Source organism: Thalassovita mediterranea (assembly GCA_019448215.1).
Classification (GTDB): domain Bacteria; phylum Pseudomonadota; class Alphaproteobacteria; order Caulobacterales; family Hyphomonadaceae; genus Henriciella.
Genome location: CP080408.1, coordinates 2083231 through 2140597, shown reverse-complemented (window position 1 = coordinate 2140597; position 57367 = coordinate 2083231). Strand labels below are relative to the sequence as shown.

The following is a 57367-nucleotide window of genomic DNA, read 5'->3' as shown; positions in this document are numbered from 1 at the left end:
CCATCATGATCATCGCTTTCGGCAAGACCGAATTTGCGGCGCTATGGTTCTGCGCGGCGTCCGCGATGGTTGGCGTCACCTACATCCATGCCAAGTTCAATCCACGTGGCGACCTCACGGCATCAAACTATAAAAGGTATCTGCGCGGACACATTATTGTCTGCTGCCTGACTGGTCTGGTCTGGACCGTATTTGCCAGCCTCCAGGTCGACGGGGACGACCTTCTTTCGCTGTTCGTTGCCAGCAATATGGTCTTCGCCATTACCGTCGGCGGCATGCTGCCCGGATCGGAATACCGGCCGGGCTTCATCGCGCTTGCCAGCTGCACCATGCTGCCTTTCGCAGCCTACTGGATTTACGCGCTCGATGGCGGCACGCAGATGGCGGCGCTGGGTATCATTCTCTACTATCTGTTCGGCATCATGGTCAGTGGCAGGACTGACCGTGATACGCGCGACGGCATCATCGCCCGCCGCAACCAGGCGCTGACCGATCAGCTCGTTGAACGTAACAAGCAGATCGAGAAAGCCAGCGAGGAGCGCACACGTTTCCTCGCTGCGACCAGCCATGACCTGTCACAACCTCTCCACGCGCAAGGCTTCTTCATCGAAACACTCCGCAATGAGCTGACGAGTGAGCGGCAGAAAGAACTGCTCGACCAGATCGACGAGACCCGGCAGGGATTGAGCGACCTGTTGCGCGGTATCGTCGATATCACGCGGATCGATAGCGGCGCGGTGGTTCCAGACATTCAGACAGTGGATCTCGAAGCTCTGCTGAAACCCCTCCTCCACCAGTTTACGACCCAGGCTGAGATTGAAGGACTGATCTTGAAGGCGGCCATGGAGAAGGTCTCCGCCCAGACCGACCCTGTCCTTCTCAGTCGCATCATCAGCAATCTTCTCTCCAACGCCCTTCGCTATACGCCGCCGCCCGGGCAAATCAGCTTCAAGCTCCAACACAGCGGTTCCGCGCCCGTCATCGAGATCGCCGACACCGGCCCGGGCATTCCGAAAGACCAGCAGGAAAACATTTTCGATGAGTATGTCCGGCTCAACCATACCGGACAGGCGGCAAAGCCGGGGCTCGGTCTTGGACTTTCGATCGTCCGGCGACTGGCTGTCTTGCTGGACGTTGAGCTACAGCTGAATTCTGCGCCCGGAAGCGGCACGAGATGGTCGCTCGTCTTGCCCGCTGCTGCACGCCCGCCCTCTGACGCGACAGTTTCAAAACCGCAGGATGCGAAACCCTTCGCCAGCGCTCCTCTTTGCCTGATCGTCGATGACATGAAGCCGGTGCGCGACGGGATGAATGCCCTCCTGACCAGCTGGGGCTGCCGGACCTACACCGCCGCCAATGGTGAGCAGGCGACCCGACTGTTGGGCTCGAGCCAGCAAGTCCCCGACATCCTTCTTGTCGACAGGCGCCTCGGCGCGGGGCTGGATGGGGGCGTCGACGTCATTCGCCAGCTGAGAGGCCTGTCTGGTCGCAATACGCCGGCCATCCTGATGACGGGCGATATCGCCAATATCGAGGAAGAAGTGGCCGGGCTTGGTATTCACGTCATGCTCAAGCCGGTCGCGCCGGACAATCTGCGGCACATGCTGGGCAAGCTGCTGGCTGCCGCAGACAGGACATTCGCCTGACGCAGTCTGCAGGCTGCGCCTAGATCAAACCGAGTTGCTGCGCGCGCTGGACGCATTCGGTGCGGCGGCTGACGCCAAGCTCGACGAAGATATATTTGAGATGGGTTTTGACCGTGTTCTCGCTGATCGAAAGCGCACGTGCGATCTCGCTATTTTGTCCTCCGCCACTCAACAGTCTCAGCACTTCGATCTGCCGGTCGCCGAGTTTCGGAAGGTCGGCAATACAATCTTCCCCGACCTCGGAGTCTCCGATGGCGCGAGCCGGTTTGCTGAAATCCTGAAACCCGAACGGATTGGAGCGGACCGCATCGACAGCATGGCTGAGCGAACGGCTACCTTGCGATTTATGGATGAAGCCATTTGCCCCCACGGCCTGCATTTCGGCAATCGGCGGGGCTGAATTGATGCCGGACAGCATCAGGACGGGCACGCGGTGACCCTGCTTGCGGATCGTATCGACGAAAGCGAGACCATTCATCTCGCTCATGATGAGGTCGCAGATGATCAGATCAAACCGGGTCCCGGCCGAGAGCTTGTTCAGGATCTCCGAAGCCTCGGTGACAGTCTCGACCTGAAACGAAGGAAAATCACGCTGAACGATTAGCGCCAGCCCCTGTAGAAACAGGTCGTGATCGTCGATGATCGCGATTGAACCTGCGCGCTCTGCCAACTGTTTTATTCCCTGCCAGCCCGGCGTTTCCGCCGTCCAAAACCTGTAATCAGCAATACAGAATCTAGTATATCTTGTGGAGACTGCTAGCAAGAATTGAGCCAGACGCATCGAATTTCTCACAAGTCCAAATCCGGTTCAGTTTCGGGCATCCACAGACGAAGACCTGTTTTTCGGCTATGATGACTTTGATCAGCTTCACATGGAAAAGACAGCGACGCTTCTGATCACAACACCCTCTGTTTTCGATATGATCGAAATGGCTGCCCACGTGTCAAACTCCCTGAGTTTTAACTAAGTGTTCTGACCTCACCGCCGCCCTGACCAGACCAGCCGACGGGCACAATCTGTCGCCATCCTGTCCATGGAACGGGATAAATCCGGTTTCTCGCCGGTCTTCCTTTGACAGCATCGCTGGCCTGCTTAAGTCCCATTAGACATGGCCAAATTTATTCCTGTCGGGACGTTCGACCTCGTCATTTTCGGCGGCACGGGCGATCTTAGCCAGCGCAAGCTTCTGCCTGCGCTCTATCACCGCTATGCCGATGGGCAGATCCCCGAGGACTCGCGCATTGTCGGTGTCTCGCGCACTGAAATGTCCGACGAGGACTTCCGTGCCTTCGCCTTCGAGGCCTGTGAGGCGCACACCAAGGACAGCATCGAAAAGGATTGCTGGGCGAAGTTCGAGAAGCTGCTCTCCTTCGCAACAATGGACGCGACCGACCCTGATGCGGACTGGTCCGGCCTGAAAGAGCGCCTCGGCGGCGATGACCGGCCCGCCATCTTCTATCTGGCGGTGACCCCGAAAATCTATGTGCCGATCTGTGAAGCGATTGGCGCTGCGGGCCTTGCCGGAGGGGATGCGCGCGTCGTTCTGGAAAAGCCGATTGGCACCGATCTGGAGTCCGCAAAAGCGATCAATAGCGGTGTAGGGGCGGTGTTTGCCGAAGACCATATCTACCGCATCGACCACTATCTTGGGAAAGAGACAGTGCAGAACCTGCTGGTCCTGCGCTTTGGCAATACGCTGTTCGAGCCGCTCTGGAACCGCACCGCCATCGACCATATCCAGATCACTGTGTCCGAGGATGTCGGCGTCGGCGAACGTGCAGGCTATTATGACAGCGCTGGCGCTGTCCGCGACATGCTGCAGAACCACCTGCTCCAGCTTCTCTGCCTGATTGCGATGGAGCCTCCGAATTCCATTGAGGCTGACGAAATCCGCACCGAGAAGATCAAGGTTCTCAATGCCCTCCGACCGATGGTGGCCAAGTGCGTCGGTGAGGACACGGTGAGGGCGCAATACGGGCCCGGCACGGTCGATGGCGAAAAGGTCAAAGGCTATCTCGAAGAGCTCGATGACGGGAACAGCAAGACCGAAACCTTCGTCGCCATCAAGGCATGGGTCGACAATTGGCGATGGGCGCGCGTGCCTTTCTATCTTCGAACCGGCAAACGCATGCGGTCGCGCCATTCAGAGATCATGGTCCAGTTCCGCGAAGCGCCGCATGCCATGTTCGGAGAGGATCAGGCCCATTCCAACAGGCTGATCATCCGCCTGCAGCCTGATGAAGGCGTGCAGCTTTACGTCCAGATCAAGGAGCCGGGCCCCGGCGGCCTGCGCGTGCAGTCACTGCCGTTGAACCTCTCCTATGCGGAATCGTTTCAGGTGCGGTATCCCGATGCCTATGAGCGCCTGCTCATGGATGTGGTTCGCGGAAACCTCGCCCTCTTCATGCGGCGCGAGGAAGTCGAGGAAGCCTGGGAGTGGGTCGATGGCCTGCTTGAAGGCTGGGCGGCAGCCAATACGCCGATCCATACCTATGCGGCCGGACTTGAAGACGGACCCGTGGAGGCGCGCATGCTGCTGCGTCAGGACGGGCGAGACTGGTGGAGCAACGGCAAATGACATCCCTGCATCCCAAAATTCAGGAAGTGACAGAGCGGATCGAGAAGCGGTCCTCTGAAACGCGCGCGACCTATCTGGAGCTGATCCGCGGCCGTAAACCAGACGGCTTTGCACGGCAAAAGCTGGCTGACGGCAATCTCGCCCACGCGTCGGCAGGCTGCGCCGTCATGGACAAGACCCAGCTTCTCGGCGCGAACTGGCCGAATATCGGCATCATCACCGCCTATAATGACATGCTCTCGGCACATGCCCCGTATGAGGACTATCCAAAGATCATCCGCGATGCGGCGCGAAAGGTGAACGCGACCGCGCAAGTAGCAGGTGGTGTCCCGGCCATGTGCGATGGCGTCACGCAGGGCCAGCAGGGCATGGAGCTGTCGCTCTTTTCACGCGACGTGATCGCCCTAGCCTCAGCCGTCTCGCTCAGCCACGACATGTTCGACGGCGCACTGCATCTCGGCATCTGCGACAAGATCGTACCGGGGCTGATGATTGCGGCGCTACGCTTTGGCTGGCTGCCGCACGTCTTCGTGCCGGGCGGGCCGATGCCTTCCGGTCTGCCGAACCCCGAGAAACAGCGCATCCGGCAGGAATACGCGCTCGGCAATGTCGACCGCGATGCCCTGCTGAAAGCCGAGGCCGAAAGCTATCACAGCCCCGGCACCTGCACTTTCTACGGCACGGCGAACTCGAACCAGATGCTGATGGAAGTCATGGGGATGCACATTCCCGGCGCCGCCTTCGAGAACCCCGGCACGCCGCTGCGCGAAGCGCTGACACGGGCGGCGGTGAAGCGTGTCGTCGAACTGACGGTAAAGCGCGACTACACGCCAATGGGCGAGATGATCGATGCGCGCAGCTGGGTGAACGCCATGGTCGGCCTGATGGCGACCGGCGGCTCTACCAATCACGCGCTTCACATTCCGGCGATGGCGGCCGCCAGCGGCTATCAGGTCGAGCTGGAGGACTTTGCAGATGTCAGCGAGATCACGCCGCTTCTCTGCCGCATCTATCCAAACGGGCCTGCCGATGTGAACCATTTCCAGGCCGCAGGCGGCATGAGTTTTGTCATGCGTGAGCTACTTGAAGCGGGCCTTCTCAATGGAGAGGCGCGCGGCATCATGGGCACAATCGCAGACCATGCGAAAGAGCCGTGGCTCAAGGATGGTGAGGTCGCTTTCCGGGATGCATCTGAAAGCAGCGGCGACACGGATATTGTCCGCCCTGCGAGCGACCCGTTCCAGAAGGAAGGCGGTCTTCGCATGCTGAACGGCCCACTTGGGCGGGGCGTCATCAAGGTCTCATCGGTCAAGGAAGACCGGCGGATTATCGAAGCGCCTGCACGCGTCTTCGACGATCAGGAAGCCCTCAAGGACGCCTTCAAGGCTGGCGAGCTCGACAAGGACTTTGTCGCTGTCGTCCGGTTTCAGGGGCCAGCCGCCAATGGCATGCCGGAGCTTCATGCGCTGTCGCCCGCGCTCGGTGCGCTTCAGGACAAGGGTTTCAGGGTCGCGCTTGTCACTGACGGGCGGATGTCCGGGGCGAGCGGCAAGATCCCGGCGGCCATCCATGTCAGCCCGGAGGCCGCACGCGGCGGCCCGCTGGCGCGCGTTCAGGATGGCGACATGATCCGGCTCGATGCGGAAACGGGCGAACTCGACATCGATTGCGATCCATCCGTGTTCGAGGCGCGCGAGCCCGCCCAGTTCCGCCCGAACATTCAGGGTCAGGGCCTTGGGCGTGAGCTTTTCGGCGCCTTCCGTAACAATGCCAGCCGGCCAGACACGGGCGGTAGCCTGTTTGAATTCTTTCTGCCGCTGCCGGGTGGCAGCCATGGCTGATCCGGTCCTCGTCGGGGATATAGGCGGCACGAATGTCAGGTTCGCCGTTGCCAGTCAGGGCTTTGCGGGCAAGCCGGTCGTCTCTGACGTCTCAGTCATGCCGGGCGATGATTTTGAGCGGTTTGACGATGCACTCGGCCTCTACTTGAACAAGCTCGGCAAGGGCGCGCCCAAGCGGGCTCTGATCGCGCTCGCTGGTCCCGTCCAGAAAGGACGCGTCAAGCTCACCAATCGCGACTGGATCGTCGACACGCAACGTCTGCAGGAGAATTGCGGCCTCAGCTCGGTGCGTCTCGTCAATGATTATGCCGCCATGGCGCGGGCGATTCCGGAGCTGCCGGGCGACGCCTTCCGCCTCGTCCGCAAAGGTGAGCCTGATACATCAGCGCGCCATCCCATTCTTGTGTCTGGCCCGGGGACTGGTCTCGGCATGGCAACGCTCATCCCCGTCGGGACGACAGGATGGAGAGTGCTGACGGGGGAGGGCGGCCATGCAGCGTTCGCTCCCGCGACACCGCGTGAGTGGGCGCTGGCAGAAAAGCTGCGCGAAACCCATGCCTATGTCTCGCGGGAGCTTGTCCTGTCCGGTTCGGGCTTCGACGCCGTCCACAAGGCGCTTTGCGATATTGACGGCGTTCCGTGGGAGAAAACTCACCCGGCAAAGGTGGAAGAGCTGGCGCGGCAGGGCGACCCGATCTGCCGGGATATATGCGAAATCAAGGCGCGGGGCACGCTCTATGCGCTCGGCGATGCGGCGCTCATAAATGGCGCACGAGGCGGTGTAGTCGTGACCGGCGGTGTGGCAGAAGAGCTCGCTGACTGGATTGCCGCACCTGAAGCCATTGACCGGTTTTTGCAACGCGGGCCAATGAGCGATTATATGCAGCCCATCCCGATCCGCATCCTGATGTCGGGAGAGGCCGCGCTCATCGGGGCGGCCGCACTGGAATATGACGAGGGGCCCGTCCCATGAAGACCATGACCGCTTTTCGCGCCGCCATAGACAAGGCCCCCATCGTCCCGGTGCTGACCGTCCACGAAGCCGATCATGCCGAACCGCTTGCAGAAGCGCTGCTTCGCGGCGGGCTTTCTTCGGTTGAGATCACATTGCGCACGCCTGCGGCCCTCGAAGTCATCCGCCGCATGTCGCATGTCGATGACAGGCTGCTCGTTGGTGCGGGTACGATCATTTCTGAAGGCGACGTCGACGCCTCTCTCAAGGCAGGCGCTGACTTTCTGGTGACGCCCGGCGCATCTCCGCTTCTGCTGGATGCGCTTTCAAACCATGACGGTGTCATCCTGCCTGGCGTTTCGACGGCAAGCGAGGCGATGGCACGTTTCGATGAAGGCTATGGCGTCCTGAAATTCTTCCCGGCAGAAGCCGCTGGTGGGGCGAAATTCCTCAAAGCCCTGTCGGCGCCCCTGCCTCACATTGATTTCATGCCGACGGGCGGCGTGACGCCTGAGAACGCTGCAGACTATCTTTCCCTGCCAAACGTCGTTGCTGTCGGCGGATCGTGGATCGCCACCGCTGACGAAATGGCATCAGGTGACTGGCAGGCCATTGCCGACAAGGCGGCAGCAGCTGTTAGGCTCGGGCGCGGTAAATAGCTCGATACGAAATTGCGGAACGCGGGCTGATCAAACAGTTTGGAAAGCAAGGAAACTGGCTGGCGGAGAGGAAGGGATTCGAACCCTCGATACGCGTAAACGTATACGCCCTTAGCAGGGGCGCGCCTTCAGCCACTCGGCCACCTCTCCAACCAGATTGCCTGACTAACCGGATGGCTCTGCGCGGGCAAGAGGCCAATCAGTGCCGTCTGCATATCGCATCAGGGCGTCACCACAGGGAACCAGAAGTCCGGCTGGTCGAGCGCACCCAGGAATGCGGCAGCAGCTGCCCCCTCCCCTCCAATTAAAAGGGCGCCAGAGCCGACAAGTTGAGGCACGCCAGCTTCGCGCAGGATCAGCCTGTTGAAGTCGGCCCGCGTCATTTTCAGGGTCGCCGCCGTGTCACCGACCTCAGTGACGCCGCGCGGCACGATCACGTCGCGTCCAACCTCGACGCGGATGTTTTCGCCGGTGTCGCTGAATGCGAAGGCGACGGTGAATGGCTCACGCGAGAGCTTTTCAGGATTGTAGCGGCTGGCGAGGGCATCAAAGAGATCAAGCGTCGGCACAGCGGCGAGGAAGTCGGCATTGCCGAGGTTCGGGGCACCGGCCTGCGGCAAGCCATTTCGCAGCTCTGAGGCCGCGGTCAGGAAATAGCTGCGCCAGGACCCGCTTTCAGCCTGAAAGCCCATCTGTTCATAGGCCGCCGCCAGCCAGTTTTTTGCGGACTGGTTGCCTGGTTCGGCGAAGACGGCCTTGTTGAAAAGCTCTGCGGCCCAGCGGTAGTCGCCCTCTTCATAGGCCTCTGCCCCGCGTGCCAGAACCGTATCAAGACCGCCCATCGCCTCGACATAGCGGGGCGCTGTCTCTTCATCCGGCAGAGCGTGATAATTGGCGGGCACGCCGCTCCACCAGCCATAATAGTATTGATATACCGCCTTGGAATTGTGGTTCAGCGTCCCGTAATAGCCGCGCGTCGAGAAGTCCTCCAGGCTAAAGGCTGGCTCGGGGATTGTCTCAGCGGCCTCGGTCATCGTTGCGCCTGCATTGGCGCGGCGGAGCGTCTGATCGTGGACATAGCGATAAGTGTCGCGCTGGTTACGCAGGAAGCTCTCGACATTCTCCTGGCCCCAGCTTGGCCAGTGGTGGGACGCAAAGACAACGTCTGAGCGGTTGCCATAGTCGGCGAGCGCGCGGTCAATCACCCGGCTCCATTTCAGGGCATCGCGAACTTTGGCGCCGCGCGAGGTCAGCACATTATGGAAGGTCCCGGTCGCGACTTCCGCGGTGCAGAGCGCGTCAAACTCCGGCAGGTAGAACATGAATTCAGCGGGCGCTTCGGTGCCGCCAGCATCCATGAATTCGAACGTCACGCCGTCAATCTCGCGGACGGTGCCCCAGCCTTCGATTTCTTCTGTCGGCAGGATGAGGCCCGTTGTGCCCTGCGGCAGGCCAGGGCCAAGACCCGTCCCGACCACAGCTTCTGGCGACCGCGGGATGGTATTGCCGAACATGAGAACGGCGCGGCGCTGCATCAGATTACCCGCGATGAGGTTTTCGGCGACGGCAGCTTCAGTGAAACCGATCGGCGCGAGGACGGGCACATTGCGGGTCTCAATCTCTTCCTCGCTGATCACGCCGCGGGCACCGCCAAAATGGTCGGCGTGGGCGTGGGTATACAGAACGCCCGTCACCGGCCGCTCACCCAGCGTGTCGTTGACCAGTTTGAGTGCGGCGGCGGCCGTTTCCTTCACCGTCAGCGGATCGACGATGATCCAGCCGGTCTCGCCGCGAATGATGGTCATCACTGAGAGGTCATAGCCGCGCACCTGCCAGATCCCGTCTTTCACTTCGAATAGGCCATGCTTTGCCGCGAGTGCAGACTGGCGCCAGAGCGATGGGTTCACCGTGGCGGGCGCCTCGCCCTGAAGGAAATCGAATTGCGGAATGGCCCAGACCGTGTTGCCGTCCTCGTCCAGAATGGCGTCGCCCTCGATTGCCGCAAGAAAGCCGCGTGAGGCGTCGTCGAAATCACCCTGATCATTGAGTGGCAGGCGCTCTGCGACGGCGCGGTTCGCGGCAGAGGTTGCTTCGCTAGCCTCGCCCGCTGGCGGCGGCGCCGGGACATCGACCTCGCTGCCCTCTGTGTGCGCGAAGGCGGACATTGATGCGAATGCGAGCGCGAATGCCGATACGGCAAGTCTGTAGGTCATGCGGTTTTCCCTCCCAACGGGTTTTGGATTGAGATTAGGCGGGTGACATGGGTTGCGGAAGGGGAAATCTGGTTTGTGTTAGGGCTGGTGTTGGAGGCGGGCTTTTCGAACGCCTCAACCAACCGCTCCTCCCGGACTTGATCCGGGATCTCGTGAGGCAGGCGCTGTTCTTCTCCCTTCTCCCTCGGGAGAAGGGTCGGGGATGAGGGGAAGCGACCTCTCACCAGATGCTAAGTTTTGCAGCGATCATCAGAAGCGCTTCACTGCCGCTGATTCACGGTGCCTTGGCGCGGCTCCCCCCTCACCCCTAGCCCCTCTCCCAAGGGAGAGGGGAATAGGAACTAAAACACCAATATCGCCGCGCGGGGCTTCCCGCTGGCGGTACGCATCAGTCTCGCCCTGAAATGACAGGGCCGGGCGCGTCCAGGGTGGACGCTGTAGGTAATGCCAGCCTTTCGGCGTGGCTGTAGAGCGTGCGCCATGGACGCGCCCTGCGAAGGGTATCGGCCGTTCGGATGTCTCACTCCCGGCCCGTCTCGGAAACATTTTCGTACGCAGGACAGCCTGCGCAGCACTGATTACCCCACATGACGCCGACCACATGGCAGGGGCGTTACACCCCACCCGCAGCACCGGTCACCTTCGCACTCTCCGCTGCATGGCTCTCAAGCGAGCCGCTGCCGCGGCCTTCTGCGCTTTCAATCGATCCACTGGATCGATTGATCTGCCCAAGGGCAGACCAGCTTCGAAGCCACCTCCACCCGGTCGGTCCGGACCGCCCTGTCTGGTGATGGGAGGCGTGTAGTATGGGGCAGGTTTGTGAGGGTGAGGATGGATTTGTTTTGTCCCACAGCCCCCGTCGACCTGCTTCGCAGGCCACTTCCCCCGCATGCGGGAAGAAGCCACGCTGACATCACGTTTCCGTCCTTTGCCGTCCGAAGATGCCTGCGTCCTTCGGCTTCGCTCAGGATGAGGGGCAGGCATCCATGGTGGGACCCAAAGCCGGAAGCTAACGGTTCAGCCAAAGCACCTTGGACCCCTGCCTTCGCAGGGGTCTTCGGAATGGTACGAATAGACCCCAAACCGGAGCGTCACCCTCGACCGCGGGACGCGGTCTGAGCGTCCATCTTCTGAATTGAGAGCACACGCATGGCGGCGATGATGGGAGATGGACCCTCAGACGGGCTTTGCCCGTCGAGGGTGACGCGGACTTAGAGAGGCACGTATAAAATTGCGCGCCGCTTGCCGGAGATACCTGCGCAGGCAGGTATCCATAATGGTACCTCAAGCTGGGACATGACGTGTCAGACGAAGCACCCTGGCCCCCTGCATGCGCAGGGGTTGTCGGAAAGCCAGGGACTATGTCTTCCTGCCGAGCGTCAATCAAAGGTCTGCCAGCGAAGGCACATCCGCACCGCCTAGCCAGGCTTCGTTGAACAGGTGTCTCGCATAGGCTTCGGAGCGTTCATTCCCGCGTGCAGCGTAGGTTTCGGCAAGGCCGAAGAGGGAGTAGGCGTTGTTTGGGGACTCGATGAGGGTCTTGAAGAATTCGCGTTCGGCGCGGTCGGTCTGGCCGTCTAGCAGCAAATAGGCGCCGAGCGATTGGCGGACGGGATAGTACCACCAGGCGGGTTCGAAATAGGGAAGCTGTTCCTGCGCGGTGGCTGCGGATTCCATGCCATCGATGGCCGCTGCATAGTTGCCTTCAGCTGCGGCGACGCGGCCCTCAAGAACATGAGCGGCGATATCGACGAGACTCGGCAAAGGCGCGCCGCGGGCGGCATAGGCATCGAAGCCGTCTGCCTCTGGCAAGGCGCGGAGCGCGGCGAGTTCAGCGCGCGCTTCCTCCAGCGCGCCCTGTCTTGCCAGAACGACGCCGCGGGCATGGTGCCAGGCCATCTGTGCGAAGAGATGAGCCGATGACGGGGCTTCATAGGCCAGGACGTCGGCGTCGGAGCCAAATTGCAGGAGGGTGAACAGTTCAGCGGCGGCTACACGCTCACCGAATGGGGATGAGGAAGCCGGGTCTATCGTGACGATATTCGACAGCTTGTCTGCCATGGACAGCGCCGTCGCAGCGTCGCCGCCAAGCTGGGCATTGGCGATCACGAAGTGGACATTGTGGGGATAGTAGACGGCGCCATAGAAGCCGCCATTCGCGCTCTCGGCAATGTAGGCTTCATCAGCAGCGATGGCGTCGATATTGGCCTGAATGGCTTTCTTCCAGCGCCCCAGCCGCAGATAGATATGGGACGGCATATGGACGATATGGCCGATGCCGAGATCCTGTTTGTGCAGCCTGTCAGCAAAGGCTTCGGCGCGGAACGGGTCTACCGAGGCTTCGGTGGCGTGGATGTAGAGATGGATTGGCGGGGCATAGTCAGGGTCGATCGCCAGAGCTGTATCGAGCAGTTCAAGCGTGCGGGCTGTGCGGCCCTTCGGGATGCGCGCGCCGGCCTGCCAATAGTCCCAGGGCTGTGTGTTCATGTTCGCTTCGGCCGCCAGGGCCAGGATCAGCTTGTCATCGCCGTAGCGGCGCGAGACGACATCCATGCGGTCGGCATAGGTTTCGGCGTCCTCGATGACCTCTCCGGCCTCATTCTGGCGATAACGCGTCGCCAGCGCCGAGATGAGGGCGGCTTCCCGCTCGGAGGTGGATGAAACCAGCGAGGCGGCCTTCCCGGCCGCAATCAGTCCAGCCGCGCCGCGTGTCGGGACGAAGGATGCGTTGATATTGCTGCCGAAGGCGAGCCCCTCTCCCCAGAAACACATGGCGCAATCGGGGTCGAGGCGCTGGGCCTCCCGGAAGGCGGCGATGGCTTCATTGTGGTTGAAGTTCGCCATGTGCGCGAGCCCGGTATCGAACCAGGTCTGGGCGTCTGCGCTCGTTGTGGCGACCGGATAATGGAAGTGGGAGACCACCTTGGCGGGAAAGGCGAAAGGCGCTTCGAAATCGAAACTGACCGCGGCTGGCGAAGCGATGGTTTCATCCTTGCCGCCGAGCGGCTCAGCCTGTCCGCCGCAGCGGTTCTGCGACAAAATGATCGGGTCGATGAAAGCTGGCGTCGGCGCGTCATTGCCTGCCTCTTCCCCGGAGACGCAGGATGACAGGATGAGGGCGCCAAGTGCGCCCCCAAGCAGGCAGCGGCTAACGGATCGCATCGCATTCTCCCCCTCGATCAGGTGAAGAATGCGATATCGATCCCTTCAAGTCTACAAAGAGCTGGCCTCCAGCCCAAAGCCGGAAGACACTCAGGCCATCTCCAGCTCTGGCAAGCCGCCAAGTATCTTGTCCAGCGTAGCCGGATAGTCGTAGACGCGCACGCCGGTGGCATTGAAGATGGCGTTCGTGACGGCTGCGCCCGCGCCGCAGAGGCCAAGCTCACCCAGGCCCTTGGCCTGAATGGGGCTTGCCCAGTCATCACGCTCCTCGAGCAGGACGACGTCGAGCTGCGGCACGTCGAGGTTCACTGGGACATGGTATTCGGCGAAGTCATTATTGACGACGTGGCCGTCGCGCGGGTCGAACTCCATCGCTTCATGAAGTGCCATGCCGATGCCCCAGGTCATGCCGCCATAGCATTGCGAGGTGGCCGTCTTGTGGTTGAGGATGCGCCCTGCCCCGAACACGCCGAGCATACGGCGCACGCGGGTTTCACCAGTCACGGCATTCACGGCGACTTCGGCGAAGTAGGAGCCATAGGTGGCCTGCTTTGCCTTTTCCATCGTCTCGCCGGGCTCTATGTGGCCTTCGCCTTCGATGTTCTCGCCAGCGAGAAGGTCTGTGAGCGCGCTTTGCTTGCCGCCGCCCGAAACCTTGCCGTTTTCGAGCTGAAGCTCGTCTTCGTCACAGCCAAGCCTGCGGGCGAGTTCGCCGCGAATGTCCTGGCAGGCGAGGTAGACTGAAGAGCCTGAAGACGCCGCACCAAAGGAGCCGCCGGAGCCAGACGCCTTCGGGAAATTGCTGTCGCCGAGGCGGGTCTCGACCTGCTCCGGCGTGAGGCCAAGCATGTCGCAGCAAAGCTGGGTGAGGATCGCGTAGGTGCCGGTGCCGATATCGGTCATGTCGGTTTCGACGATAGCGCTGCCATCCTTGTTCAGCGTGACGCGCGCCTTCGATTCCATGAGCATGTTGACGCGGGCAGCGGCCGCCATGCCCATGCCGATGAGCCATTCGCCTTCGCGCTGCTGGCCGGGCTTCGAGTTGCGCTTGTCCCAACCGAAGCGTTTAGCGCCTTCGTCCAGCGCCTCAGCGAAAGGGCGGGAGCTGTAGGGCGTGCCTTCTTCTGGATGGGTCTCAGGGATGTTGCGCTTTCTAAGCTCGACGGGGTCGATACCTGATGTGTGCGCGAGCTCGTCCATCGCGTTTTCCAGCACCTGCATGCCGATCGCCTCGCCGGGCGCGCGGACAGAGCCTGCGCACATCCGGTTGAGGCGCGCGACTTCCATGCCGAGGCGCCGGTTTTCGCCGCCATAGATGAAGTGGGTCGCCTGCAGGACGGGCTCGTGGAAGGCTTCGCCCGGCAGGTTGGAGACGAGGCATTCATGGCCGATGCCAGTAAGCTTGCCGGTTTCGTCAGCAGCGAGACGCAGGCGCTGGCGCGACTCCGAGCGGCGCATGACGTTCTCGAAAACCTGCTGGCGGGTGAGCGTCACGCAGACGGGGCGGCCGATCTCCTTCGCCGCGATCGCAGCAGCGACCGCCTCGGGCGCGATACCGAGTTTTGAGCCGAAACCGCCGCCGACGAAAGGCGACAGAATGCGCACTTTTTCCGGTTCAATACCAAGGGAGTCGGCGAGCTCGTTCACATTGTACTTCACCATCTGGTAGCTGCCATGGAGGGTGAGCTGGTCGCCCTCCCAGCTGGCGATGGAGCAGTGCGGCTCCATGGCGGCGCTGTTGTGATTTGGCGTGCGATAGGTGGAGTCGACGGTGAAGGCGGCCTCTGCCATGGCCTTGTCGAGATCGCCCTGATCGAGCTGGTCGTCTTCGGGCTTTTCGGGCGAAAGGTTGTTGGCCTCGGGGTCATAGACGCCGTCGGTGTCGGCTTCGCAGACCAGTTCCAGCATATGGGCGCCGTGGCGGGCCTGCTCAAAGGTTTCAGCTACGACGAGCGCGATAGGCTGCCCGAAATAGGAGATTTCAGAGACGCCCTGGACGGGGGCCTCGTTCGCGGTGCCTTGCGCCGGATTGCGCAGGAAACGGTCATCGCTGAAGACGCCGAGGATGCCGGGGAGCTTATCGAGCGCCGACTTGTCGACGCGGACCAGCTTACCTTTGGAGACAGGCGCGCGGGCGAGGACGCCGAAGACTTTCCCGTCGAGCTGCCACTCATGGGCGTAGGTCGCTGTGCCGGAGACTTTCTTTGGGCCGTCGGGACGGTCCATCGGCTTGCCGGTGAGCTGGCTCGGCAACTGGTCGAGAAGCCGTGCGGTTGCCGGTGTGTCCATTTTGAGATGGCGTGTCATGAGCGCTCTCCTGTCGCTTCGCGCAGCACAGCTTTGAGCGTGCGCCGGGCGAGCGGAATCTTGAAATCATTGCTGCCCTGCCCTTTCGCGTCGGCGAGCAGGATGTCGGCGGCCTTGTCGAACAGCGCCTCGGATGGCGCCTCACCGTTGAGCAGGTCGCCGATGGCCGGGTCGTGCCATGGCTTGTGCGCGAGACCGCCGAAAGCGAGCGAGGCTGACGCGATCCTGCCTGCATCCATCTCGACCACGGCAGCGATCGAGACGAGTGCGAAAGCATAGGAGGCCCGGTCGCGGACCTTGCGATAGATGTGACGGCCTTTTGCGGGCGCCGGTAGGGTTACATGGGTGATGAGCTCGCCGGGTTCGAGGATGTTGTCCTTGTCCGGCTTGTCGCCCGGCAGGCGGTGGAAGTCGCGAACGGGCACGGTGCGCGTATCGCCGCCCTGCCCTTCGATCACGACCTGCGCATCAAGCGCGGCCATGGCGACAGCCATATCGCCGGGATAAGTCGCGATACACGCATCGCTCGCGCCAAGGATGGCATGGATGCGGTTTGCCCCGCCTATGGCAAAGCAGCCAGACCCCGGCTGGCGCTTGTTGCAGGCCATGTCCGGGTCATAGAAATAGTAGCACCGCGTGCGCTGGCAGAGATTGCCGCCCGTGGTGGCCTTGTTGCGGAGCTGGCCGCTGGCACCTGCAAGGATGGCGCGGGAGAGGACAGCGTAGTCCTCGCGGATACGGGCGTCGGCAGCGCAATCACTGTTCGTGACCAACGCGCCGATCGTGAGCCCACCATCATCGGTTGGCTTGATGTCTTTCAGGCCGATCCGGTTGATATCTACGAGACGGCTCGGCGTCATGAGGTCGAGCTTCATCAGGTCGAGGAGGTTGGTGCCGCCTGCGATGAACAGCGCGCCTTCCTCACTGGCGGCTTTCACGGCATCGCGGCCATCTTCAGAGCGGTGATAGTCGAACGGCCTCATGAGTTTGCCTCCGCGGCTTCGCGGATGGCGTCGACAATGTTCGGATAGGCCGCGCACCGGCAGAGATTGCCGCTCATGCGTTCGGAGATTTCTTCGGGCGTGAGTTTTGCCTCGCCGGTCAGGCTGTCCGAGACATTGCTGGGCCAGTTGTCCTTGATCTCCTGCAGCATCGCAGTTGCCGAGCAGATCTGGCCCGGCGTGCAGTAGCCACACTGGAAGCCGTCATGTTTAACGAAAGCGGCCTGCAACGGAGAGAGGTTGCCCGGCTCACCGAGCCCTTCGACCGTGGTGATCTCATCACCGTCATGCATGCAGGCGAGGGTCAGGCAGCTATTGATGCGCCGCCCGTTCACCATAACGGTGCAGGCCCCGCACTGGCCATGGTCACAGCCCTTTTTCGAGCCGGTCAGTCCGAGATGATTTCGAAGAGCGTCGAGAAGCGTAGTGCGCGGATCGGCCGAAAGCTCTCGCTCTTCGCCGTTGATGCGCAACGTCGTGTCAGTCATGGGGAAGTCCTTGCGTGCCGTTAAGTACGAACGCGGGACTTTCGGATCGGTTGCCCGTATAGATTGCGGAAACAGAAAACGCCGCCCGTTAAGGCGGCGTTCTCAATGTTCACTTCAAGAAGTAGCTTAGGCCGTTTCGTTGGCGATCTTTTCGTGGAGCCATGCGGCGTGGCGCGGGGCTTTCTTGGTCTGGGACCATTCGTCCAGCATGTCTTGCGCGACGGATTTCAGCTGTGCCAGCTGGTCTGGCGTGCCGATGTCGCAGGCAAGCTCGAGCCGGTGGCCATTCGGGTCGAAGAAGTAGATCGACTTGAAGATGCCGTGATGGGTCGGGCCGACGACATCGAGGCCCATTTCCTCAGCCCGCGCCTTGGCGTTCATGAGGTCATCCATCGTCTCCACCTTAAAGGCGATGTGCTGGACCCATTCGGGCGTATTGCGGTCACGGTCCATGTCAGGCTTGGTCGGAAGCTCAAAGAAGGCGAGGACATTGCCATTCCCCGCATCAAGGAAGACGTGCATGTAAGGATCAGGCGCACCTGTGGAGGGCACCTTGTCTTCTGCAATGGCGAGCTGGAAGTCCATGCCGAGCAGCTTGTTGTAGAACTCGACCGTCTCTTTCGCATCCTTGCAGCGATAGGCGACGTGATGAACGCCGCCAAGTTTAGGAGCAGCAGTGGCCATTATGCATCTTCCTTCTGATCGACCTTCAGCGCGCCGCGCTTGATCTGGTCGCGTTCCATGCTTTCGAACAGCGCCTTGAAGTTACCTTCGCCGAAACCCTGCTTGTAGTCACCCTTGCGCTGGATGAATTCGAAGAAGACAGGGCCGACTTGCGGCTCTGCGAAAATCTGGAAGAGAAGGCGTGGTTCGCCACCTTCGGTCGTACCGTCGAGCAGGAGGCCGCGCGTCTTCAGCGCATTCTCGTCTTCGCCGTGGCCCGGCAGGCGCTCGCTCAGCATCTCGTAATAGGTGTCTGGCGGCGGCGTCATCATCGGCACGCCGCGCGCTTTCAGCTTGTCATAGGCGGCAACGAGATCATCGCAGATAAGGGCGATGTGCTGGATGCCTTCACCGTTGTATTCGCGGAGGAATTCCTCGATCTGGCCCTTGCCGCCTTCGGCTTCCTCATTGAGCGGAATACGGATTTTGCCGTCAGGGGCGGTCAGCGCCTGCGAGGTGAGGCCAGTATATTCGCCCTTGATATCGAAATAGCGGATTTCCTGGAAGTTGAAGAGCTTCTCATAGAAGTCAGCCCAGTACTTCATCCGGCCCTTATAGACATTGTGGGTCAGGTGATCGACGAGCTTGAAGCCGCAGCCTTCAGGAAATTTCTCGACGCCCGGCAGGTATTCAAAATCAATGTCATAGATAGAGAGACCGCCTTCACCATCATCATAGCGGTCGATTAGATAGATGAGCGAATGGCCAATGCCGCGAATGGCCGGGAGCTTCAGCTCCATCGGGCCGGTCGGCACGTCGCATGGCTCTGCATCATTGGCGAGAAGATGGTCATAGGCCGCTTTCGCGTTACGGACGCGGAAGCCCATGCCACAGGCGCTCGGCCCATGTTCCTTGGCGAAGTAATAGGCCGGGGAGCCTTTTTCGTAATTGGTGATGAGGTTTATGCCACCCTGGCGCCACAGCTCAACATCCTTGGAACGGTGCTTGGCGACTTTGGTGAAGCCCATGACTTCGAAAACGGGTTCGAGCTGGCCCTTCTCAGGCGCAGAAAATTCGATGAATTCAAAGCCATCGAGGCCAGCTGGATTTTCAAACAGGTCTGCCATGTGCTTAACCTCCAAAAGTTGCGTTTGACTCGATAATAGTTTCATTTGCAACTAAATCAAGTTAACTCGCGCAAAGGTAGGACCTCGCCCGATCATGAATGACGATGCCGGTGACAAGCTTCGCCTCGACAATTTCCTGCCCTACAGGCTCTCAGTGCTGTCCAACGCGGTCTCACGGAAGATCGCCGACATGTATGAGCGCGAGTTCGATATCTCGATCTGGCAGTGGCGGATCCTGGCGGTCCTTGGCGAGAGCGAGGGGATCACATCGACCGAGGTCGCGGCACGCACGCTGATGGACAAGCCGGCTGTGAGCCGGGCCACAGCGAGCCTGATCGACCGGGGGCTGGTGACGCGCACTTCGGATGTTGCCGACAGGCGCAAGTCGGCACTTGGCCTCTCCACGGCAGGGCGTGAGGTCTACAATGCTGTCATTCCGCGGGCACTGGCGTACGAACAGGAATTGCTGGCAGCCCTCAGCCCGGAAGATGCAGAGGCGCTTCACAGCTTGCTAACCCGGCTGGCGCAAATAGCATCTCCAGAGCGCGATCTGTGGGACAGAGGCGAGGACTGAAGGGCGCCAGGCGCGCCGTCTGCGCGAAGGCAATTGGGGGAAGTAGATGTCGAAATCGATGACGCTGGAGGATCACTTCACGCGCCTTCATCCGGTCCGCCCGGAGCATGAGGCCGCGCGCCTTCTCTGGCAGGACCGGCTCGCGCCGCGATTGTCCGAGATGGAAGAAGAGCGCAAGGCGGTCATCAAGCGCGCGATCATGCATACGATTGCGACCGGTGCTTTCATCGCCGCGCTGGTCTTTGCCGCCATCATCGCCTTCGGGTTCGAGGCCATCTTCCCATTCGGCATCTTTGCCGGGATCGTCGCGACCTTCATCGCCTGCGCGGCCGTCTGGATGCCTGTATTCACAATGAAGTCACAGACCAAGCAGCTGGTCGTCGGGGCTGCGTGTGAGCCGTTCGGCTTTACCTATCAGACGCTGCACCAGGACTTTTCGGGCGTGAGCAGCCTGCGCAGTCTTGGCACATGGGTTAGCGCCAACCGGTCGACCGTCTTCTCGAAAGGAGATGAGCCGCCGACCCCGGCTTTCGAGCGGCTGAAAGCGGTCGGCCTGATGCCGACCTATGACACGCGCAAGTTCGAGGACCTGATCGAAGGCGTGCGCGCAGATGCCGCCTTTACCATGGTTGAGTGCAAGCTCACCCAGCAGCAGGGCTCAGGCAAGAACCGGCGCACGGTGACCAAGTTTCAGGGCCTGTTGCTCAATATCGAATACCCTGACCGCTTCCTTGGGCGCACGTTGCTCGCGCGCGATGGCTGGTGGAGCTGGGGCCGCAAGAACGGCATGCAGGAAGTGCAGCTGGTGTCGAAGGAGCTGGAAGACGCCTTCACGGTCTATTCGACAGACCAGGTTGAGGCACGGACCCTGCTGACGCCTGACCGGATGGAGCGGCTGATCGCGCTGGAGCGCCATTTCAAGGGCTCCAAGCTTCGCGGCGTATTCGAGGAAGGCCACCTGACGATTGCGCTGGAGGCGAAAGACCAGTTCGAGGCTGGCTCTATCTTCAAGCCGCTGATGGACCCGGCCCGCTATGTCGAAACGCTCACCGAGATTGGCCTGATCTGCGACCTGATCGACGGCTTCCTGACCCGGGACTGGTATAAGGACAAGATCTGATCACGCACTGATCTCGCCGATATGGCGAGGCTTTTCAGGCGTCTGACAAGATTAGTTGAAATTTGAAACATGCAAAAAAGGCAATATTGATGCTGTTCTGGCAGTAGATGATCTCAGTTGCATGAGACCGAGGCGATGGCCGAAGGATTATCCAGACTGGCCGAAGCGGCCAATAGTAATCGACCTGATGAAGCGGCTCATCTCGTTTCAACGGCATCGACGTCGCCTGCCGATCTTTCGGCGGGGGCGCAGCGCATTCAGCAACGCCACCATCCAATCAATCGAGACCTTCTGCGGGCGGCCCTCAAGATCGTCGATTTTGCTGGCGCGGCTTTCATTGCGTGGTTCACGCTGTACCTGACGGGCCACAGCCTTCTCTACTCTCCGGTCAATCTCGTCCTGCCATTTGCAGTGATGCCTTTCGCCGTGCGCTGGGGCCTCAAGGCGAGCCAGGCCTATGCGCTGTCCTATGCGCGTCCTGTCACCGAGCACATGATCCGCGCGGCGATCGGGGCGGGATATGGGCTCGCGGCCCTCTGTCTCGTGACGGCGCTTCTCTATGGCGAAGAGCATACGCGCTGGGTGATGGGCGCGGCCTATCTCAGCTTTTGCGTCAGTGTTGGCATCCACGCTCACTTTATCGTCCTGTTCAAGGTGCTGACGCGCAATGGCGCCCTTTCAGAGAATGTCGTGCTGGTTGGCGCGACGCCGAATGCGCAGCGTCTCCTGTTGCGCAATGACGAGACGCGTGAACTGAACGTTGTCGGCGTGTTCGATGACCGGCTGTCGCGCGCGCCAAAGTCCATGGCAGGCGTGCCTGTGCTCGGCCGTCTTGATGATCTCATGAACTGGGATCGCCTGCCGGAGATCGACCGTATCGTTGTGACGGTCACGTCGGATGCGCGCCACCGCGTGCGTGAATTGATCGACCGCCTGCGTGTCCTGCCGCAGCGCGTTGTCCTCCTGCTTGATCTTGAAGGCTTCGACCCGGAAACAGAAAGCCTTGCCGAGATTGCAAGGTCGCCTGCCGCCTATGTCTCCGGCGCGCCGGACGATAATCGCCGTGCCACCGTAAAGCGCGTTGCCGATATCGTGTTTGCGAGCCTGATGCTGGTCGCGTTCAGCCCGATCCTGCTGATTACGGCAATTGCCGTGAAGCTGGAGAGCCCGGGGCCGGTCCTGTTCCGTCAGCGCCGCCAGGGCTTCAACAATCAGGTCATCCGTGTCTGGAAATTCCGCTCCATGCGCGACAATCCCCAGGCCGAAGAAAGAATGTCGCAGCAGACAGTGAGCGACGATGAGCGGGTCACGCGCGTTGGCCGGATCATTCGTGCGACCTCGCTCGATGAGCTGCCGCAACTGATCAATGTACTGCGCGGGGAGATGTCGATCGTTGGCCCGCGCCCGCATGCCATCGGCATGACGGCAGAGAATGATGAGGTTCAGGGCATTGTTGGCGATTATGCGCACCGCCACCGGGTAAAGCCGGGCATTACAGGCTGGGCGCAGGTCAATGGCTCCCGCGGCCCGGTCCATACGCGCGAGGAAGTGCGCGAACGTATCCGCCTCGACATGGAGTATGTGAACCGCGCCTCTTTCTGGTTCGACGTGTTCATCATGGTCATCACCGCGCCTTGCCTGCTCGGCGACTTCAAGCGCCAGCGCTAGAATGGCAGATTGTGATCTCATGACTTTGCCGGGTGAGCATATGAGCAAGGCAGACCTCGCCCCTGGCGAAGAACACTGGTCGAATGGCAAGGCGGGCGCGAGCGAGCTGACCGTGTGTGTGCCCTGCTATCGCTATGATGCCTCATCGCTCATCGCTGACCTTTCTGCGGCCGGCGGCGCCGAGCGCGCTAACGTGCTGATCTATGATGATGGCAGCGGCGACCCGCAGCTGACAGCCCAGCTGAAGACCTGGCTGGAAGCTTATCCTGGACCGGCGCGCCTCGTCACGGCCTCTGGCAATCTTGGCCGCGCGCATGCCCGCAATCGCCTCTATGAGCTTAGCGAGAGCGACTGGATCCTCTTTCTCGACGCCGACATGAAGCCGGACGATGGGAAGTTCATCGAGCGCTATCTGACGGCGATCCGAGACTGCGATGGCCCTTCCCTTATAGCTGGCGGCTTCAGCCTTCAGCACGCCAAAGTCACAGCGCCGACGCGGCTGCATGCCGCCCAGTCGCTCGCGTCCGAATGCCTTGCAGCGGCCGAGCGGCAAAAGGAACCGGGACGCTATGTCTTCACGTCCAACATCCTCGTTCACCGCCGTGTGCTGGAGGACGTCCCCTTTGATGATGGCTTCAAGGGCTGGGGATGGGAGGATGTCGACTGGGGCCTCAATGTCGTGGAAGCCTATCCCGTGCGCCATATCGACAACACCGCGACGCATCTCGGACTGGATAATACCGATACGCTGCTGCGCAAATTTGGCGGCTCAGGACATAATTTTGCACGGCTCGCAGAGCGCCATCCGGACGCTGTAAAGTCGATGCAGCTGTACCGAATAGCCTGCAAATTCAGAAACTTGCCGGCCCGCCGATTTCTGCAGGGCCTAGCACGCTTCGGCGCGCGATCAGCTACGCTTCCCGATGGCCTGCGACTTGCATGCTTGAAGACCTATCGGGCGCTGGCATATTCGAGGGAGATACGATGACCGCAGCCACGCTTTCAGCCTACCAGCCATCAGACTCGCTTCTGGCGAAAGTCCGCCGGCGTGCCGCACGCTGGCATCGCGCGCGTCCGCTTGGCGCAACGCCGCGCCGCACCCGTATCTGTTTCACCTTTGATGACTTTCCCAAATCTGCCGCCGACACCGGCGCCGAGATATTGGACGAGGTTGGCGCAAAGGGCTGCTACTATGCCTGCACGGGCATGGCGGGCACGAGCAATCATCTTGGCGACCTGTTCGACGAACGCGACCTTCAGGCGCTCACCGCCGCCGGTCACGAAATCGGCGCGCATACGCAGACCCATCTGGATTGTAGCCAGGCACCCGCATCGATCGTTCTTGCTGATATTGACGCCAATCTGCGCAATCTTGTCTCCATGGGACACAATGAGATTGTCCGCCAGTTTGCATGGCCTTATGGCGAGACCCGCGCGGACCTGAAGCCGCGTCTTGCCACACGCTTTGATGCCGTTCGCGGTATCCATGCCGGCGTGAACCTGAAAGGGGCTGACCTGATGCAGCTGACCGCGCTGGAACTTAATGCTGACGAGAGCAGCATTGAGCGCGCCGCAGCCGTGATCGAGGCATCTGCGCACAACCCGTCCTGGATCTTTGTGTTCACACACGATGTGCGGGAAAATCACAGCCGCTGGGGTACGACGCCAGCCCACCTGCGCCGTCTTGTCCGGCTGGCACGTGATACCGGCGCACGCATGCCGACACCATCAGATGCGCTCGACGCGATCCTGGCCCGGGACAAACATTGACCCGAGATGTGCTCACTGTTGTCATCCCCACATATAACCGGCCGGAAAGTCTGCGCCGGGCCGTGGAGAGTCTGTTCTGGCAGGGCGCAGCGCGCTCTGGCTTCAGGCTGATCGTTGCCGACAATTCAGCCGACGCTTCAGCACGCCTGACTATTGACACGCTTGCCGAAAAGGCACCCGCTTCGCTCAGGCTGTCCTATATGCATGTGCCGGAAGCTGGCGTCGCGAATGCACGCAATGCGGCCGTGAAAGCGCTTGATACCTCTCTCGTGGCTTTTCTGGATGATGATCAGGCGGCCCCCACCCACTGGCTCGATCAGCTGCTTGAAGCCTACAAGACTTTTGGCGCTGCCGTGACGTTCGGTCCCGTGCACACAATGTTGCCTGACACGATCACCAAGCACCGCGCCTATTTTGAAGACTTTTTCGCGCGCGAGCCAAACCTCTCACCCGGTTTCATCGAGAAGCCGTTCGGATGTGGCAACTGCCTCATCGATGTGCGCCAGGTGCCCTTGGCTGAGAACTGGTTCGATACACGCATGAATGAAAGCGGCGGCGAAGATGACCTGCTGTTTGAACGTATCCGGTCTAATGGCGGCAAGTTCGCCTGGGCGGCGAACGCACCCGTGAATGAGTTTCCGCTGCCGCAGCGTATTTCACTGAAATACACGCTCCGGCGCGCCTTTGCTTATGGTCAGGGCCCAGTGACGCTCGCCCGCAAACGCAAGCCGCCCCGCTATGATCATCTTGTCTTCTGGATCCTTGTTGGCGGCGGCAAATTCGGGCTTCACGCCCTGCGCTGGCTGGGTTTGCGTATCATTGGAAACAAGAACCGCGCCTATGAGGCTGATAAGGCTGTGCGCGGTCTCGGCAAGATCTTCTTCTGGGTGCACTTCCGGTTCTACGGCACGTCAACGGTTACGCAGGTGCCAATGCAGAAAAAGCCGGTCCTAAATACGGCTGGTACCAGCACCCCCGCCAATGACAGCAGCCCGCTGGCGCCTGCCAGCGAGATGGCGCGGCGGTGAATAAGGCAGTTCGGCTGGCCGCTTCAGGCTGATCGCCGTCTTTGCTGCAATCGCCACATAGGTGACCCAGATGATGGCGTTCTGCTGGAGCGCATTGCTCTCCGAGATACTCACCAACAGGAACTGACCTGCGACACCCAGCGCAAAAATGCCGAGCCAGTTGTCGATAGAGAACCAGGCCGCGCGCAGGACAAAGAGTACGAAGTTCGCCAATAGCAGAGCGAGGCCGATCAGACCGACGCTCAATGCAACTTCAAGCCACCCATTATGCGCCGTTGGCACAAGCCATTCGGTGGCAGAGCGCACGCGGTAGGCCGGCATCGAATCAAGCTGCCAGAACGCGCCGTACCCATACCCAAGAAGCGGGCGGTCAAGAATGGCATCGGTCAGAACGCTCCAGATATCGGTGCGTCCGGTCAGGGTGGCGTCGCGCCCGAGAAGATTGAGGATGATGCCCGGCTCAATGATCATGATTGCTGCAAAGCCCGAGGACAGGATGATGCCCGTCCAGAGACCCGTAATCGTGATCGCCGCGCCCTTGCGGCTGACCCATCCGGCAAACAGGATACCGAAGCCGAGCAACATGCCGAGCAGAGCCGTCTTGGACGTCGAAGCGAGGACGAGCGCACTACAAAGGACGACGGCGACGCCCCAGACCGGTCTCCATGGACGGTCAAGAATGTAAAGGAATGCGCAGAGGAAGGCGGCGCGGGCCATGTGGCCACCGAGTGTATTCTTTTCCCACCAGAGCCCCCGCCAGGCACCAGGATGCACCTCGGTCATGATTGAAAATCCCGGTGCAATGATGACCGAGCCGATCGAGACCACGGCCATGAAAAGCCAGACCACGCCCATCAGGCGCAGCAGCGTGCGCCAGTCATAGCGCGCGGCGAGATAGAAGCCTGCGAGACTTGTCGCAACGACGGCGATGGAGCGCCGCTGTGTCAGCGCCGGGTCCAGCGACCAGAGAAAAGAGGCGGCCGTTACCGCCAGCAGGGCAATCAGAAACGGCATCCGCACCGCGAGCGAGACCATAGTCCTGAATTTCCAGAGACAACCGATTGCTACCAGTCCGTACACTGGCAGCCAGAGGAGGCGCAGGAAGGCGCTGCTGTCTGTATCGTATTCGGAGGCGAAAAGCCGAGGCAGGAGACCCTCGGTAAAGAGGACGAGGCAGATGAAGGTCAGTCCCAGCTCTATCGCCAGAATGACAGTCTGAGTCAGCGTGCGCTGATTATCCTGCAAGCCGGTCGGCGAAACTGGCATCGGAACCAATCCTGTTCATGACGACACCGGCGACATGGCCGCCATGCGCCTCGATCGCCTCGCGCAGGGCAATCACTTCATCGGCGCCGGTGGAATCTGCCTCAAGGACGATGAAGACGCCGTCCATCTGACCTGCGACAGCCAGTCCTGCCTGCGATCGGTCGAGAGATGGGGCATCGACAATGACGAGCCCGGCCGCGCGCCTGACCTGCTGCCACCAGTCTGGCCTTGCGCGCAGCTGTACGCGCTGTCCCTTGCGCACACCCTCATTGCGAAAGCGGGTCACGAAGAGACGCGAGCCCTGGATGGGGTGCACAGACAGAAGACTTTTCTGCTGACTTTCCTGGCGTCCGCCCGACAGCGCCGGGGTCACGGAATAGATAGGAAGTGTACGAAGCGATCCATCAAAGGCACGGCCCGGTTTTCCGACATCGCGGGCAAAGCCCTTCTGGAAAGACCGGAAGACCGCGTTCTGGCGAAGGCCAAGATCTACAAGCCAGGTTGGCCGTGATGACTGGGACGCGCAGCGCAGCGCCACAGAGGCGGCGACGCTGGTCGTGCCTTCTTCTGCCCGTGCAGACATGAACATCACGCACCGCGCGCCCGCTTCCGGGGTCACACGCGCGACGGCCTTACAGACCGGGTCCATTCTTCGCCGCAAATCTTTCATCGCATCCTGTTCCCTACTGCGTCGGGCCTAGCATGCTGCTGGTTAACGGTTTTCTTAATGCTGTTGATGGTGCCCGGTTACTTTCAGACCGTCTTGAGCGATCCCACGACTTTAAGGCCGGTCGTGCGCTCTACCGAGCGGGCTGTTGCAAAGCCGCGCCGCGTGAGTGCCCAGAGCAGACCCGCCATGAGCGCCGTGAAACCAGCAAACAGGAAGCCAAGCGCAGCAACCACCATTTTGAGACTCTTGCCTTTGACCGGTACGCGCGCCGGCTCCAGTACGCGGACGCTGTCTGCCGTCTGGCCAGAAATTTCCGAGAGGGCACGTTCCTCAACTTCGCGAACCGAGAAGTTCTCGACATTGCGTTCCATCAGAGCCTTGCGACGCTGAAGCTCCTGCCACTCTGGGGCGAGTTCGTTGAGGCGGCTGAGGCGCGCTTCGACGCGGGCGAGCTGCCGGTTGAGCTCTGCTTCTTGAAGCGCGAGTGACTGCTGCTCTGCCTGAAGGGACGAGGCGGACTGTTCGATGGTCTGATAGACCGGGTTCGGGCCGCGGCGGGTCGTGCCGGCAAGGCCATCGCGCGAAGAAAGGTAGTTTTCGACCTGAGCGATCCGGCGGTCGATCGCCTGGACGCGCTGCGACTGTTCCGTGTAGCGAGACAGGAGATCCTCGCGCTCAATGCGAAGCTGCATGAGCGTCTGCGCGGAGCTGTCCTCGACATAGAGGTCCTGCTGCGGGTCGAGGCGCGCAAGCTGCTGATTATAGATGTCGAGTTGGCCATCAACGGCGCTCGCGCGGGACTGGTTGGTCAGAAGCTCAGCTGAAACGGTCGAGAAGAGCTGCTGGGCGGTGGCGCGCTCGCTTTCGAAGTCACCGATATTGTGCCGGCGCAAGAAGTCGCGAATGTCTTCTTCGACATCGAGCAGCTGGCCCTCGAACTTTACGCGCTGTTCCTGCAGGCTGTCAGAGCCATTGGTCGAGAACACCTCGTTGCGATAGTCGAGATATGTGTTGATCCAGTAGTTCAGGAGGGCAGCCGTGAGCGCGGCTTCCTTGTGCTCCAGCGCCGTGCTGATCACAGGGGTCTTGGGCGCCGTGCCGGAGCTGAAATCCTTCTGAAGGCCTATGACACCCTTACGGAAGGCTTCTTCCTCAATGGCTGCATGTTCAGATGGCGGGCTGGCAGCGATCTTCTCATCGCGGGCGTCAGCGAGTTTCGGGTAGACCTGTTCGAGGCCGAATTCAGTGAGGACGCGTTCTGCGATCACGGGACTGCGGAGAACTTCGAGTTCTGCCTGGATGAGAAGTTCCTCTTCAGGCGCGACGCCCTGAAGCTCTGCGCCGACGCGCGGGCGGTAGACGTTTTCGTCGCCAATACGCACATAAAGCCGCGAGGTCGCCTCGTATGACTTTGGCATCTGGAATGCGACGAGCAGCCCGACGAGGAAGATCGGGATGAAGACGAGGATCATCAGCCATTTTGCCCGCCAGAGCTGCAGGATCAGGTCGGCCGGGCCTATACGGGGGCGTGAGCGCACGGGCATAGCGCCGCCCTGCTGCGGTTGTCTCGCTCCCCAATCGGCTGAATTCGACATTTACGGTCATCCCTGAAGGTGGCCGGGAGCAAATCAAACGCAAACCCCCTATCTGGCTTATTCAGGCACGTGGCTTGATAATTCCTTAAACATTAACGCCGAGCCTCAGACTGTACACAAATCAGCAAAGAGATCGTGAGCCAGCGCCATGCGAAATCTTCTCGCCGCATCTGCTCTTGTCCTTGGTGCCTGCCAGTCAGTCACGCCGACGCCTTCGGAGTATTTCCCTGTCGCAGAGTGGCGTCACGAGGATGGCCGCGACCAGCCATACCTGCTCGCGCCGGGCGATACGGTTTCGATCGTCTTCAATTCTGCGCCAGAGCTGAACCGCGATATCCGCATTGCGCCTGATGGCTCTCTCACCCTGCCCTATGTCGGCGCGGTGCAGGCATCGGCGCGCACGCCGGCTGAAATCCAGGCCGAGCTTGTACAGGCTTATGCGGGAGAGCTGCGATACCCCGATGTCGACGTCATTCCGGTGGCGTTCGACAGTCAGAAAATCTTTGTTGGCGGCGAAGTTCAGGCGCCGGGCATGATGGACCTGCCAGGCCAGATCGATCCGCTGCAGGCGGTTATCATGGCGGGCGGCTTCACCAATGGCGCCAAGCCAAACCAGGTGGCGCTGATGCGCCGGATGCCGGGCGGCGAGCTGATGACGGCTGTCATCGATATCCGCGCCGGGCTGAATGACCCAAGGCTTGCGGACTTTACGCCGCTTCGCCGTTTCGACGTGGTCTATGTGCCCCGTTCGGCAATCGCTGAAGAAAATCTGTTCATGGAACAGTGGTTCCGCTCTGCGCTGCCGATCGACTTTTCACTGTATTATGATCTCGCGGGCGATTTTCGCGGGCGCTAGTTCAGGCCCGCCTGCCCGGCGAGATCAGTTCATCAGCTGAAGCCAGTCGCGTGCAGATTTGAGCGCCTGCTTGATCTCTTCACTCGAGAGCATGTCAGACATCTGCTGGCGGTATTCCTTGGCCTCTTCGGAGCCCTTGAGCACAGCCAGATTGAACCATTTGTGCGCGGCAACCATGTCGGCATCGACGCCAACACCGGTCGAATAGGCAAGGCCAACCTTGCAGAGTTCTTCGGCCGTCGCGTGTTCGCTGAGACCAGTTTCAGGGGCGACATCCATCGCCATTTCTGAATACGGCATTGTCTTCTTCCTTTAACCCAGAGCCCGTCGGTTTGCGGCTGTCTTTGCGTCCGCTTGGCCGATGGGCTTTTGTCCATCCGTCACGTCTTGTGACAGGGAAGAGGTTGCGCTCAGGATTTTGCCACATGGTTAACAGGATCGGCCTGAAAGCGCGCCTGTGTTAACGATAGGCGGCGCCGCGTTTACACTTGGCGCAATTCTGGCTGCAGAGATGCTGTTGGAGCGGACTTTGCCGCAAGCCCTTGCTTGGCTAATGGCAAACAGACGCATTGGCGCGAAGGCCGCCGCGCGATAGTTTTCCGGCCTGGAACAGACAAGGCAGATGCAATGAGCAACCTTTTCGAACCGATCCCCTACAGCCTCTGGCAAGAGGACAAGCAGGCATTTTCAAAGCGGCTTGGCAGCTCCTTCCGCGAGACAGGGTTCGCCGTCATCACGGGTCACCCCGTCAATCAGGCCATCATTGACGAGGCAAATGACGCAGCGAAGGCCTTCTTTGCGCTGTCGAAGGACGCCAAGGAAAAGTACCACGATGCCGAAGGTGGCCGTCAGCGCGGCTACACGCCGTTCGGCACCGAGAACGCCAAGGGCCAGAAGGCCGCTGACCTGAAAGAGTTCTGGCATACGGGCCGCAAGCTGCCTGAAGACTCCAAATACCGCGCGACGATGAAGGACACGCCTGTCGTCGACGAGGTGCCGGAGTTCGATGCCGCCACGTATGCATTCTATACCGAGATGGACGAGTTCGGCCGCGACCTGCTGCGCGCTGTTGCCCTCCATCTTGAGCTGCCGGAAGACTGGTTTGACGACAAGGTCGAGAGCGGCAACTCCATCCTCCGCCTGCTTCACTACCCGCCGCAGGACAACCCGCCACCAAAAGGCACGGTCCGCGCCGCCGCGCATGAGGACATCAACGTCATCACGCTGCTGCTGGGGGCTGAGGAGGCAGGCCTTGAAGTCCTGCACCGTTCCGGCGACTGGCTGTCGGTGAACCCGCCTGCCGGCTCGCTCGTCATCAATTGCGGTGACATGCTGCAGCGCCTGACAGGCGGCGTCCTGCCGTCGACGACGCACCGCGTTGTGAATCCGGAGCCGGAACGCGCGAAATTCCCGCGCTATTCGACGCCATTCTTCCTGCACTTCAATCAGGACTTCCTGATCGAGCAGCTGCCGCAATGCCTTGAGGAAGGTGGCAAGACACAGCCGCCGATCACGGCGCAGGACTACCTGATGGAGCGCCTGCGCGAGATCGGGCTGGTGAAGGCCTGATGCGCGTCCGGCTTGCTGCGCTCGCTCTTGCGCTTTCGCTATGGGTGAGCGGGCAAGGCGGCCCCAAGGCTTTCGCGCAGGAGCCGATTGAGTTCGGCGAGACCTATACAATCCAGTCCGAAACGCTGGGTGAGACGCGCACCATCAATGTCTGGGTGCCGTCGCACGCAGATGAAGACCCGCGCGCACCCTACCGCGTGCTCTACCTGATCGATGGCGGCACGCAGCAGGACTGGTTTCACATCACCGGACTTGCGCAGCTCGGCGCGCTATCCTGGACGTTTGAGCCAATGGTCGTGGTCGGCATCGAAACCGATGACCGCCAGAATGAGCTGACGCCGCGAGCCAGCGATGAGCGCTATGTGGCCGAATTTCCGACCTCTGGTGACGCTGAGGACTTCCGCACGTTCCTGACCGATGAGGTGAAGCCCTTCGTGGAGGCAAACTTCCCGGTGCGCGATGAAAGCGCCCTGATCGGCGAGTCGCTTGCCGGCCTGTTTGTCGCTGACACCTATCTGAAAAGCCCGGACGCTTTCGACGACTATCTCGCGATCAGCCCGAGCCTCTGGTGGGATGACAAGGCGCTCGGTGTTGAAGCTGCGCGCCTGATGTCGGCACATGACTATGTGGGCAAGCGCCTGTTCATTGCAGCCGCTGACGAAGGTGGCACGATGCAGGACGCCATCGACCAGCTCTACGATGCGGCCGTCGAAGCGGGTGTCGAGGTTCATTTCGACGACCTCTCGGCCACGGAAACACACGCGACAATCTTCCATCAGGCCGCGTTGCATGCCTTCCGGCTGCTCTATGCCGAGCCCCCTTATGATTACGGACCGACGCCCTGGTATCTGGTCGAAGGCGGCGAGCCAGACCGGGCGCAGGACTAGTTGATCTTCCTGTCGGCGTTCTCAGGGAAAGCTGGTCCTGTCATGGAACGCTCATCCGGATTTTGATTTGATAAAGCAGATGGTCTGAACACGAAGCCGGAGGTGAGATATTCCGAAGGCCGACCGGACACGCTCTTCGAACCTCATTGCCTTCGCTGGTTTTCTGGCGACCGCCATCGCCTTTGGACCGGCGCGGATCGGCTACGGCCTATTCCTCCCAGAGTTTCGCGAAGCTTTCGACCTGACCGCCACACGCGCAGGTATTATTGCGAGTGCGGGTCTGGTCGGGTTTCTGATTGCTTTGCCCGCTGCGGCGTGGATCGTTGACCGATACGGCTCGCGCGACTCTGTGCTCACAGGCACGCTCGCAGCGACGGCTGGCTTCGTCGTCATCTCAGCGGCAAGTGGAGCCACTCAGATACTGGTGGGTGTGCTGTTGGCGAGCGCCAGCGCTGGTTTATGCTGGGCGCCATTCAATAAAGCCGTCGAACAAATTGCGCCCTTAGCCAAGCAGGCCCGGACCCTGTCGACGATCGCAGCCGGCACCAGCATCGGCATCATGCTGGCTGCAGCGCTTTATCTTGGCGTTGTGGTCGACCTAATGCGCTGGGCGGTCGCCTGGATGGTATTTGCCGGTGCAGGTGTTCTGACAACTGTAATCATCGCTTTCGGTGTGCCAGGTGGGGCCGCCAGCGATCAGGAACCGCCACGCTCGCCATCGCCATCACTGTGGTCGAGGAATATGGCGCCTCTGTACGCGGCTGCCTTCGTCTTTGGTTTCGTGAATGCGATCTTTTTCTCCTTTGCCGCTGACAGAGTCGTCAGCGCGGGCGGCCTGCCGGGCATTCGCGATGAGGCGTCATCGTCGGTGATCTTTCTCGCTTACGGGTTTTTCGGGCTGTCTGGCGTTTTTACTGGACGCCTCGACGCCGTCATTGGCCTGCCTTCATTGCTTCGCCTGATATTTGCGGCTGCAGCGGGGTCTCTCCTCCTGATGGCGCTTGCACCAACGAACTGGTTGTCCGTCATCGTCTCCTCCGGATTGCAGGGTGCCGCTTTGATGGCCCTCAGCGCGACCATCTCCTTCTGGAGCCTCGGTCTGTTTCCCGGCCGAGGCACACGAGGCTTTACCGCTGCGCTCTTCGGCCTTGCGGGCGGCAGTGCTATCGGCCCCGCAATCGCAGGCACCGTCTCTGACTGGCTTGGCCCATCGACAATGTTTGCCGTAGCGAGTGTGCCTGCCATCATTCTGGCGGCGTGGCCTTTTGACTGGATGGGCAAAGAGCCCTGACTATTTCGGCGCCGACAGCATGCACCTAACAAGCGTGAAGATGGGATTGCCGCCGCGTCCGGCTTGCAAGAGGCGGCCATAGCGACTGAACTGCTCCCAAGGCCCAGCAGAGGCAAAAGGGAGTTGAGATGTTCGATAATGACGACTGGCTGAACAAGCACCACGAAGAGGTCATCGATCCGGCCCGCGAGATTGTAGACCCGCACCACCATCTCTGGCGCAAGAGCCACCCGGTCATCCGCTATGACCTCAAGGAGCTGTGGTCAGATACCGATGATGGTCACAATGTCACCCAGACCGTTTTCATGGAGTGCGGCTCTTCCTATCGCGAGGACGGGCCAGAGCATCTGAGGCCGGTCGGTGAGAGCGAGTACATCGCAGAGACCGCCGCCCTGACCGAGGCTGCGCCCGGCAAGGCAAGCATCGCCGCTTTGGTCGCGCATGCTGACCTTCGCCTGCCAATCGAGACGCTGGACGAGGTGCTGGGTGCACATATCGAGGCCTCAAAAGGCCTGTTCCGGGGCATCCGGCATGCAGGCCCATTCGACAAGGCTGGGGCGGGCTTTCGCATCCCGCCGCGCGCGCCAGAAGGCCTCTACAAGGACGAGGCATTCAGGCGCGGCGTTGCGCATCTTGGCCAGGGCGGCTTTACCTATGACACCTGGAACTATCACCACCAGATCCTCGACTTCCGCGACCTTGCGGCCGCAATCCCGGACACGGTGATGATCCTCGACCATTTCGGCACGCCGCTGGGTGTCGGCCCCTATGAAGGCAAGCGCGAGGATAATTTCGCGAAATGGAAAGACGATATCGCCGCCGTCGCCGAGCAGAAGAACGTCTTCGCCAAGCTTGGTGGGCTTGCCATGCCGGACAATGGATTTGGCTGGCATGAGCGGGAGATCCCGCCGTCATCCGATGAGGTCGTCGATGCACAGGCGAAATACTATCACCATGCCATCTCCTGCTTTGGTGCGGACCGCTGCATGTTCGAAAGCAACTTCCCGGTCGACCGGCTCTCGCTCAGCTACCGTGTCTACTGGAATGCCATGAAGAAGATCGCCGCCGACTATTCTGAGCTGGAACAGCAGGCCATGTTCAGCCGCGTGGCCCGGCAAGTCTACCGCATCGACCCACCGCTATAGGAAGACACCCATGTTCGATGAGATCATCTATGAGGTCGAGAATGGCCGCGCCCGCATCACGCTGAACCGGCCAGACAAGCTGAACGCGCTGACCCTAAAGATGCAGGCCGAAATGTCAGAAGCGCTCTGGCAGGCCGATAATGACCGGGCGGTGCACTGCGTCATCATCAAGGGCGCCGGCCGGGGCTTTTCAGCAGGGTATGACCTTGCAGGCTCTGACAGCGTGCCTGTCTCGCGCCTCGACGCCAAGACCAGCAACAAGCGCGGTGGACGCTCTGTCGATGACGATATCTGGCAGCTGGAACGCGCGCAGCGCTATCGCATGGCGATCTTTGACATGCACAAGCCTGTCATTGCGCAGGTTCACGGCCCCTGCGTGGCGGGCGGGACCGATATCGCGCTTCTCTGCGATATGGTCATCATTGCCGATGATGCGATGGTGTCCTTCCCGGCGGGGCGAAACCTCGGCGCGCTGCCGAACCAGATGTGGCTCTACAATGTCGGCCCGCAATGGACCAAACGGCTCATGCTGACCGGCGACAGCATTACAGGGGCGGAAGCAGCCCAGCTTGGTTTTGCGATGAAGTCGGTGCCCGCGAACATGCTGGACGCCGAAGTCGAAGGCCTTGCCGACCGGATGGCGCATATTGATGCCGATATACTCGCCGCCAACAAGCGGGCGGTAAACCTCGGCATGGAGCTGATGGGGGCCCGCACGATGCAGCGCCTTGCCGTGGAGAATGATGTGCGCGGCCATCAGGCCGCCTCAGCCCATGCCTTTGTGAAGCGGGTTGGTGAAGCGGGCCTACGCAAAGCCTTGCGGGAACGCGACGCGCCGTTCGGCGATGGTCGCGCCCGGGTAAACGGGCCAGAGGTGCGCGACACGGAAGGCAATCTGATCGAGGACTAGCCCCACCCCGACCCTCCCCAGAGGGGAGGGAGAAGAGGTAAGTCCTTTCAGACTAGCGCCCCCTCCCCGCACGCGGCGAGGGTTGGGGTGGGGCCTACTGCTCCAGTCCCGCCAGCCAGTCATCGCGCATGACTTCCCAGACCTGCGACTGGCGGATGGTGCCGTCTGGCCTCTGGCTCTCTATATCGCCGCGATAGACAAAGCCCGTGCGTTGAAACAGTTTCTGTATACGGACATTGTCGAGTGCGGTCGTGTTGCAGATGAGATCGAGGCCGAGCGCGTTGAACATCCAGGTGAAGGTCGCGGTCATGCCAGCGCCGCCCTGCCCCTTGCTCTGGAGGTCAGGCCGCATGGCGCCCGCCAGCTCACCTGCGCCCCATTGCGGCCAGACCTTGAGCTCTGAATAACCAGAGAGCGTGCCAGCCTCATCGAAGTTGAGCGACAGAAGGCCCTCGCCGCGCTCGCGGGCCGCATCCATTTCCGCGATGAATTTCGATACCGCCTCCTCCGTCAGCGGGCGCGGCAGGCTGTAGATCCAGCGGTTCACCTCTGGAAAGGCGAACAGTTCTGTCAGGGCGGCGGCATCGTCCTGCGTGGCCAGCCTGCTCGTGGCGGCGGTGCTGGGCAAGGCTGGCGTGCCGCGGACGGCGGCGCGGATCTCGGCTTCGCGGGCCGCTCCAATTTCACTGCGCGTCCATGGAAACTGGCCCATCCGGCGCTCTCAGTCCTGATCTTTCAGAAAGGCGTCGACCTCTTCGCGCCATGGCAGGCTTGGCTGCGCGCCGGGCTTGGTGACGGCCAGCGCAGAGGCAGCGGACGCAAAGCGAAGCGCTTCGCCTTCACCCCGCCCTTCGGCCAGCGCAAGAACAAGCGCAGCGCAGAAAGTGTCGCCTGCCCCGGTCGTATCGATGACGGGCACGGTGAAAGCCTGCGTGCGGGCGATTTCCTTGCCAGCGCGGTAGAGGACCGCGCCCTGCCCGCCCAGCGTCAGCGCAACCATGCCTTCGCCGCGGTGGATGCCGTCGCCGTAGAAGGCCGCTTCGCCCTCATTGACGATGAGAAGGTCTGCGGTTTCGAGAAGCTCAACCGGGACGGGCGCGGCCGGCGCAAGGTTCACGGCGAAAAGGCCGCTCTTGGCGCGCATGGCCGCGAGGACGCATGCAGTCGGCACTTCCAGCTGGCAGAGAATGGCATCCGGCGCGCCGTCAATCCTCACATCATCGGGGGAGAGGTTTCCATTGGCACCGCTTGCGACAACGATCTGGTTCTCACCCGCCTTGTCGACGGCGATAAGGGCGACGCCGGTCTGTTCGTCCGGGTCGCTGACGATGCCAGACAGGTCGACGCCGTCTGACTTCAGGAGGGCGAGGGCCGCATCACGGTTCGGGCCTTCGCCGGTGCGCGCGATCATGGAAACGTCAGCGCCGAGGCGGCGCGCGGCGAGTGCCTGGTTTGCGCCCTTGCCGCCGGGATGCTGCGCAAAGGTGGCACCCGTCACTGTCTCGCCAGCGACGGGAAGCTTTTCAGCCGTTGCGACGAGGTCGAGATTGGCCGAACCGACGATAGTGATCGATGGGCGCGTCATAGCGGGTATCTTCCGAGCTGGCCGAGCAATTCTGCGAAGGCACCATCGGCGTCGACGCCCGTGTACCACTCGACGTGGCCGTCCTCGCGGTACTCCGGCATAGTCTTGCCGAAGCGCTCGCCCTCTTCAGTGACTACGGAGACGCGCGCCTTGCGGCCCGTGAAAAGGTCCGGCCGCAGCAGCGCGAGGATGGTGGAGGGGTCATGCAGCGGTGCATTCCGCGCCTTCGCCGACTCTTCCAGTCTGTTGGAGGCCGCGAGCAGGTCAGCGGCGACAGTGGCCTGCCGCGAGCCGAGGGCACGCACGCGTTCGACTATTTCGTCCTGCGTCAGCAGCTGGTGGGTTACATCGAGGCTGAGCACGCGCATCGGAATGCCGGACCGGAAGACCGCTTCTGCGGCATGAGGGTCCGCGAAGATGTTGAACTCGGCATGCGGCGTGATGTTGCCGCCCTCGATATCGGCGCCGCCCATGATGACGATTTCAGAAAGGCCCTCGGCAATGTCGGGCGCCATGCTGAGCGCGAGCGCGACATTGGTCATCGGGCCGGTCACAACGAGGGTCGCCGGAAAGCCCTTCATGGTACGGAGGGTCTGTATCAGGAAGTTCACGCCATGCTGGCGGGAGGCGCGCCCTTTTGGCTTTGGCAGGTCCAGCCCGCCGAGCCCTGTCGTGCCGTGAAAGTCCTCTGCCGTCACCGGATCGCGAACAAGCGGACGCGGCGCGCCGGCACGAACGGGCAGGCCTGACTGGTTGCCCGCAAGGTCGCGGATGATGCGCGCATTACGATGCGTGAGCTCACCGCGGACATTGCCTGCAACCGTCGTAATTCCGAGCACATCAATCCGGTCGGTTGCCGCAAAGGCAAGCAGAAGCGCGACGGCATCATCAAGCCCCGGGTCGCAATCTATTATTATCTGGCGTTTCCTCATCGGTCCTATTTGCGTCTGTTCCGATCTTCCCGGCAAGGTCTAGCTATCACTCAGAGAAACCCTAAGTGAGGCTGGGACAAGTCACACAAGAAGGAATGAAGCTCATGGCCGTTTCAACGAAATCACTGGACTATGAACAGGCCGGACAGACCTATGAGGGCTTTCTGGCCATGCCGGAAGGCAAGCCGAAAGCTGTTGTCCTCGTTTCCCACGCATGGGGCGGACAGAACGAGTTTGACCATGACAAGGCCAAGATGCTGGCCGAGTGGGGCTATGCGGGCTTTGCGCTCGACGTCTATGGCAAAGGCAAGCGCGGCTCGACCAAGGAAGAGAGCCAGGCGCTTATGGAGCCGCTGGCGTCCAATCGCGGCGAGCTTCAGAACCGGCTGAAGTACAGCCTGGAAGTCGCGAAGAAGGAATCTGGCTGCGACACGGCGGCAGCGATCGGCTTCTGCTTTGGCGGTCTCTGCGTGCTCGACATGGCGCGCGCCGGCATGGACGTCGAAGGCGTTGCGTCTTTCCACGGCATCCTCGGCGCCCCTGGCAATACTGGCGGGCACAAGACCAAGTCGAAAGTTCTCGCCCTGCATGGCTGGGATGACCCGATGGCGAAGCCTGAGGACGTCATGGCTTTCTCCAAGGAGATGACGGATGCAGGCGCCGACTGGCAGCTGCACGCCTTTGGCGGCGTCATGCACGCTTTCACCAATCCTGAAGCGAACGACCCGGACTTCGGCACGGTATACGACCCAGCCGCCGAGCGCCGCAGCTTCGCGATCCTCAAGGATTTCCTTGAAGAGCTGTTCGGCTAGAGACCGATCATGACCGGGCTTTCCCGCCGTTTGTTTCTGGCATCAATGCCAGCCGCGGGGCTGCTCGGCGCGTGCATGACACAAGACATAAGGGGCGCGACCACGAAGGGCGCGCCCCTTTTGCTTGTCGAGGGCCCGGCAATGAGCCGCGTCCCGGCCGCAGGGTTCGTCGTTTGGGACGGAAAGCGTATCGTAGCCAGTCAGACGGCTGGCCTCGCGAGTGGTCTGAGCGCGGACGAGGTGTCTGCCGGTGTCGAGCCTCGCGCTTTCAGCATCGATACCCCGTTCCGGACGGCCTCCATCTCCAAGACGGTCGTCGCTCTCACGGCTCTGGCGCTTGAAACCAAGGGTCAGATTGAGCTCGACGCCCCCATCACAGGCGCCTTGCCACAACTGGCTGGCGTTGCGGATGATGTGACCATCAGGCATCTTCTCGCGCATGTTTCGGGGCTGGAAGATCCCGAACAATACTGGCTGGCCCATCCCGGGGATCTGACGCCCCTCATGGTTGAGGCTTTCGGCGCGCGTCGTCATGAGGCGCGCGACTATTTCCAATACTGCAATTTTGGCTACGGCATTGCGGCGACCGTCATGGAGGCAGCGACACGCACCCGCTTCGACAGGCTGGCCGAGACGCATGTGCTTCAGCCTCTGCAGCTGGATGCAGGGTTCAACTGGTCTGGCGTCAGCAGGGAAAAGCGACTGGCGGGCGCGACCCTCTACCGCGAGACGCCCGCGGGCTGGCAGATCCAGACAGACGGACCGGAGACGCTGAATGCGACGGCACCCGCCATACTGATCGAGGATGGGGCCTCGCTCGACACCTATACGCCCAGCCAGAATGGCACGCTATTCTCACCGCAAGGCGGCGTTCGGATCAGCCTGCTGGGACTGGCAAGGATGATCCATACTCTGGGCAGCCATAGCGAGCTTAGCCGTCCTGTCTGGACCCTGAATGCCGATGCGAGCAACGGCCTTCACGACCTTGGCTACTTCACCGCATTCGGAACAGGTGTGCACATCCACCCGGCCGCCGACTCCCTGTGGCCGGGCTATGAGCTTATCGGCCATCATGGTGAAGCCTATGGGCTTTATGCCGGTGCCTGGCATGCCCCGCAGACTGGTCTCAGCTTTGCCTATGCCGTGACAGGCACGCCGGATCGCACTCCGCAGCGCAGCAACGTTCACCCAGCGCTGAATGAGTGGACCGCCCCTCTTGTCGCGGCCGCTTTTCGCGAAGCAGGCCTTGCCTAGTCAGACCAGGCAGGCCGGTAGGTCCGCTCGGCATTCTCCTCGACGGCGGCACGTCCGATCAGGGCGCGCCGCCATTCCATGTCGGCAAAGAGCGGCGCCTGATCTGCATAATGGGGGGAAGTTTCATCCAGCGTCGCCGCACCATACTGGTGGATGATGTCGGCCGTCTGCTCACCTGTCTCATCCCACTCGACCAGCGCGATCCATGTGTCGCCAGCCGCTGCCGCCAATACCCCTGTCTCGCCGATCTCAGCCGGATAGATGGCGCGCAGTGTATCGGGGCCACCATCGAGCGGCAGGCTGACATCACCGCGCACCAGCCTGTTCACATCGCCCCATTCAGGGTCGATGCGGCCATGATGGGTCATTAGCCAGTCGACGGCGTCGCGGAACGCCTCTTCTGGCGCTGGCGGCGTACTGCCATCGATGGAGCTGCGAATTTCACGGATGACCGTCAGCACACCCAGCGCGGCATGGGTATTCTCGCGGTTGGTTCGTCTGTTCCAGGCGCGGAGGTGATCGGCAGCGGCCGCGAGCCTGTCGTCATCTCTCCAGTCCTCAGCCAGAACGGCTTCGATGACCTGTTCGGCCTGCGAGCCCTCCGCATAGGATTGATCGAACTTGATATCGAGAAGGCGAGCACGTCCGATAGGTTCGCCGTCACCCGTCAGCTCTGCGATCCGCAGGGAGCGGTTGGTCTCATTTTCCTGCAAGCCGATGGCGGCCGGAAAGTCTTCAGGCTTCAAATTGTCCACGCCATCGGTTGCCGAATAAGGCGTATTGTTCGCGTTGTAGACAAAGCCGCTTTCGGGATTGACCAGCATCGGCACATCTTCGAACGGCAGGTAGTTCTGCCAGATGAGATCAGAGCGATCGCCGGGCAGGTCCTTGCGCCAGTCCCAACCCGGCGCCCTATCCGGATACTGAGCATTATGGATGAAGGCGATATTGCCCGCCTTGTCCGCATAGACATAGTTGATGCTCGGCAGGGCGTTCATCGACATGGCGTCCATGAATTCATCCAGAGAGCGTGCCTTGTTGAGGCGGTAATACTGCTCCAGCTGGCGGATCTCGCCTCGCCCGGCATAGCGGATGGCATAGGTGCCATGATCGGCTTCGATGACCGGGCCGTGCACAGAGTGCTTCAAGGTACGCTTTGCCTTGAACGCAAACGGACCGAGCAGGCCGACGCGGATGGTCACAGTTTCGGTTTCAAAATCGCGCCACTCGCCATCCAGCCTGTAGCGGTCTCCGGCCTCGTCCACTTTAAGGCGGTAGACATCGGCAAGATCCGGCTTGTTGACCGTATTGGCCCAGCCAAGGTCCCTGTTGAACCCATGCAGGATGAGCGGCGTGCCGGGGAAGAGGCCGCCTGTAATGTTGAGCCCTTCTTCAGAGACAAGCTGCGCCTCCCACCACGCAACCGGCCCGGTCATGGGCTGGTGCGAATTGATCAGAAGGCGCGTGACGCCGTCGCCTGAACGCTGCGGCGTCACAGCGAACGCATTCGACCCGCGCTCTGGCTGACCATGGGGCACGGCGTGAAAGGCTTCGCGCTCGCCGCTCGGATCGAGCGCGATAGCAGCCTGTCGCTCGTCGCCAAACAGCTCCATGAGCGTTGAGTCGAGGCCGTAGAAGAATGGCGTCTTGAAGATGAAGCCCGCGACGACATCTTGCGCCGTGAAAGGCGCGAGACCCGCCCAAGTCGCGTCCGGGTTTTCAGCGGCATAGAGATTAAGGCCAGCGGCATAGGCCTCTGCGATGGCCTTAACATCTTCGGGCACGTCCTGCTCATAGCGCGCATCGACTGTCTCCCATACGCCCAGCAGGGCGACGATATAGTCTGTGGGTGCCGCGCCCGCGCCTTCATACCGCGCGAGAACACCGCGCGTGGCAGCGACGACATTCTGGATCGTTTCATAGTCATCTTCGGCATGGGCGTAGGCGACGCCGAAAGCGACATCGGCATCACGCGCGCCATAGATATGCGGCACGCCCCAATTGTCGCGGATGATCTCTGCATCGTAGTTTGAGGCTGCGGCGGCGAGTTCATCGGGCGGCGGATTGGCGCCAACCGGATCCCAGAGCCAGATGGCAAGTCCGGCAATAGCAACGATGACGGCGACGAGGCCCCATTTCAGGATCCGCATCATGCGCCCCTCCCCTTCAGTTTCTTTTATATCCGTGGAGGCGTGCACGCATCAGAGCGTGGTGGCAATACCCGCCGCGAGATAGCCGATGACGGCGAGCAGGCCGGCGGTGAGCGCATAGGGCAGCTGCGTGCGCACATGTTCGATATGGTCACATTCGGCCGCGAGGCTCGCGATGATCGAGGTGTCGGAGATTGGCGAGCAATGGTCGCCGAAGACCCCGCCGCCGAGGACCGCTGCAAGCGCGAGCGATGGCGGTACGCCGCTGCCCAGGGCAAGCGGGATCGCGACTGGCACGAGGATGCCATAGGTGCCCCAGCTCGTGCCGGTCGTGAAAGAGGTGATCCCCGCCACGACAAAGACGATGGCAGGTAGCGCCCAGGCAAAGGAGATACTGCCCGCAAGGCTACCGAGCACTTCGCCGGTACCGAGTGCCTTGAGGCTTGCCCCCAAAACCAGCGCAAGGAAGATCACCGTCACCGCGGGCAGAAGATCGCCCATCCCCTTGAAACCGGTCTCGATGAGGCTGCCTTTCGGCTCCTTGCCGGAGCGCAGAAGCAGGATGAAGGCAATCGCTGTTGCAAGGCAGACCGCCCAGAGGATGGACTGGGAGCCTGAGCCTTCCAGCATATTGCCGCCGCCCGTCCACAGCATGAAGCCAAGCGCGCCGCCGACCAGCACGAGCAGAGGCACGCCCATATTGAGCGCGCTGCCGCTTCCGGTTTCTTCTTCCGGGGCATCGTCATTGGCGGCGATGGTCTGCGCCTCACGCGCGCGAAGCGGGCCAAAGGTCCGGTCGCTGATCACGGTCAGCCAGACACCGGCAAGCGTCAGCAGCGCATAGAAGTTGAGCGGGATGGTCGCGACCAGCACGGCGAGCGGATTGTCGAGGTCATACTCTGCGATGAGGCCAAGCACGAAAGCACCCCAGCCATTGAGCAGTATCAGTATGCTGACGGGCGCAGAGGTAGAGTCGATGATATAGGCGAGTCGTTCCCGGCTCATCTTCAGGCGGTCGAAGAGCGGCCGGCCCATAATGCCCGTGGTCAGAAGGCTGATATTGGTTTCGACGAAGATGAGCGTGCCAGTGAGCGCGGTCACAGCGCCTGCCCGGCGCCGCGTGCCTGCTGCGCCCGTGCGCACCAGCCAGTTCACCATGCCGGCAATCCCGCCGGATCGGCGCATATATTCGATCAGTGCACCGATGATGAGGCAGAAAAGGAGGATGCGGGTATTGCCCTCACTGCCAAAGACAGAGACCGCCCGCTCTACGCTGCCGAGAAAGCCAAGCGCCGGATTACCCCCGGCGATCAGCGTTTCGGAGGTCCAGATGGCGAGGCCGAGCGCCCAATAGACATTGCGCGTCCAGACCGCGATGGCGAGCGCCAGGACAGGCGGCAGAAGTGTAATCCAGTCTGCCATTGTCCGCCTCTCCCGCGCTGGCCTGCGACCGCCCTATTTCAGGACGTTCGGCGATTGCAGTTCAGAAGTGCGGGCCTCTTCAGCCTGCCGCAGCAGGCGCAGCATGTTGCCGCTCCAGAACTTTTCGATGTCCTGCTCGCTATAGCCAGCCTCAAGAAGTGCCGCGGTCACTTTCGGAAGGAAGGTAATGTCGGTCATGCCGTCGACGCCGCCGCCGCCATCCCAGTCAGCGCCCATGCCGACATGGTCCGGGCCGACAAGGTCGAGCGCATAGAGAAGGTGCTCCATGAACTTCTCGAAGGTGGAACGCGGTGCCGGGTATTGCACGTCGATCGCGTCGCGAGCCGCCGAATATTCTTCGCGCGTCGCGTCGTCGAGATCGTAATAGCTGCCGCCGAACTGTTCTTCGAGGTCAGCCATCGCCTGCTGGCGCTCAGCGCTTGGCTCGAGCGCCTCAAGATAGCCGCCATATGCGTTGATCTGGATGACGCCGCCATCCTCAGCGATTGCCGTCAGCAGCTCGTCTGGAATGTTCCGGAAGTGGTCGTAGACGCCGTCGACGCCCGTGTGGGACAGGATGATCGGCGTCGTGGATAGCTCGATCATATCGTAGACGGTCTCATCAGAGGCGTGTGACCCGTCGAGGATCATGCCGAGTTCGTTGGCCTTGCGCACAAGGTCCTCACCGAGAGGCGACAGGCCGCCATAGGAGTCGCCCGAGACATCGGTCGCGCTGTCGGCGAACTGGCTGTCACGGAAATGGACAGGCGCGATCATGCGCAGGCCGCCGATATAGAAAGTCTCCATCAAGGATACATCGGTGCCGAGCGGATAGGCGTTTTCCATGCTCTGATAGACAACGCGCTTGCCCTCGCCCGCGATGCGCGCGGCATCGTCAGCGGTGAAGGCGAGCTCGACCTCATCGCTGTATTTGGCCGCAAGTTCGCGGATCGACATCTGGCGCAGCATCGCCTGGTTGCGGGCCGCGGCATAGGAGGCTTCGTCGAGTGGGCCCTGCGCGGTAAAGATCACCCAGAAACCGCCATCAAGGCCGCCTTCCTTCATGCGCGGCAGGTCTACATGCGTGCCATCCTCCTCGAAGGTCTGGCGAACTGAGAAATTATAGTCCGGCGTATGAAAGTAGGCGGGCGTGTCGAGGTGGGTGTCCATGACGAGCATGCCTTCATGGATCGCCTCGACATTCTGCGGCACGCTCATCGGAGCGGCGACTTCGGCGGTGGACTGGGCCTCAGCCGGCGCGATGATCTCACTGCCGCTTGGCTCTGCGTCGGGGTTGCAGGCTGCCAGTACGGTCAGCGCGGCTGCCATCATGAGACCATTGCGAAAGTTGAAACCCGTCATCCTGAAACCCCTTTAGTAAATCTGTTTGCGATACCAGCAGAAGCCGGGCGCGGCTGCAATCGCAGATGCGTCATTCACCCCGGCTCTTGCGCAGCTCTGCCCAGCGTTTCAGGCGTTCGGCGATGGGGCCTTCGCGCCCCTGCCCTTTTGGCTGGTAGAAATTCTCGCGCTTCATCCCGTCCGGGAAATAGTTCTGGCCTGAAAAGCCCTCTTCGGCGTCATGGTCATAGGCATAGCCCTTGCCATAGCCCTCGCCTTTCATGAAGGCGGTGGGCGCGTTCAGGATATGCTTTGGCGGCATCAGGGAGCCTGTCTCTTTCGCTGCGCGCTGGGCGGCTTTCCAGGCGGTGTAGACCGCGTTGGACTTGGGCGCCGTGGCGAGGTGGACGACGGCGTGGGCGAGGGCAAGCTCACCCTCCGGGCTGCCGAGGCGCTCATAGGTGCGGGCCGCTTCATTCGCGATCATCAGCGCCGTCGGGTCGGCAAGGCCGATATCTTCTGACGCCATGCGGACAATGCGGCGGGCAAGATAGAGCGGGTCCTCGCCGCCCGTGACCATGCGGGCGAACCAGTAGAGCGCGGCATCCGGGTCTGACCCGCGTACCGATTTGTGCAGGGCGGAGATGAGGTTGTAGTGCTCTTCACGGTCCTTGTCATAAGCGGGCGCGCGCTTCTGGAGCGCCTGGCTCAGCGCTTCTGGCGTCAGCTCGGTGCCCTCATCGGCCAGCGTGAAGGCCTGTTCGGCAAGGTTCAGCATATAGCGGCCATCGCCGTCGGCCATGTCGATCAGGGCTTCGCGGGCACGCGACTCCAGAGGCAGTTGTCGTCCTTCAAGCGCTTCGGCGCGGACGAGCAGCTCTTCCAGTGCCTCTGGTGTCAGGCGTTTGAGGGTCAGCACCGCGCAGCGCGACAGGAGCGCGCCATTGATCTCGAAGCTCGGATTCTCCGTCGTCGCGCCGACGAGGGTCACGACACCCGCCTCGACGAAGGGCAGGAAGCCGTCCTGCTGGGCACGGTTGAAGCGGTGGATCTCGTCAACGAAGAGCAGCGTGCCCTTGCCCGTTGAGCGCCTGTTCTCGGCCCGGTCGAAGGCAGCACGCAGATCCTTTACGCCAGAGAAGACGGCGCTGATCGCCTCGAATTCGAGATCGGTTTCCTTGGCGAGCAGCCGCGCAATCGTTGTCTTGCCGACACCGGGCGGGCCCCAGAAGATGATTGAGGAGAGCCGCTTGGTCGACAGCATCCGCCCGAGCGCGCCGTCCGGGCCGAGCAGATGGTTCTGCCCGACGACTTCGGACAGCTTGGCCGGGCGCAGCCGGTCAGCCAGCGGCCGCGGCGCTTCATCAGCCATACCGGAAGCGGAAAAGAGATCACTCATAAGAGCGAGGGGTAGAGGTTTCCCCCATTCCTGAAAAGCACGAACTACGGATCAATCCGCGAGGTGCGCGTCAATCTCCCGCTCAAGATCGGAACATCCCGTATAAGCACCGGACCAGTAAATCCGCCGACCGTCGCGGCTCTCGGCGTAGTTCGACTGAAGCAAGGTCGTGCCAGTGCGCGATATTTCACTGAAAGGTATGGTGATGCGGCTCTTGCGAACTCCGAATCCATACACTTTGGACGGTCCCGTCACCGACGTTTCATCCCAGTATACATCGTACATATCGGTTAACAGGGTGGTGATGAAGAGCGGCAGTGGCAAACCGCATATAATAATTAGCCCTAGCAGCGTAGGCACACCTTCGACGTTGCCCTTTATCAAGCCCCATAACAGCGTCCATAGCGCAAGAGCAACAATGGTTGCCGCGCCTAACACCAGCAATATTGTCAGGGGGCGGTTCATTCGAATGACTTTGCGGCCATTCTCAAGGACGCGCGCTTTGGTACACGCGATCGCGACTCCAATTCCTCCAACGAGAAAGAAGATTACGAGATGTCTCACCCAGTCCGGCATCGTTTCCCCCTCAAGTTTTACATCCCTAGCCCGCGTCAGTGCCCGTGATAAGATGGCAGCTGGAGGAAACCATGACACTGACCATCACCCAAAGCGGTGAGGCGTGCGGGGCGAGCGTAACAGGCATAGACCTGAGCCAGCCCCAGGATGAGACGACCGTTGCGGAGATCCGCGCGGCCTGGCTCACCCATCACGTCCTTGCCTTTCCAGGCCAGAACCTCAGCGATGATGATCTGGAGCGGTTCACGCAATACTTCGGGCCCTTTGGCGACGATCCGTTCATCGCGCCGATACCGGGCCGCCAGCACATCATTGCCGTCAAACGAAACGCCGATGAGACCGGCCCGGTCTTTGCCGAGACGTGGCATACGGACTGGAGCTTTCAGGCTTCCCCGCCCGCCGGCACCTGCCTCTATGGCATCACCATTCCGCCCAGTGGCGGTGACACGCTCTTCACCAATCAGCACAAGGCACTGGCAGAGATGCCTGACGATCTGCGTGAAAAGCTGGACGGCAGGATGGCCGTGCATTCGGCGCGCAACGGCTATGGCAAGGCAGGTCTTTATGGCGAGAAGGATGAGGGCCGGAGTATGGACATCCGCTCTTCTGATGAAGCGCTCGCGACGCAGGTCCACCCTATCATCCGCAAGCATCCAGAAACCGGCGAGGAAGGCCTGTTTGGCTGTGCCGGATACATTATCGGCTTCGAAGGCATGGATGAGGAAGAGAGCTGGGCCCTGCTGACAGAGCTTTATCGCTGGCAGACGCGGCCAGAGTTCCAGTACCGTCACAAATGGTCGGCGGGCACGCTTCTCATGTGGGACAACCGCTCATGCCTGCATATGGCGACGGGTGGCTATCAGGGGCATGACCGCCTGCTCCACCGCACCACGATTGGCAGCCGCGCGGCCGCCTGAACCGCTGTCAGACCTCCGACCAGAGGCGGCGCAAATTCGCGATCACCTTTGAGAGCGCGAGATGCTCTGGCGCGCCTTCTGGCAGGGAAGCACGCATGGAGACTTTCAGATTCGCAAGATCGAACAGGATGTCGCGCTGCTCGCTGGTGCGGACCTGGCTCTGTACCCAACCGACGCAGACTGTGCGCTGGCCTGACGTGATGGTCTCGACGCGGTGCAGGCTGGTCGATGGATAGAGGAGGAGCGAGCCAGCTTCGAGCTTCATGGAATGGATCATGCCAGCCCAGTCGATCGTCAGCTCACCGCCCTCATAATCGGTCGGGTCATTAAGGAAGAGCGTGAAGGACAAATCCGTCCTGATCCGGTTTGCGCCTGTGCCCATAAGCGCATTATCGACATGGGTGCCATAGCCCTGCCCCTCGCCGCTGCGGCTGACGAGGAGGCGTGACAGGCGCGCGGGCTGTGCGGCGGCCTGGAAGACGGCGTTCTTGCGGATGGCGTCATTGAGCAGCGTGTGCAGCGCGGCGCCCGAGCGGGACGACAGATCCGCCTGCTCATTGCGCTTCACTTTCGCCGCTTCTGGCCCCGCCGTCTTGCGCCCATCGGCCCAGCCGGTCTTTGCCAGAAGCTCCTTCGCCTCAGTGAGGGCGCCTGCATCGAGTATGTTTGGAATCGTGATCAGCATCTTGCTTTTGAGAATTAATTGCAGATATAGCTAGGCGTTACCGGAACACTCGCAACAATGAAAGTGCACTTCTATGGCATCTAAATACAAATCTCTTGCTGCGCTCGGCCTGTCGACCACGCTTCTTGGCGGCCTTGTAGCGTGCGGCAATGAGGTGGAAACCACCCCTGCCCCGACCGAAACCGCCGCAGCCGAGGACACGGACACCGCAGCGACGCAGACCCCTGACGCACAAACCGACACCTCGTCCTACGCCATGTCCGGCGGCGAAGGTGAAGGCGAAGGCGGCGAGGGTGAAGGCGGTGAAGGTGAAGGCGGCGAAGGCGGTGTAGACCTCGCAGCCGCTTCGCAGGACCCTGCCGTCTATCGCAGTGCGCTCGCCATGACCGAAGCGCACATCCGCGCCGGCATCGACGCACTGGACGCAGGCGAGCGCCGCGCAGCCGGCGAAATGTTCGCCCACCCAGTGAGCGAGATCCTGCTCGACTTCGAACCGGTCCTCGTCCAGCAGGGCGTCGAGCCCTTCGCACAGAAGCTGAGCGATGCCTCCGCCGCCGTGTTCGCTGAAGAGTCTGCTGAAGACCTCCGCGCCCGCGCAGAAGACATCATCGCGACGCTGCGCGCAGCAGCGGACAAGGCCCCGGAAGGCAACGACAGCGAAGCAGTTGTCGAAGCCAAGGTGATCGCAGACCAGATCAACCGCGCAACCGCGCAGTACGACTCTGCGACCCGCACCGACGCCTATGAGCCATATCTCGACGGCTATGGCTTCTACAGCACGGCAAGCGCCCTCCTCAACGATCACCGCGCCGAGATCGAAGCCGACGCGCCAGAGTTTGCCGAACAGGCCGACGCTGTCCTCGCCATCCTGGCCGACGCCTATCCTACGGCAGACCGCCCGGAGACGCTGGAGGCAGACCAGTCCGCCATGACGGCCGGCAATTCGGAGCTTCAGCTGATCGTGAGCGGCCTGTAAGGCGTCGCTGACAAGCATCACACAAAAGAAAAGGCCGGGCAGATCGCCCGGCCTTTTTTGTTGCGTTTCAGACTGGCCTAGTCAGCGGCGGTATCGCTTGCAGCGCCCGCTTCCTGCTGGGCTGGCTCGCCCTTCAGATAGGTGTTGAGGAAGCTGACATAGGCTTCTGAAGCGGTGATGCGGTTGTCACGCTTCTGGAAGCCGTGGCCTTCATCCGGGAAGAGCACATATTCCACCGTCGCCCCATTGGCGCGGGCGGCTTCGACCAGCTCATCACTCTCGACCTGCAGGACGCGTGGGTCGTTTGCACCCTGGATCACGAGCAGTGGTTTGGTGATCTGATCGGCGTGGAAAAGCGGCGAAATCCGGCGCAGGCGTTCTTCATCCTCTGCGGGGTCGCCCATCTCATCATAAAGCGCATCGCGGAAAGAGCCCCACCATGGCGGAATGCTCTCAAGCGTGCGCAGCCAGTTGGTCACGCCGAAGATGTTGACGCCAACGTCGAAGACTTCCGGCTCAAACGCCAGCGCGGCCGCGACCATGAAGCCGCCATAGGAGCCGCCGATGATGCCGATCTTGTCCGGATCGATCCCTTCAACGCCTTCAAGATATTCGCGGCCATAGACGATGTCCTGAAGGTCGTTTTCGCCGTGGTTCTGGTCATCGAGGTGGAAGAAGGTTTTCCCATAGCCAGATGAGCCGCGATTGTTCGCACCGAGCACGGCGTAGCCATGATTGACGAGGTGCTGGATCGTCGCTGAATAGCCGCGCGTCGTCTGACCGCCCGGCCCGCCATGCACCCAGACCAGCGCCGGGACCGGGTTCTCCGCTGATGCCTGCTTCGGCATGTAGAAGACCGCCGGAATTTCCAGCCCATCAAAGCTCTCATACCGGACGATCGTCGCCGTCACGAGGTCATCCTCATCAATCGCTTCAGGCAGCGCAGAGGTCAGACGCGTTGCCGCGCCGGTCTCAAGATCGGCCATGTAGAGATTGAAGGGCGAGGTATCGGTGTTCACGCCAAAGGCGATCTCGCTCTCATCCCGGCTGAAGCGGACCTGTCCCACTTCCCCGTCCGGGATGTTACTCAGCGCGACTTCCTCGCCGGTCTGGTTGTCGAGGATGGTCAGCTCTGTCAGCGCATCATTGTTGATGGCGGATACGAGATAGCGCCCGGTCGGGCTGTCGAAGACGTAGGACACGTCCCAGTCTGCCTGGATGAGCGGGCTGCGCTCTCCGCTCGCGAGATTATAGGTCCAGGCCTGATTGAACTCGCCATACTCATTGGTGGCATAGATCAGCGTTTCGCTATCGGCGGTGAAGTCGTAGACGCCGTAGGCGATGTCGCCTTCATGCTCGGTAATCAGCTGCTGGGTCGGCTCATCGGCCAGCAGGTCGACGAGGAATATGTTGGAATCCGCATTGGTGCGGTCCTTGGACAGTGCCAGCCAGCGCCCGTCTGGCGAAACGCCAGCGATGTCCTTGCCGTCATTCTGGAAGATCATCTCACGGGCATAGTCGCTGGCCCGATAGGCGTAGAGGTCATTGGTCTGCGGGTCGCGCTCATTGGTCTGGACGTAGAAAACCTCGCCATCGCCGCGCCAGCCGACAAAGCTCGCGCGCGTCTCTTCGCCCGGCGTCAGGTCGCGCAGCGTGCCGTCTTCCTCGCGCACATAGACGTGGAAGATTTCATTGCCGCCGCCATCAGAGGTCAGCAGCGCCCTGTTGTCATTCGGAAAGAAGGACTGGGCATAGATCGCGTCGCTATTGGAATTGGTGAGCGCGGTGACGGCGCCGCTCTCATCCATCGTCACCGCATTGAAGATGCCCGTCACATCGGTGGAGGCGAGGATCTCTCCACCGTCAGCGGAAAAGACATAGCCGCCAGAAGACGCGAGCGAATAGCTGGTCGTTTCGTGGAACAGCGCAGCGGGATAGGTCTCCACCTCGATGCCGACGAGCGGCGTGTCGCTTGCGTCCGCGCTTTCGCTCGGCGGGGTTGGCGCAGTCGTATCGGTTTCCTGTGTCTGCGCGCAGCCAAAGGCGAGCATGGACGCACCAAGCGCCAGTGCAGTTCTGAGTTTCATGGGGGAGCCCTTCCGCATCTGATGGTGATGCGGACGCTAGCACCACCATCCAAAGGTGGCGAGGCTAGACCGGGCAGATTCTCGAATTCACTTAGAGCCGCAACGTCCCGCTGATGCGGCGACCATTGCGATCAAGCTCGATCGCCCAGGTGGACGTATCGCCGCCAAGGGCGTCGTCGAGATCGCTCAGACCCTCGATCTGCGTGTTGTTCACGGACACGATCAGGTCACCTGGACGGACCACGCGCCAGGCATAGGCCCCGCGCATGATGCGCGTAACGAGGACGCCGGTTTCAAACGGGTCCCGGCCAAGCTCCTCGGCAAGGCGCGGAGAAAGCTCTGCCACTTCGGCGCCGGAGAAAGGGTGACGACCTTCCAGAAGCTCAAGCTCTGCCTCGGTCGCGCCGGGCGGCGGGGCGAGCTCTACGCTGATATTTTCGAACGCGCCGCCGCGGAGGACCGTGAGCTCGGAAAACTCACCCGGTGAACGGGTTGCTGCGAGGAATTTGAGGCCCCGCTCATCGAAGACCTCACGGCCATCAATCTCTGTAATCAGGTCGCCGCGGGCGATACCGGCCTCATCGGCCGGGCCGTCCTGGAAGACTTCGGTCACCATCACGCCCAGCGGGCGGTCGAGGCCCTGGGCCTGCGCGATGTCATAACTCACCGATTGCGCCTTAAGGCCCAGCCATGGGCGAACGATCATACCTTCATTCACAGCTGCATCGACGACGCGGCGCACCATTTCGGCCGGAATGGCAAAGCCGATGCCGTTCGATCCGCCAGAGCGTGAGAAGATCGCCGTGTTCACGCCGACAAGCTCTGCCTTCGTGTTGATCAGCGCGCCGCCGGAATTGCCGGGGTTCACCGCCGCATCGGTCTGCAGGAAGAAGGAATAGTCCGACACGCCGACATCGGTGCGGGCCGTTGCCGAGATGATGCCTGTCGTTACAGTCTGGCCGACGCCAAACGGGTTCCCGATGGCGAGCACGATGTCGCCAACTTCCGTGTCGCGCGTGTCGGCGTATTTCACGGTCGGCAGCGGGTCGCCATCATTGTCGATGCGCAGCACGGCGAGGTCAGTTCGCTCATCGGAGAGGACGAGCTCAGCTTCGTATTCGCGCCGGTCCGACAGGACGACGAGGAACTGGTCGGCATCTTTCACGACATGGCTGTTCGTGACGATGACGCCGTCATCCGACACGATCACGCCAGAGCCGAGCGAATTCTGCACGCGCTCACGCGCACGCGGTGTCGCGCCGAAGAACTGGCGGAAGATCGGGTCATTGGCGAAGGGCGAATTGCTCTCGCGCACGACGCGGCTGGTATAGACGTTCACAACCGCCGGGGAGACCTGTTTGACCAGCGGCGCGTAGGAGAGCTGGACTTCAGCCTGGCTCTGCGGCACGCGGCGGCCGGGCATGAAGAAATTGCCGCTCTCATCTGCCTGCGTCTCGCCAGCCAGTTCGGTCTCAGCCTGGTCTGGCTGAGATTGGGCTCCGGCCTGCTGGCCGAAGGAGAAAAGCGGACTGATTACAACGGCCAGCAGCGCAAGGACTGCGATGGCCGAGATGAAGAGCAGTTTCGAAACGTGCCGTGTCATGGCGGTGTTATGCATCATGAAAATGGCTCTATTGCGGCCTTGGCGAGGGCGCAATCTGGCACCGCATGACAATTTTGTCAGCTGGTGCCAGTTGTCGAGCCTAGCTTTTCTCGAAACGCGGCTGCGCCGTTGCCCCTGATCGGAGGGCTTCGAGATTGGCTTCATGGTCTTCTCGGCTGATCCGGTAGAAGCTGATGCAGACCATCATGATCGTCCACAGCGTGAGCAGGCTGAGCGCATAGCCCCAACCAAGGATGCGGATGGATTCCTCGCTTGCCTGCGCGGCCCGCATACCGGGGGTGATGGACGCGACCGCGAGGACACCAGAAGCCGTCAGCACGCCCATGCCCTGGGCCAGTTTGCGCATGAAGCTGATGCCAGCGAAGTAGATGCCTTCGGAGCGTCTGCCGGTCGCAAGCTCATTCTGCTCGACAATGTCGGCGACCATGGAGGCTGCGAGCATCTGATAGGCGATGATCAGGGCGAGATCGAAAACGGTGACGGTTATCACGATGTAATAGAGCGCATCGCTGCCGTTCGGCGGCAGGAGGCCGAACTGACGCAGGATGACCGGCATCGGCGCAATCGTGAAGGCAAGGAAGCCGATGATGATGGCTGCCTTCTTCTTGCCGAACGCCTTGCCAACCGGCGGCGCGATGACAAGCGCGAGGATCGCCGAGACATAGACCGCAACAGTCAAGCCAGTAATCTGAACGTTCGTGAATTCCCAGAAGAAGCCGTTGATATACTGGTTCAGGGTCGCAGAGATACCGCTCGCCAGAAGGCCGAAGAGCGTCGCGATGAATAGCGCCCGGAAGGATGGGTTCGACACGGTTTCCCATATCTCGCCAAGGATCTTCATCGGGGTCAGCTTGCGTGCTGCTGGCGGGGCCTTGAGGTGCGGGATGTGCCTGTGCGTGCCAAGCGATGTGATGGCAATCGACATCAGAATGCAGCTTGCGCCGATCAGGCCATAGGTGTTCCAGCCAGGAATGTGAAAGAAGCCGGAAGGGTCGCCTTCACTGGGTTTCAGCAGGAAGAAAAACAGAATGATCTGGACCGTGAGCCCGCCGACCCAGGCAAAGAAATAGCGGAACGACATGAGCGATGTGCGCTCATCATAGTCCTGCGTCAGTTCTGCCGCGAGCGCCGTGCTTGGCACCTCAAAGAAGGTGTACATCAGCCGCACGATCACAGTGAATGCGAGCAACCACGCGAAGAGGTTTAGGCCGGACAGCTCTGTCGGCGGGTTCCAGACAAAGAAATAGCCAATCGCGACCGGGACCATGGCGATATACATGAAGGGGTGCCGCCGTCCCCAATTGGTCCGCATATTGTCTGACCAGTAACCGACAACCGGGTCGGAAAAAGCGTCGATCAGAAGCGCGATCCAGAGCGCCGCCGCGACGAGGACGGCCGATAGTCCCATGATCTGGCTGTAGAACAGCAGGAGGACGTATTCGAAGCCATTATTCTTGATGCCGCCAGCTGCGCCGCCAATGCCATAGGCAAGGCGTGTTGCGAGGCTCGGCTTACCGGTGTCAACCATATCGGGCCCTCCTTCAGGGACGACGCGTCAGAGGGTTTTATTCAACGATATCGTAGCGTTCGATTTCCGGCTTTCCGGCGAAACAGCCTGCCATTTTCGGCCCGGCTGCCTTGAAATATTCGGTCTGGCCGTGCGCCTTGAGCGCTTCGCCGTCCGAATACTGTTCCATGAAGATATAGGTCTGCGGATCGGACTGTGAACGATAGAGCTGGTAGGTCAGACAGCCAGGCTCATTCGCCTTGACCTTCGCCATCAGGTCCTTGCCGACCTGTTCGAACTCGTCCGTCTTGCCTTCAGCAATGTGTAGCTTCGCCACGATACCAATCATGCAGTCCTCCCTTAGGGCGTTTTTCGCCTCTATCGATAGATAGCTTATCGCTTAACGGAAAGGGCACAAGACGTTACGTGGCGGAGGGTCAGGCCTCGGCGCGAAGCGCGGTCACCTCGATCTCGATCTTCATCTCAGGCGAAATCAGTCCCGCGATCACCATGGTCGCGGCAGGACGAATGTCGCCCATATGCCTGCCGAGCACAGGCGCGACCTCATCGACCAACGCCCGGTCGGTCAGCGTGTACTGGACCCGGACAATATCCGACATGGCAAAGCCTGCTTCGTCCAAAACGCGGGAAATCGTGGCAAAGCAGGCCTCTGCCTGCGCCGCCGCATCCTCTGGCAGGGTCATGGTGGCGTAGTCATACCCCGTGACCCCGGCCACGAAGCACCAGTCCCCCTGCACCACCGCGCGCGAATAGCCGAGCGTCTTCTCGAAAGGTGAGCCAGTGGAGATCAGGCGGCGCCCGCTTGCCATCTGAGGCCTACTTGCCTTCGAACTTTGGTGCGCGCTTTTCGAGGATGGCGTGGACGCCTTCCATATGGTCCTCGGTCTCGTGCATCAGGGCCTGCGAGGCGGCGGAGAGCTCCATGATCGTGTCGTAGGAAGCAGACTGGCCGTGGCGGAGCAGCGTCTTTGCGAGGCGCAAGGCCTGCGGCGGCTGAACGGCCATACGCTCTGCCAGCGACATGGCGGCGTCCATAAGTGCTTCGGAGGTGTGGACCTCAGAGATGAGGCCCCAGTCGAGCGCGGTTTCTGCATCGATCACATCACCGGTGAAGAGAAGCTGGGCGGCGCGGGCATTGCCGACGATCCGCGGCAGCAGCCATGCGCCGCCATCGCCCGGGATGAGGCCCAGCTTGAGGAAGGTCACACCGAACTTCGCCTTGTCGGACGCGATGCGCACATCCGCCATACAGGCAACGTCACAGCCAAGGCCGATCGCCGCGCCGTTCACCGCCGAAATCAGCGGGACTTCGAGATTGTAGAGCGATTTGACGACCATATGGATGTTACGGCGATAGCCATTCCGGATCTGGTTCGGGCTGCCGCCGAAAGCGCCGGTCTTGTCGCGCATGGCTTTCACGTCGCCGCCCGCCGAGAAAGCGCGGCCTTCGCCGGTCAGGATCGCGACACGGATATCCGGGTCAGCCTCGATCTCTGCGCAGGCGGCGGCGACAGCCGGGCCGTCCCCTTCCTGGCCGAGGGCGTTCATCATGTCCGGACGCGTCAGCGTCAGCGTTGCAATGGATCCGGATTTTTCGAGCTTGATGACGGACATGGTGTCTCCCTCAATATTTGGCGCAGTGTCTGATTTTCCTGATCGGGACTATGGCAGCCTTGGGACCATGTCGAGTGGTCATGGACCTCTTATTCGCCAGCAGGGGTGCGGCGATAGATACCGGTGAACCAGTCGTCCCAGCTTTCCGTCTCTGAATTGTATTGCTGGAAGTGCTGGGTGACGCTTCCATCGGCCTCTGGCGTCCAGCTACCGCGGAAAGGCGCGGTTGTGCCATTGCGATAAGCGATCTTGCCCTCAAGGCGCATTTCACCGTCTTCAGTCAGCTTGCCTGCATAGTCGATGGTCGCCCCGCGCGCGACCCAGACCTGGCGCCACTTGTCGAGGCCGGTGTCGTAGAAATTATAGCTTTGCCCCGTTGAGCCTTGCGCGGCTGTCCACCGCTCAATCAGGAGGCATCCGTCTTCAGCTTTCGTGATCGAATTGGTGCCGGCAACCTGTCCGTCAGGTGTGGTGACCTCCCACTCGCCCAGCCAGAAATCGAAGTCGTCATACACATCGCCGTCACAGGAAGGCGGTGCAGGCTGAGGCGCGGCTTCGCCCGCATCCTGTGCGTCGGCTACTGGCTGGAAAATCAGGCCTGCGACCAGAGCGGCCACGCCAAAAGACACCTGTTTCATCTTCACGTCCCCAAAAGAAAAACCCGGCCTGCAGTGTTGCAGGCCGGGTCTTTTCGTCAAGCATGTTGACGGCGCCTATTCGGCGGCCATCGCCTGCTCTTCACCGCTGAGGCGCGAATAGCGACGCATGTGGAAGTCCACATTGCCATACTCGCTGTCGATCATGGTGAGACGCTTGAAATAGTGGCCGACGGCCAGCTCGTCCGTCATGCCCATGCCGCCATGGATCTGGATAGCTTCCTGACCAACAAAACGCCCGCCCTGGCCGATGCGGACCTTGGCTGCGGACACCGCCTTTTTGCGGGTCACTTCGTCTTCGTCGAGCTTCAGCGTCGCCATATAGGTCATGGAGATCGACTGCTCATGCTCCATGAACATGTCGACCATGCGGTGCTGGAGCACCTGGAACTTGCCGATCGCGATGCCGAACTGCTTGCGCTGCTTGGAGTACTCGACCGTCTGCTTGTGCGCGACGCCCATGGCGCCCATGGCTTCTGCACAGACAGCAACCGTTGCTTCATCGACGATACGTTCGATCAGCGGCAGGGCCTTGCCTTCTTCGCCGATCAGGTTGCCTGCCGGGACGGACACGTTCTCGAAATACACTTCCGAAGCGCGGCGGCCATCGACGGTCGGGTAGTCGCGGGTGGTGACGCCCTTGGCATCCTTTTCCACGATGAAGACAGAGATACCGTCCTTGTCGCGGCGGTCGCCGGAGGTGCGGGCCGTCACGATGAGGTGGCTTGCCCAAGGCGCGCCAACGACAACAGCCTTGTGGCCGTTCAGCGTGTAGGCATCGCCGTCTTTCTTGGCGGTGGTCTCAAGGTCGTTGAGGTCGTA

The 57367-nt window shown here is 61.3% G+C and carries 50 protein-coding genes and 1 tRNA gene (2 of these 51 running past the window's edge); 21 read left to right on the top strand and 30 right to left on the bottom strand.

Annotated elements, in window-relative coordinates; genetic code table 11:
- On the top strand, positions 1–1646 hold the 3' portion of the coding sequence (locus tag KUV46_10635) for a hybrid sensor histidine kinase/response regulator (protein QYI99800.1). 115 nt of this gene lie to the left of the window's left edge; the window shows 1646 of its 1761 coding nt (coding positions 116–1761); the start codon falls outside the window, past its left edge; it ends in the stop codon at positions 1644–1646.
- Between the two features lie 19 nt (positions 1647–1665).
- Here the strand turns inward: KUV46_10635 and KUV46_10630 are convergent, their stop codons facing one another.
- On the bottom strand, positions 1666–2316 hold the full coding sequence (locus KUV46_10630; protein QYI99799.1) for a response regulator transcription factor: 651 nt from the start codon (positions 2314–2316) through the stop codon (positions 1666–1668).
- Between the two features lie 439 nt (positions 2317–2755).
- Between KUV46_10630 and zwf the strand changes: the two genes are divergently transcribed.
- From zwf to eda, 4 genes are read left to right on the top strand one after another with little or no spacing between them, the layout of a single operon-like run.
- The gene (gene zwf / locus KUV46_10625) at positions 2756–4225 is read left to right on the top strand and encodes a glucose-6-phosphate dehydrogenase (GenBank protein ID QYI99798.1); all 1470 of its coding nucleotides are present in this window, start codon (positions 2756–2758) and stop codon (positions 4223–4225) included.
- On the top strand, positions 4222–6066 hold the full coding sequence (edd, locus tag KUV46_10620) for a phosphogluconate dehydratase (GenBank protein QYI99797.1): 1845 nt from the start codon (positions 4222–4224) through the stop codon (positions 6064–6066). Before zwf ends, edd begins: the two co-directional genes overlap by 4 nt.
- A complete protein-coding gene (locus KUV46_10615) occupies positions 6059–7039 on the top strand; it encodes a glucokinase (GenBank protein QYI99796.1) in 981 nt (326 codons plus the stop codon). Before edd ends, KUV46_10615 begins: the two co-directional genes overlap by 8 nt.
- Positions 7036–7677, top strand: a complete 642-nt coding sequence (gene eda, locus KUV46_10610) for a bifunctional 4-hydroxy-2-oxoglutarate aldolase/2-dehydro-3-deoxy-phosphogluconate aldolase (GenBank protein ID QYI99795.1) — start codon at positions 7036–7038, stop codon at positions 7675–7677. The genes KUV46_10615 and eda overlap by 4 nt, the downstream gene beginning before the upstream one ends.
- Positions 7678–7737: 60 nt before the next feature.
- On the opposite strand, the gene KUV46_10605 is transcribed toward eda, so the two are convergent.
- The 8 genes from KUV46_10605 to hppD all read right to left on the bottom strand — a co-directional run bounded on the left by KUV46_10605 (position 7738) and on the right by hppD (position 18638).
- Positions 7738–7827: transfer RNA gene (locus tag KUV46_10605), tRNA-Ser, on the bottom strand.
- A 71-nt stretch (positions 7828–7898) separates the two neighbouring features.
- Positions 7899–9890, bottom strand: coding sequence for an MBL fold metallo-hydrolase (locus KUV46_10600; GenBank protein QYI99794.1), 1992 nt, complete (start codon positions 9888–9890; stop codon positions 7899–7901).
- 1383 nt (positions 9891–11273) lie between these two features.
- Entirely contained in the window at positions 11274–13052 is a 1779-nt protein-coding gene (locus tag KUV46_10595) for a tetratricopeptide repeat protein (GenBank protein QYI99793.1), read from the bottom strand.
- 90 nt (positions 13053–13142) lie between these two features.
- Positions 13143–15359: a xanthine dehydrogenase family protein molybdopterin-binding subunit gene (locus KUV46_10590; GenBank protein QYI99792.1), complete on the bottom strand. Its 2217-nt coding sequence runs from the start codon at positions 15357–15359 to the stop codon at positions 13143–13145.
- Positions 15356–16342 (bottom strand): xanthine dehydrogenase family protein subunit M, encoded by a 987-nt coding sequence (locus tag KUV46_10585; protein ID QYI99791.1) that lies wholly within the window; start codon positions 16340–16342, stop codon positions 15356–15358. The genes KUV46_10590 and KUV46_10585 overlap by 4 nt, the downstream gene beginning before the upstream one ends.
- Complete coding sequence (locus tag KUV46_10580) at positions 16339–16848, bottom strand: 2Fe-2S iron-sulfur cluster binding domain-containing protein (protein ID QYI99790.1); 510 nt, start codon at positions 16846–16848, stop codon at positions 16339–16341. Before KUV46_10580 ends, KUV46_10585 begins: the two co-directional genes overlap by 4 nt.
- Positions 16849–16974: 126 nt before the next feature.
- Positions 16975–17532, bottom strand: a complete 558-nt coding sequence (locus KUV46_10575; protein ID QYI99789.1) for a VOC family protein — start codon at positions 17530–17532, stop codon at positions 16975–16977.
- The gene (gene hppD, locus KUV46_10570) at positions 17532–18638 is read right to left on the bottom strand and encodes a 4-hydroxyphenylpyruvate dioxygenase (GenBank protein ID QYI99788.1); all 1107 of its coding nucleotides are present in this window, start codon (positions 18636–18638) and stop codon (positions 17532–17534) included. Before hppD ends, KUV46_10575 begins: the two co-directional genes overlap by 1 nt.
- A gap of 94 nt (positions 18639–18732) precedes the next feature.
- On the opposite strand from hppD, the gene KUV46_10565 reads away from it, so the two are divergent.
- The 6 genes from KUV46_10565 to KUV46_10540 all read left to right on the top strand — a co-directional run bounded on the left by KUV46_10565 (position 18733) and on the right by KUV46_10540 (position 24798).
- Complete coding sequence (locus tag KUV46_10565) at positions 18733–19212, top strand: MarR family winged helix-turn-helix transcriptional regulator (GenBank protein QYI99787.1); 480 nt, start codon at positions 18733–18735, stop codon at positions 19210–19212.
- 46 nt (positions 19213–19258) lie between these two features.
- The gene (locus KUV46_10560) at positions 19259–20332 is read left to right on the top strand and encodes a DUF3137 domain-containing protein (protein ID QYI99786.1); all 1074 of its coding nucleotides are present in this window, start codon (positions 19259–19261) and stop codon (positions 20330–20332) included.
- Positions 20333–20467: 135 nt separating this feature from the next.
- Positions 20468–22000, top strand: a complete 1533-nt coding sequence (locus KUV46_10555) for an exopolysaccharide biosynthesis polyprenyl glycosylphosphotransferase (protein QYI99785.1) — start codon at positions 20468–20470, stop codon at positions 21998–22000.
- Between the two features lie 40 nt (positions 22001–22040).
- Positions 22041–22988: a glycosyltransferase family 2 protein gene (locus KUV46_10550; GenBank protein QYI99784.1), complete on the top strand. Its 948-nt coding sequence runs from the start codon at positions 22041–22043 to the stop codon at positions 22986–22988.
- Complete coding sequence (locus KUV46_10545) at positions 22985–23770, top strand: polysaccharide deacetylase family protein (protein ID QYI99783.1); 786 nt, start codon at positions 22985–22987, stop codon at positions 23768–23770. Before KUV46_10550 ends, KUV46_10545 begins: the two co-directional genes overlap by 4 nt.
- The gene (locus KUV46_10540; GenBank protein QYI99782.1) at positions 23767–24798 is read left to right on the top strand and encodes a glycosyltransferase; all 1032 of its coding nucleotides are present in this window, start codon (positions 23767–23769) and stop codon (positions 24796–24798) included. Before KUV46_10545 ends, KUV46_10540 begins: the two co-directional genes overlap by 4 nt.
- Here the strand turns inward: KUV46_10540 and KUV46_10535 are convergent.
- The 3 genes from KUV46_10535 to KUV46_10525 all read right to left on the bottom strand — a co-directional run bounded on the left by KUV46_10535 (position 24721) and on the right by KUV46_10525 (position 28329).
- On the bottom strand, positions 24721–26064 hold the full coding sequence (locus KUV46_10535; GenBank protein QYI99781.1) for an O-antigen ligase family protein: 1344 nt from the start codon (positions 26062–26064) through the stop codon (positions 24721–24723). The two genes, KUV46_10540 and KUV46_10535, sit on opposite strands and share 78 nt — an antisense overlap.
- Positions 26033–26713: a hypothetical protein gene (locus KUV46_10530; protein QYI99780.1), complete on the bottom strand. Its 681-nt coding sequence runs from the start codon at positions 26711–26713 to the stop codon at positions 26033–26035. Before KUV46_10530 ends, KUV46_10535 begins: the two co-directional genes overlap by 32 nt.
- A 104-nt stretch (positions 26714–26817) precedes the next feature.
- The gene (locus tag KUV46_10525) at positions 26818–28329 is read right to left on the bottom strand and encodes a hypothetical protein (GenBank protein QYI99779.1); all 1512 of its coding nucleotides are present in this window, start codon (positions 28327–28329) and stop codon (positions 26818–26820) included.
- 148 nt (positions 28330–28477) lie between these two features.
- On the opposite strand from KUV46_10525, the gene KUV46_10520 reads away from it, so the two are divergent.
- Positions 28478–29185, top strand: coding sequence for a polysaccharide export protein (locus KUV46_10520; protein QYI99778.1), 708 nt, complete (start codon positions 28478–28480; stop codon positions 29183–29185).
- A gap of 24 nt (positions 29186–29209) precedes the next feature.
- Here the strand turns inward: KUV46_10520 and KUV46_10515 are convergent, their stop codons facing one another.
- On the bottom strand, positions 29210–29470 hold the full coding sequence (locus tag KUV46_10515; protein QYJ02392.1) for a hypothetical protein: 261 nt from the start codon (positions 29468–29470) through the stop codon (positions 29210–29212).
- Positions 29471–29812: 342 nt separating this feature from the next.
- On the opposite strand from KUV46_10515, the gene KUV46_10510 reads away from it, so the two are divergent.
- The 5 genes from KUV46_10510 to KUV46_10490 all read left to right on the top strand — a co-directional run bounded on the left by KUV46_10510 (position 29813) and on the right by KUV46_10490 (position 34987).
- Positions 29813–30754, top strand: coding sequence for a hypothetical protein (locus KUV46_10510; protein ID QYI99777.1), 942 nt, complete (start codon positions 29813–29815; stop codon positions 30752–30754).
- Positions 30754–31641 carry a hypothetical protein gene (locus KUV46_10505; protein ID QYI99776.1) on the top strand — a complete coding sequence of 296 codons (888 nt, stop codon included), beginning with the start codon at positions 30754–30756 and terminating at the stop codon, positions 31639–31641. The genes KUV46_10510 and KUV46_10505 overlap by 1 nt, the downstream gene beginning before the upstream one ends.
- Before the next feature lie 109 nt (positions 31642–31750).
- Positions 31751–32932: an MFS transporter gene (locus KUV46_10500; protein ID QYJ02391.1), complete on the top strand. Its 1182-nt coding sequence runs from the start codon at positions 31751–31753 to the stop codon at positions 32930–32932.
- A gap of 128 nt (positions 32933–33060) precedes the next feature.
- Complete coding sequence (locus tag KUV46_10495) at positions 33061–34077, top strand: amidohydrolase family protein (GenBank protein ID QYI99775.1); 1017 nt, start codon at positions 33061–33063, stop codon at positions 34075–34077.
- 10 nt (positions 34078–34087) lie between these two features.
- Positions 34088–34987, top strand: a complete 900-nt coding sequence (locus KUV46_10490) for a crotonase/enoyl-CoA hydratase family protein (protein ID QYI99774.1) — start codon at positions 34088–34090, stop codon at positions 34985–34987.
- Between the two features lie 94 nt (positions 34988–35081).
- On the opposite strand, the gene KUV46_10485 is transcribed toward KUV46_10490, so the two are convergent.
- From KUV46_10485 to KUV46_10475, 3 genes are read right to left on the bottom strand one after another with little or no spacing between them, the layout of a single operon-like run.
- Positions 35082–35699, bottom strand: a complete 618-nt coding sequence (locus KUV46_10485) for a GNAT family N-acetyltransferase (GenBank protein QYI99773.1) — start codon at positions 35697–35699, stop codon at positions 35082–35084.
- 9 nt (positions 35700–35708) lie between these two features.
- The gene (locus KUV46_10480) at positions 35709–36572 is read right to left on the bottom strand and encodes a ribokinase (protein QYI99772.1); all 864 of its coding nucleotides are present in this window, start codon (positions 36570–36572) and stop codon (positions 35709–35711) included.
- On the bottom strand, positions 36569–37504 hold the full coding sequence (locus KUV46_10475) for a nucleoside hydrolase (protein QYI99771.1): 936 nt from the start codon (positions 37502–37504) through the stop codon (positions 36569–36571). Before KUV46_10475 ends, KUV46_10480 begins: the two co-directional genes overlap by 4 nt.
- Before the next feature lie 104 nt (positions 37505–37608).
- Between KUV46_10475 and KUV46_10470 the strand changes: the two genes are divergently transcribed.
- Positions 37609–38316: a dienelactone hydrolase family protein gene (locus tag KUV46_10470; protein ID QYI99770.1), complete on the top strand. Its 708-nt coding sequence runs from the start codon at positions 37609–37611 to the stop codon at positions 38314–38316.
- Positions 38317–38457: 141 nt separating this feature from the next.
- Positions 38458–39570, top strand: coding sequence for a beta-lactamase family protein (locus KUV46_10465; protein ID QYI99769.1), 1113 nt, complete (start codon positions 38458–38460; stop codon positions 39568–39570).
- Here the strand turns inward: KUV46_10465 and KUV46_10460 are convergent.
- From KUV46_10460 to KUV46_10440, 5 genes are all read right to left on the bottom strand, one after another.
- The gene (locus KUV46_10460; protein QYI99768.1) at positions 39567–41723 is read right to left on the bottom strand and encodes an acylase; all 2157 of its coding nucleotides are present in this window, start codon (positions 41721–41723) and stop codon (positions 39567–39569) included. The two genes, KUV46_10465 and KUV46_10460, sit on opposite strands and share 4 nt — an antisense overlap.
- A gap of 48 nt (positions 41724–41771) precedes the next feature.
- On the bottom strand, positions 41772–43142 hold the full coding sequence (locus KUV46_10455) for a hypothetical protein (protein ID QYI99767.1): 1371 nt from the start codon (positions 43140–43142) through the stop codon (positions 41772–41774).
- 33 nt (positions 43143–43175) lie between these two features.
- Positions 43176–44504 carry a dipeptidase gene (locus tag KUV46_10450; protein ID QYI99766.1) on the bottom strand — a complete coding sequence of 443 codons (1329 nt, stop codon included), beginning with the start codon at positions 44502–44504 and terminating at the stop codon, positions 43176–43178.
- Positions 44505–44574: 70 nt separating this feature from the next.
- Positions 44575–45882 carry a replication-associated recombination protein A gene (locus KUV46_10445; GenBank protein QYI99765.1) on the bottom strand — a complete coding sequence of 436 codons (1308 nt, stop codon included), beginning with the start codon at positions 45880–45882 and terminating at the stop codon, positions 44575–44577.
- 51 nt (positions 45883–45933) lie between these two features.
- Positions 45934–46458 carry a hypothetical protein gene (locus KUV46_10440; protein ID QYI99764.1) on the bottom strand — a complete coding sequence of 175 codons (525 nt, stop codon included), beginning with the start codon at positions 46456–46458 and terminating at the stop codon, positions 45934–45936.
- 71 nt (positions 46459–46529) lie between these two features.
- On the opposite strand from KUV46_10440, the gene KUV46_10435 reads away from it, so the two are divergent.
- Positions 46530–47375: a TauD/TfdA family dioxygenase gene (locus KUV46_10435; protein QYI99763.1), complete on the top strand. Its 846-nt coding sequence runs from the start codon at positions 46530–46532 to the stop codon at positions 47373–47375.
- 7 nt (positions 47376–47382) lie between these two features.
- On the opposite strand, the gene KUV46_10430 is transcribed toward KUV46_10435, so the two are convergent.
- Positions 47383–48060 carry a Fe2+-dependent dioxygenase gene (locus KUV46_10430; protein ID QYI99762.1) on the bottom strand — a complete coding sequence of 226 codons (678 nt, stop codon included), beginning with the start codon at positions 48058–48060 and terminating at the stop codon, positions 47383–47385.
- A 73-nt stretch (positions 48061–48133) separates the two neighbouring features.
- Here KUV46_10430 and KUV46_10425 point away from each other — a divergent pair, with 73 nt between their 5' ends.
- Positions 48134–49036 carry a hypothetical protein gene (locus tag KUV46_10425; protein ID QYI99761.1) on the top strand — a complete coding sequence of 301 codons (903 nt, stop codon included), beginning with the start codon at positions 48134–48136 and terminating at the stop codon, positions 49034–49036.
- A 77-nt stretch (positions 49037–49113) separates the two neighbouring features.
- Here KUV46_10425 and KUV46_10420 read toward each other — a convergent pair whose 3' ends face one another.
- The 8 genes from KUV46_10420 to KUV46_10385 form a co-directional block, all read right to left on the bottom strand.
- Positions 49114–51123, bottom strand: coding sequence for an alpha/beta fold hydrolase (locus KUV46_10420; GenBank protein QYI99760.1), 2010 nt, complete (start codon positions 51121–51123; stop codon positions 49114–49116).
- 91 nt (positions 51124–51214) lie between these two features.
- Positions 51215–52744, bottom strand: coding sequence for a Do family serine endopeptidase (locus tag KUV46_10415; GenBank protein QYI99759.1), 1530 nt, complete (start codon positions 52742–52744; stop codon positions 51215–51217).
- 82 nt (positions 52745–52826) lie between these two features.
- Positions 52827–54275 (bottom strand): MFS transporter, encoded by a 1449-nt coding sequence (locus KUV46_10410; protein QYI99758.1) that lies wholly within the window; start codon positions 54273–54275, stop codon positions 52827–52829.
- Between the two features lie 37 nt (positions 54276–54312).
- Complete coding sequence (locus KUV46_10405) at positions 54313–54603, bottom strand: antibiotic biosynthesis monooxygenase (protein QYI99757.1); 291 nt, start codon at positions 54601–54603, stop codon at positions 54313–54315.
- An 88-nt stretch (positions 54604–54691) separates the two neighbouring features.
- Entirely contained in the window at positions 54692–55084 is a 393-nt protein-coding gene (locus tag KUV46_10400; protein ID QYI99756.1) for a RidA family protein, read from the bottom strand.
- A 7-nt stretch (positions 55085–55091) separates the two neighbouring features.
- Entirely contained in the window at positions 55092–55889 is a 798-nt protein-coding gene (locus KUV46_10395; protein QYI99755.1) for a crotonase/enoyl-CoA hydratase family protein, read from the bottom strand.
- A gap of 89 nt (positions 55890–55978) precedes the next feature.
- Positions 55979–56527, bottom strand: a complete 549-nt coding sequence (locus KUV46_10390; protein QYI99754.1) for a hypothetical protein — start codon at positions 56525–56527, stop codon at positions 55979–55981.
- 75 nt (positions 56528–56602) lie between these two features.
- Positions 56603–57367, bottom strand: the 3' portion of a protein-coding gene (locus KUV46_10385; protein ID QYI99753.1) for an acyl-CoA dehydrogenase family protein. It continues 393 nt past the right edge of the window; only the last 765 of its 1158 coding nucleotides appear in the window; its start codon lies off the right edge, out of view; it ends in the stop codon at positions 56603–56605.

Excerpts from the sequence above, each read along its gene's own strand:
- KUV46_10430 (QYI99762.1), bottom strand. The coding sequence starts at position 48,060 with ATGCTGATCACGATTCCAAACATACTCGATGCAGGCGCCCTCACTGAG.
- KUV46_10560 (QYI99786.1), top strand. The coding sequence starts at position 19,259 with ATGTCGAAATCGATGACGCTGGAGGATCACTTCACGCGCCTTCATCCG.
- KUV46_10495 (QYI99775.1), top strand. The coding sequence starts at position 33,061 with ATGTTCGATAATGACGACTGGCTGAACAAGCACCACGAAGAGGTCATC.
- KUV46_10475 (QYI99771.1), bottom strand. The coding sequence starts at position 37,504 with ATGAGGAAACGCCAGATAATAATAGATTGCGACCCGGGGCTTGATGAT.
- KUV46_10415 (QYI99759.1), bottom strand. The coding sequence starts at position 52,744 with ATGATGCATAACACCGCCATGACACGGCACGTTTCGAAACTGCTCTTC.
- KUV46_10580 (QYI99790.1), bottom strand. The coding sequence starts at position 16,848 with ATGACTGACACGACGTTGCGCATCAACGGCGAAGAGCGAGAGCTTTCG.
- KUV46_10520 (QYI99778.1), top strand. The coding sequence starts at position 28,478 with ATGCGAAATCTTCTCGCCGCATCTGCTCTTGTCCTTGGTGCCTGCCAG.
- KUV46_10425 (QYI99761.1), top strand. The coding sequence starts at position 48,134 with ATGGCATCTAAATACAAATCTCTTGCTGCGCTCGGCCTGTCGACCACG.
- KUV46_10535 (QYI99781.1), bottom strand. The coding sequence starts at position 26,064 with ATGCCAGTTTCGCCGACCGGCTTGCAGGATAATCAGCGCACGCTGACT.
- KUV46_10505 (QYI99776.1), top strand. The coding sequence starts at position 30,754 with ATGCGCGTCCGGCTTGCTGCGCTCGCTCTTGCGCTTTCGCTATGGGTG.
- KUV46_10460 (QYI99768.1), bottom strand. The coding sequence starts at position 41,723 with ATGATGCGGATCCTGAAATGGGGCCTCGTCGCCGTCATCGTTGCTATT.
- KUV46_10455 (QYI99767.1), bottom strand. The coding sequence starts at position 43,142 with ATGGCAGACTGGATTACACTTCTGCCGCCTGTCCTGGCGCTCGCCATC.
- KUV46_10595 (QYI99793.1), bottom strand. The coding sequence starts at position 13,052 with ATGCGATCCGTTAGCCGCTGCCTGCTTGGGGGCGCACTTGGCGCCCTC.
- KUV46_10600 (QYI99794.1), bottom strand. The coding sequence starts at position 9,890 with ATGACCTACAGACTTGCCGTATCGGCATTCGCGCTCGCATTCGCATCA.
- hppD (QYI99788.1), bottom strand. The coding sequence starts at position 18,638 with ATGGCAGACCTGTTTGAAAATCCAGCTGGCCTCGATGGCTTTGAATTC.
- KUV46_10420 (QYI99760.1), bottom strand. The coding sequence starts at position 51,123 with ATGAAACTCAGAACTGCACTGGCGCTTGGTGCGTCCATGCTCGCCTTT.
- edd (QYI99797.1), top strand. The coding sequence starts at position 4,222 with ATGACATCCCTGCATCCCAAAATTCAGGAAGTGACAGAGCGGATCGAG.
- KUV46_10615 (QYI99796.1), top strand. The coding sequence starts at position 6,059 with ATGGCTGATCCGGTCCTCGTCGGGGATATAGGCGGCACGAATGTCAGG.
- KUV46_10555 (QYI99785.1), top strand. The coding sequence starts at position 20,468 with ATGGCCGAAGGATTATCCAGACTGGCCGAAGCGGCCAATAGTAATCGA.
- KUV46_10515 (QYJ02392.1), bottom strand. The coding sequence starts at position 29,470 with ATGGCGATGGATGTCGCCCCTGAAACTGGTCTCAGCGAACACGCGACG.
- KUV46_10585 (QYI99791.1), bottom strand. The coding sequence starts at position 16,342 with ATGAGGCCGTTCGACTATCACCGCTCTGAAGATGGCCGCGATGCCGTG.
- KUV46_10480 (QYI99772.1), bottom strand. The coding sequence starts at position 36,572 with ATGACGCGCCCATCGATCACTATCGTCGGTTCGGCCAATCTCGACCTC.
- KUV46_10440 (QYI99764.1), bottom strand. The coding sequence starts at position 46,458 with ATGCCGGACTGGGTGAGACATCTCGTAATCTTCTTTCTCGTTGGAGGA.
- KUV46_10405 (QYI99757.1), bottom strand. The coding sequence starts at position 54,603 with ATGATTGGTATCGTGGCGAAGCTACACATTGCTGAAGGCAAGACGGAC.
- KUV46_10550 (QYI99784.1), top strand. The coding sequence starts at position 22,041 with ATGAGCAAGGCAGACCTCGCCCCTGGCGAAGAACACTGGTCGAATGGC.
- KUV46_10530 (QYI99780.1), bottom strand. The coding sequence starts at position 26,713 with ATGGACCCGGTCTGTAAGGCCGTCGCGCGTGTGACCCCGGAAGCGGGC.
- KUV46_10470 (QYI99770.1), top strand. The coding sequence starts at position 37,609 with ATGGCCGTTTCAACGAAATCACTGGACTATGAACAGGCCGGACAGACC.
- KUV46_10435 (QYI99763.1), top strand. The coding sequence starts at position 46,530 with ATGACACTGACCATCACCCAAAGCGGTGAGGCGTGCGGGGCGAGCGTA.
- KUV46_10395 (QYI99755.1), bottom strand. The coding sequence starts at position 55,889 with ATGTCCGTCATCAAGCTCGAAAAATCCGGATCCATTGCAACGCTGACG.
- KUV46_10490 (QYI99774.1), top strand. The coding sequence starts at position 34,088 with ATGTTCGATGAGATCATCTATGAGGTCGAGAATGGCCGCGCCCGCATC.
- KUV46_10400 (QYI99756.1), bottom strand. The coding sequence starts at position 55,084 with ATGGCAAGCGGGCGCCGCCTGATCTCCACTGGCTCACCTTTCGAGAAG.
- KUV46_10575 (QYI99789.1), bottom strand. The coding sequence starts at position 17,532 with ATGGCCACTGCTGCTCCTAAACTTGGCGGCGTTCATCACGTCGCCTAT.
- KUV46_10390 (QYI99754.1), bottom strand. The coding sequence starts at position 56,527 with ATGAAACAGGTGTCTTTTGGCGTGGCCGCTCTGGTCGCAGGCCTGATT.
- KUV46_10545 (QYI99783.1), top strand. The coding sequence starts at position 22,985 with ATGACCGCAGCCACGCTTTCAGCCTACCAGCCATCAGACTCGCTTCTG.
- KUV46_10410 (QYI99758.1), bottom strand. The coding sequence starts at position 54,275 with ATGGTTGACACCGGTAAGCCGAGCCTCGCAACACGCCTTGCCTATGGC.
- KUV46_10485 (QYI99773.1), bottom strand. The coding sequence starts at position 35,699 with ATGGGCCAGTTTCCATGGACGCGCAGTGAAATTGGAGCGGCCCGCGAA.
- KUV46_10525 (QYI99779.1), bottom strand. The coding sequence starts at position 28,329 with ATGTCGAATTCAGCCGATTGGGGAGCGAGACAACCGCAGCAGGGCGGC.
- KUV46_10510 (QYI99777.1), top strand. The coding sequence starts at position 29,813 with ATGAGCAACCTTTTCGAACCGATCCCCTACAGCCTCTGGCAAGAGGAC.
- KUV46_10450 (QYI99766.1), bottom strand. The coding sequence starts at position 44,504 with ATGACGGGTTTCAACTTTCGCAATGGTCTCATGATGGCAGCCGCGCTG.
- KUV46_10565 (QYI99787.1), top strand. The coding sequence starts at position 18,733 with ATGAATGACGATGCCGGTGACAAGCTTCGCCTCGACAATTTCCTGCCC.
- KUV46_10465 (QYI99769.1), top strand. The coding sequence starts at position 38,458 with ATGAGCCGCGTCCCGGCCGCAGGGTTCGTCGTTTGGGACGGAAAGCGT.
- eda (QYI99795.1), top strand. The coding sequence starts at position 7,036 with ATGAAGACCATGACCGCTTTTCGCGCCGCCATAGACAAGGCCCCCATC.
- KUV46_10445 (QYI99765.1), bottom strand. The coding sequence starts at position 45,882 with ATGAGTGATCTCTTTTCCGCTTCCGGTATGGCTGATGAAGCGCCGCGG.
- zwf (QYI99798.1), top strand. The coding sequence starts at position 2,756 with ATGGCCAAATTTATTCCTGTCGGGACGTTCGACCTCGTCATTTTCGGC.
- KUV46_10590 (QYI99792.1), bottom strand. The coding sequence starts at position 15,359 with ATGACACGCCATCTCAAAATGGACACACCGGCAACCGCACGGCTTCTC.